This is a genomic window from Rahnella sp. NRRL B-41462 (assembly GCF_003263525.1).
In the GTDB taxonomy this organism is placed as follows: domain Bacteria; phylum Pseudomonadota; class Gammaproteobacteria; order Enterobacterales; family Enterobacteriaceae; genus Rahnella; species Rahnella aceris.
In genome coordinates this window covers 1-42,667 of sequence record NZ_JYDF01000088.1, presented here as the reverse complement: position 1 = coordinate 42,667, position 42,667 = coordinate 1, and the positions used below count along the sequence as shown (strand labels likewise).

43 protein-coding genes and 1 other annotated feature are annotated in these 42,667 nt (G+C 48.4%); of the genes, 22 read left to right on the top strand and 21 right to left on the bottom strand.

Annotated features, from left to right (window positions below; translation table 11 throughout):
• Window positions 1-517 (top strand): AsmA-like C-terminal region-containing protein (locus UC14_RS19720; RefSeq protein WP_305000122.1); only part of this gene is annotated, 517 nt, incomplete at its 5' end.
• A gap of 78 nt (window positions 518-595) precedes the next feature.
• Here the strand turns inward: UC14_RS19720 and UC14_RS19715 are convergent.
• Window positions 596-2,185: a TerC family protein gene (locus UC14_RS19715; protein WP_013575067.1), complete on the bottom strand. Its 1,590-nt coding sequence runs from the start codon at window positions 2,183-2,185 to the stop codon at window positions 596-598.
• Between the two features lie 462 nt (window positions 2,186-2,647).
• On the opposite strand from UC14_RS19715, the gene galU reads away from it, so the two are divergent.
• Window positions 2,648-3,535: a UTP--glucose-1-phosphate uridylyltransferase GalU gene (galU, locus tag UC14_RS19710; RefSeq protein ID WP_013575068.1), complete on the top strand. Its 888-nt coding sequence runs from the start codon at window positions 2,648-2,650 to the stop codon at window positions 3,533-3,535.
• Window positions 3,536-3,649: 114 nt separating this feature from the next.
• On the opposite strand, the gene rfbA is transcribed toward galU, so the two are convergent.
• Together rfbA and rfbB are read right to left on the bottom strand one after the other, a co-directional pair.
• Window positions 3,650-4,522, bottom strand: a complete 873-nt coding sequence (gene rfbA / locus UC14_RS19705) for a glucose-1-phosphate thymidylyltransferase RfbA (protein WP_037034876.1) — start codon at window positions 4,520-4,522, stop codon at window positions 3,650-3,652.
• A gap of 19 nt (window positions 4,523-4,541) precedes the next feature.
• A complete protein-coding gene (gene rfbB, locus UC14_RS19700; RefSeq protein WP_112198265.1) occupies window positions 4,542-5,606 on the bottom strand; it encodes a dTDP-glucose 4,6-dehydratase in 1,065 nt (354 codons plus the stop codon).
• Window positions 5,607-6,219: 613 nt separating this feature from the next.
• Here rfbB and rfbC point away from each other — a divergent pair.
• The 9 genes from rfbC (at window position 6,220) to gndA (ending at window position 18,571) form a co-directional block, all read left to right on the top strand.
• Entirely contained in the window at window positions 6,220-6,759 is a 540-nt protein-coding gene (rfbC, locus tag UC14_RS19695; RefSeq protein ID WP_112198264.1) for a dTDP-4-dehydrorhamnose 3,5-epimerase, read from the top strand.
• A gap of 79 nt (window positions 6,760-6,838) precedes the next feature.
• Window positions 6,839-7,711, top strand: a complete 873-nt coding sequence (rfbD, locus tag UC14_RS19690) for a dTDP-4-dehydrorhamnose reductase (protein ID WP_112151915.1) — start codon at window positions 6,839-6,841, stop codon at window positions 7,709-7,711.
• A 116-nt stretch (window positions 7,712-7,827) separates the two neighbouring features.
• Window positions 7,828-8,664, top strand: a complete 837-nt coding sequence (locus UC14_RS19685; protein ID WP_112151818.1) for an ABC transporter permease — start codon at window positions 7,828-7,830, stop codon at window positions 8,662-8,664.
• Complete coding sequence (locus tag UC14_RS19680) at window positions 8,654-10,033, top strand: ABC transporter ATP-binding protein (RefSeq protein WP_112198263.1); 1,380 nt, start codon at window positions 8,654-8,656, stop codon at window positions 10,031-10,033. Before UC14_RS19685 ends, UC14_RS19680 begins: the two co-directional genes overlap by 11 nt.
• A complete protein-coding gene (locus tag UC14_RS19675; RefSeq protein ID WP_112198262.1) occupies window positions 10,020-13,031 on the top strand; it encodes a rhamnan synthesis F family protein in 3,012 nt (1,003 codons plus the stop codon). The genes UC14_RS19680 and UC14_RS19675 overlap by 14 nt, the downstream gene beginning before the upstream one ends.
• Entirely contained in the window at window positions 12,991-15,057 is a 2,067-nt protein-coding gene (locus UC14_RS19670; RefSeq protein WP_198670094.1) for an HAD family hydrolase, read from the top strand. The genes UC14_RS19675 and UC14_RS19670 overlap by 41 nt, the downstream gene beginning before the upstream one ends.
• A gap of 76 nt (window positions 15,058-15,133) precedes the next feature.
• Window positions 15,134-16,054, top strand: a complete 921-nt coding sequence (locus UC14_RS19665) for a glycosyltransferase family 2 protein (protein ID WP_112151821.1) — start codon at window positions 15,134-15,136, stop codon at window positions 16,052-16,054.
• A 14-nt stretch (window positions 16,055-16,068) separates the two neighbouring features.
• Window positions 16,069-16,887 carry a glycosyltransferase gene (locus UC14_RS19660; protein WP_112151822.1) on the top strand — a complete coding sequence of 273 codons (819 nt, stop codon included), beginning with the start codon at window positions 16,069-16,071 and terminating at the stop codon, window positions 16,885-16,887.
• Between the two features lie 274 nt (window positions 16,888-17,161).
• Window positions 17,162-18,571 (top strand): NADP-dependent phosphogluconate dehydrogenase, encoded by a 1,410-nt coding sequence (gene gndA / locus UC14_RS19655; RefSeq protein WP_013575079.1) that lies wholly within the window; start codon window positions 17,162-17,164, stop codon window positions 18,569-18,571.
• Between the two features lie 119 nt (window positions 18,572-18,690).
• Here gndA and hisIE read toward each other — a convergent pair whose 3' ends face one another.
• The 8 genes from hisIE to hisG are packed head-to-tail and all read right to left on the bottom strand — an operon-like array spanning window position 18,691 to window position 25,845.
• Window positions 18,691-19,305, bottom strand: coding sequence for a bifunctional phosphoribosyl-AMP cyclohydrolase/phosphoribosyl-ATP diphosphatase HisIE (gene hisIE / locus UC14_RS19650; RefSeq protein ID WP_041689068.1), 615 nt, complete (start codon window positions 19,303-19,305; stop codon window positions 18,691-18,693).
• Window positions 19,306-19,328: 23 nt separating this feature from the next.
• The gene (hisF, locus tag UC14_RS19645; RefSeq protein ID WP_015689708.1) at window positions 19,329-20,102 is read right to left on the bottom strand and encodes an imidazole glycerol phosphate synthase subunit HisF; all 774 of its coding nucleotides are present in this window, start codon (window positions 20,100-20,102) and stop codon (window positions 19,329-19,331) included.
• Window positions 20,084-20,821, bottom strand: coding sequence for a 1-(5-phosphoribosyl)-5-[(5-phosphoribosylamino)methylideneamino]imidazole-4-carboxamide isomerase (gene hisA, locus UC14_RS19640; protein ID WP_013575082.1), 738 nt, complete (start codon window positions 20,819-20,821; stop codon window positions 20,084-20,086). Before hisA ends, hisF begins: the two co-directional genes overlap by 19 nt.
• Before the next feature lie 5 nt (window positions 20,822-20,826).
• Window positions 20,827-21,417 (bottom strand): imidazole glycerol phosphate synthase subunit HisH, encoded by a 591-nt coding sequence (hisH, locus tag UC14_RS19635; RefSeq protein ID WP_013575083.1) that lies wholly within the window; start codon window positions 21,415-21,417, stop codon window positions 20,827-20,829.
• Entirely contained in the window at window positions 21,417-22,481 is a 1,065-nt protein-coding gene (gene hisB, locus UC14_RS19630) for a bifunctional histidinol-phosphatase/imidazoleglycerol-phosphate dehydratase HisB (protein WP_015689709.1), read from the bottom strand. Before hisB ends, hisH begins: the two co-directional genes overlap by 1 nt.
• Window positions 22,482-22,495: 14 nt before the next feature.
• Entirely contained in the window at window positions 22,496-23,629 is a 1,134-nt protein-coding gene (gene hisC / locus UC14_RS19625; RefSeq protein WP_112198260.1) for a histidinol-phosphate transaminase, read from the bottom strand.
• Window positions 23,629-24,942, bottom strand: coding sequence for a histidinol dehydrogenase (hisD, locus tag UC14_RS19620; protein WP_013575086.1), 1,314 nt, complete (start codon window positions 24,940-24,942; stop codon window positions 23,629-23,631). Before hisD ends, hisC begins: the two co-directional genes overlap by 1 nt.
• A gap of 3 nt (window positions 24,943-24,945) precedes the next feature.
• Complete coding sequence (gene hisG, locus UC14_RS19615; protein ID WP_013575087.1) at window positions 24,946-25,845, bottom strand: ATP phosphoribosyltransferase; 900 nt, start codon at window positions 25,843-25,845, stop codon at window positions 24,946-24,948.
• A gap of 75 nt (window positions 25,846-25,920) precedes the next feature.
• Window positions 25,921-26,042 (bottom strand) — a sequence feature (His leader region).
• Window positions 26,043-26,371: 329 nt separating this feature from the next.
• Here hisG and UC14_RS19610 point away from each other — a divergent pair.
• The 7 genes from UC14_RS19610 to cheW all read left to right on the top strand — a co-directional run bounded on the left by UC14_RS19610 (window position 26,372) and on the right by cheW (window position 34,234).
• Window positions 26,372-27,196 carry an SDR family oxidoreductase gene (locus tag UC14_RS19610; protein ID WP_112198259.1) on the top strand — a complete coding sequence of 275 codons (825 nt, stop codon included), beginning with the start codon at window positions 26,372-26,374 and terminating at the stop codon, window positions 27,194-27,196.
• A gap of 1,262 nt (window positions 27,197-28,458) precedes the next feature.
• Complete coding sequence (gene flhD / locus UC14_RS19605) at window positions 28,459-28,803, top strand: flagellar transcriptional regulator FlhD (RefSeq protein WP_013575090.1); 345 nt, start codon at window positions 28,459-28,461, stop codon at window positions 28,801-28,803.
• Between the two features lie 2 nt (window positions 28,804-28,805).
• Window positions 28,806-29,414: a flagellar transcriptional regulator FlhC gene (gene flhC / locus UC14_RS19600; protein WP_013575091.1), complete on the top strand. Its 609-nt coding sequence runs from the start codon at window positions 28,806-28,808 to the stop codon at window positions 29,412-29,414.
• A 176-nt stretch (window positions 29,415-29,590) separates the two neighbouring features.
• On the top strand, window positions 29,591-30,481 hold the full coding sequence (motA, locus tag UC14_RS19595; RefSeq protein WP_015696910.1) for a flagellar motor stator protein MotA: 891 nt from the start codon (window positions 29,591-29,593) through the stop codon (window positions 30,479-30,481).
• Entirely contained in the window at window positions 30,478-31,581 is a 1,104-nt protein-coding gene (motB, locus tag UC14_RS19590; RefSeq protein ID WP_013575093.1) for a flagellar motor protein MotB, read from the top strand. Before motA ends, motB begins: the two co-directional genes overlap by 4 nt.
• A gap of 36 nt (window positions 31,582-31,617) precedes the next feature.
• Window positions 31,618-33,654, top strand: coding sequence for a chemotaxis protein CheA (gene cheA, locus UC14_RS19585; protein WP_153375938.1), 2,037 nt, complete (start codon window positions 31,618-31,620; stop codon window positions 33,652-33,654).
• Between the two features lie 82 nt (window positions 33,655-33,736).
• Window positions 33,737-34,234, top strand: a complete 498-nt coding sequence (gene cheW / locus UC14_RS19580) for a chemotaxis protein CheW (protein ID WP_013575095.1) — start codon at window positions 33,737-33,739, stop codon at window positions 34,232-34,234.
• Window positions 34,235-34,840: 606 nt separating this feature from the next.
• Here the strand turns inward: cheW and UC14_RS19575 are convergent.
• The 10 genes from UC14_RS19575 to UC14_RS19530 all read right to left on the bottom strand — a co-directional run bounded on the left by UC14_RS19575 (window position 34,841) and on the right by UC14_RS19530 (window position 41,012).
• Window positions 34,841-35,986, bottom strand: coding sequence for a phage integrase Arm DNA-binding domain-containing protein (locus tag UC14_RS19575; RefSeq protein WP_112198258.1), 1,146 nt, complete (start codon window positions 35,984-35,986; stop codon window positions 34,841-34,843).
• Window positions 35,967-36,224, bottom strand: coding sequence for an excisionase (locus UC14_RS19570; RefSeq protein WP_112198257.1), 258 nt, complete (start codon window positions 36,222-36,224; stop codon window positions 35,967-35,969). The genes UC14_RS19575 and UC14_RS19570 overlap by 20 nt, the downstream gene beginning before the upstream one ends.
• 202 nt (window positions 36,225-36,426) lie before the next feature.
• The gene (locus UC14_RS19565; protein ID WP_112198256.1) at window positions 36,427-36,723 is read right to left on the bottom strand and encodes a DUF4406 domain-containing protein; all 297 of its coding nucleotides are present in this window, start codon (window positions 36,721-36,723) and stop codon (window positions 36,427-36,429) included.
• 2 nt (window positions 36,724-36,725) lie between these two features.
• Window positions 36,726-37,313: a hypothetical protein gene (locus UC14_RS19560; protein ID WP_112198255.1), complete on the bottom strand. Its 588-nt coding sequence runs from the start codon at window positions 37,311-37,313 to the stop codon at window positions 36,726-36,728.
• A 2-nt stretch (window positions 37,314-37,315) separates the two neighbouring features.
• The gene (locus UC14_RS19555) at window positions 37,316-37,807 is read right to left on the bottom strand and encodes a hypothetical protein (protein ID WP_112198254.1); all 492 of its coding nucleotides are present in this window, start codon (window positions 37,805-37,807) and stop codon (window positions 37,316-37,318) included.
• Window positions 37,808-37,937: 130 nt separating this feature from the next.
• On the bottom strand, window positions 37,938-38,765 hold the full coding sequence (locus UC14_RS19550; protein WP_112198253.1) for a YfdQ family protein: 828 nt from the start codon (window positions 38,763-38,765) through the stop codon (window positions 37,938-37,940).
• Window positions 38,766-38,799: 34 nt separating this feature from the next.
• Window positions 38,800-39,171, bottom strand: coding sequence for a hypothetical protein (locus tag UC14_RS19545; protein WP_112198252.1), 372 nt, complete (start codon window positions 39,169-39,171; stop codon window positions 38,800-38,802).
• 69 nt (window positions 39,172-39,240) lie between these two features.
• A complete protein-coding gene (locus UC14_RS19540; RefSeq protein WP_112198251.1) occupies window positions 39,241-39,396 on the bottom strand; it encodes a DUF3927 family protein in 156 nt (51 codons plus the stop codon).
• A complete protein-coding gene (locus UC14_RS19535) occupies window positions 39,393-39,818 on the bottom strand; it encodes a tellurite resistance TerB family protein (protein ID WP_112198250.1) in 426 nt (141 codons plus the stop codon). Before UC14_RS19535 ends, UC14_RS19540 begins: the two co-directional genes overlap by 4 nt.
• 498 nt (window positions 39,819-40,316) lie before the next feature.
• Window positions 40,317-41,012 (bottom strand): helix-turn-helix transcriptional regulator, encoded by a 696-nt coding sequence (locus UC14_RS19530; RefSeq protein ID WP_112198249.1) that lies wholly within the window; start codon window positions 41,010-41,012, stop codon window positions 40,317-40,319.
• 97 nt (window positions 41,013-41,109) lie between these two features.
• On the opposite strand from UC14_RS19530, the gene UC14_RS19520 reads away from it, so the two are divergent.
• From UC14_RS19520 to UC14_RS19505, 4 genes are all read left to right on the top strand, one after another.
• Entirely contained in the window at window positions 41,110-41,361 is a 252-nt protein-coding gene (locus UC14_RS19520) for a helix-turn-helix transcriptional regulator (protein ID WP_112198248.1), read from the top strand.
• Between the two features lie 19 nt (window positions 41,362-41,380).
• Window positions 41,381-41,902, top strand: a complete 522-nt coding sequence (locus tag UC14_RS19515) for a YmfL family putative regulatory protein (RefSeq protein WP_112198247.1) — start codon at window positions 41,381-41,383, stop codon at window positions 41,900-41,902.
• A 183-nt stretch (window positions 41,903-42,085) separates the two neighbouring features.
• The gene (locus UC14_RS19510) at window positions 42,086-42,262 is read left to right on the top strand and encodes a DUF4222 domain-containing protein (RefSeq protein ID WP_112198246.1); all 177 of its coding nucleotides are present in this window, start codon (window positions 42,086-42,088) and stop codon (window positions 42,260-42,262) included.
• Window positions 42,259-42,667 (top strand): helix-turn-helix domain-containing protein (locus UC14_RS19505; RefSeq protein ID WP_157962134.1); only part of this gene is annotated, 409 nt, incomplete at its 3' end. The genes UC14_RS19510 and UC14_RS19505, both read left to right, overlap by 4 nt.

Genomic DNA, 42,667 nt, shown 5'->3' with positions numbered 1-42,667 from the left:
ACGGCGATGGCAAGGCGAGGGGCAGCTTTCAATGGATAACGCGCGTCTGAATGGCCTTAATATTCAGCAACTCATTCAGCAGGCGGTCAGCCGTAATACCAGTAATGTTCAGGGGCTTGAAAAGTATGAGCACTATAGCCAGATCGATACGCTGAAAGCGCAGGGACATCTGGCCGGAGGTACTCTGACGCTGAATAATCTTGAAGGTCAGTCGCCAATGGTGTCTGCGAAAGGTGACGGAACAATCGATATGTCGAATCAAAAGGTGGATATGAACCTGCTGATCCGCGTTACCGGTGGCTGGAAAGGTGACAATAATCTGATCAATACCCTGAAAACGACAGACATCCCGTTGCGGGTTTACGGACCCTGGGCTCAGATGGGATATCAGCTGCAGGTGGACCAGATACTGAGGCGTACGTTTGAACAAAGCGCTCGCAGCGCCCTTCAGAACTGGGTCGACAAGCGTAAGGACAGTAAAGAAAAAAGCGATGTTGAGAAATTACTCAACAAATAATCTCTTTTCTAAGCCAATTCTGAGCATAAACAAAACGGGGTGCCATCGCAGGCACCCCGTTTTGTTTACAGGAGTGAGTCAGACTTCGTAATCGTCTTCAGAGGCGGTATCAGGTGGCGTAATCTTCACTTTTAAAATACGGTGACTGCTGACTTCTAAAGGCTCAAACAGATAGTCATTAATGTGTATCTGTGCGCCCACCTGCGGGATACTTTGGGTATATTCCATCAGCAGACCGGCCAGCGTGTGATATTCCCTTTTTTCATCCACCGGCAGGGAAATATACATCACCAGATCGTCAAGCGGCATGTAGCCGTTGGCTATCCAGCTTCCATCCTCCTGCTGCTGGATATCATGCCGTGCATCAGGCGTTTCGTCAGACTCTGGCAGGTTACCGGCAATGGTTTCCATCACATCCGTCAGGGTCACGATCCCTTCGACAGAACCAAATTCATCGACCACGAAAGCAAAATGCGTTTTTGCCTGGCGGAATTGTTCGAGGGCCATCAGCAGAGAAAGCTGTTCCGGGAAAATCAGGGGCTGGCGGATCAGCGCCTTAAGATCCAGTTCATTTTGCAGCAGTTGTTGTTTGAGCAGGTCGACAACGTGCACAACGCCCAGCGGTTCGTCGGTGGAGCTGTCTTCGGTGACCAGCATACGGGTATGTTGGTTATCAGCGATTTGCTGCGTCAGCACGTCGACAGGGTCATTAAGTTCAAGATGGTCTACATCATGGCGGGAGGTCATGACGCTGCTGACAGTGCGTTGCCCGAGTCCCAGCACGCGTTCAATCATGTGACGCTCCTGCTGGTTGAAAATCGCATCTTCTTCGTCAGCGCTGTCTGCAATCATGTTTGAAGAGTGAGCATCAAGTTCGGCTTCTTCATGTTTGCCACGCAAGACGCGCAATACGGTTTCTGCAGTGCGTTCACGCAGAGAGCGGCGCGAGGATAAAAAGCGTTTGCGGTTAAACTGTGCCAGCTGATTCAGCCCTTCAATGATCACCGAGAAACCGATCGCGGCATACAAATACCCTTTCGGGATAACATAGCCAAAACCTTCGGCAACCAGGCTAAAGCCGATCATCAGCAGGAAACTGAGACATAAGATGACGATAGTCGGATGCGCATTCACGAAACGTGTCAGTGGTTTACTGGCTAACAGCATCAGGCCGATAGCAATACACACCGCCACCATCATGACGGCCAGATGCTCAACCATCCCGACTGCAGTAATCACCGAGTCGAGTGAAAAGACCGCATCCAGCACGACAATCTGAGCAACGACCGGCCAGAATTTAGCACCGCGCTGCTGATGGCTTTGTTCTTCATCTTTGCCTTCGAGTCGTTCATTAAGCTCCATCGTCGCTTTGAACAACAGGAATATCCCCCCCGCAAGCATAATCATATCGCGCGCGCTGAACGGATGCCCGAGCACGGCAATAAGAGGGCGGGTCAGTGTCGAAAGCCAGGAAATGCAGGCCAGAAGAAGTAAGCGCATGACTAGGGCCAGTAAAAGCCCGGTGACGCGAGCCTTGTCACGCTGCTGGCGCGGAAGTTTTTCCGCCAGGATGGCAATGAAAATGAGATTGTCTATCCCCAGGACAATTTCGAGAACTACCAGGGTCGCAAGCCCGGCCCAAATCGAGGGATCGGCGATCCATTCCATATTGCGTTTTTCACCTTTGGTTACACGACGATTGTCGCACGTTGAATAATGGGCGCCAGCGCCCCAAATTTCAAATCTAAAACAGCGGTCTAGGCAAACTGGCAAGGGGGCCCAGGGGAAGAAGGATGAGATGTGATAAAAAGCCGTCAGGACTGATTTGGAAAGCAGCAAGTTACGATTATTAAATCACCGAACAGGTATAACATTCCTAAAAATAAGCCTTTAGCTTACTGTTTGGTGCGGCTTACTGGTATCGTAACTGAATTAACATAATCGTGTTTGAGTCCTAAAGTCATGAGTATGGTCTCCCTAAACCAAATCACAGAGACTATACTCATGGAAGAACTATCGGATTGGGAATTTAAATCAATTTTACAATTTCAGTTCAGCGAAATCCCTGACGCGTTTGGATGGTAACTGACTGAATTTACACACCATAGGTTTCAAGGAGTATCCTTTACAATGTTAAAAGCTGTTATCCCTGTTGCCGGTCTGGGCACACGTATGTTGCCAGCGACGAAAGCCATTCCAAAAGAAATGCTGCCTATCGTCGATAAGCCTTTGATCCAGTACATCGTTAATGAATGTGCTGCGGCGGGCATCAAAGAAATCATTCTGGTCACGCACTCTTCGAAAAACGCGATCGAAAACCACTTCGATACCTCTTTCGAGCTGGAAAGTATGCTTGAATCCCGTGTGAAACGTCAGCTGCTGGAAGAAGTGCAGTCTATCTGCCCGAAAGGCGTGACCATCATGAACGTACGTCAGGGGCAATCAAAAGGCCTTGGGCATGCGGTTCTGTGTGCAAAACCTCTGATTGGTAATTCTCCTTTCGCGGTTATTCTGCCAGACGTTTTGATGGATGATTCCACCAGCGATCTGCGTAAAGATAACCTTGCTGCCATGCTTCGTCGCTTCCAGGAAACTGGCAACAGCCAGGTCATGGTTGAAGAAGTGCCGGAGAAAGACGTTTCCAAGTACGGTATTGTTAACTGCAACGGCGTAGAAGTTGAGCCGGGCGAAAGCGCGCCAATGACGGCTATCGTTGAAAAGCCGGAACTGAAGGACGCGCCATCAAACCTCGCGGTTGTCGGCCGTTATGTTCTGTCCGAAGCTATCTGGCCACTGCTGGCAGTGACACCGTATGGTGCAGGTAATGAAATTCAGCTGACTGATGCCATTGCCATGCTGATGAAAAAACATACTGTTGAAGCCTTCTCCATGACTGGCCGTTCACATGACTGTGGTGATAAGCTCGGTTACATGAAGGCGTTTGTTGAGTATGGTATTCGCCATAACACGCAGGGCGAAGCGTTCAAGGCATGGTTGAAAGAGTTTGCTGAAGAGTAAAAGTTGATTGACTTCGAGCAATAAAAAGCACCGAATTTTCGGTGCTTTTTTTTATCTGAAGTGATATTTAGAAAATAATTCAGGCCGGACTAGCCCATCAGCCTGAATTTATAATCAGTTATGTTCGTTAAGTAGTTGGGTCAGATACGCGCCATAAGCAGTTTTGCTCATTAATGCAGCTTGTTCAGCAACACGCTCTTTGCTCAACCATCCTTTACGAAACGCAATCTCTTCCAGACAAGCTACTTTAAAACCTTGTCGTTTTTCAATGGTGTGGACGAATTGTGAAGCCTCAATCAGGCTATCATGTGTTCCTGTATCGAGCCACGCAAAACCTCGGCCCAGAAGCTCCACCTGCAATTGACCTTTCTCAAGATACATTTCGTTTAATGTCGTTATCTCAAGCTCACCACGATGAGATGGCTTAACCTGTTTAGCCATCTCAACGATATTTTTGTCATAGAAATAGAGTCCGGTCACTGCCCACTGAGATTTTGGTTTTAATGGTTTTTCCTCAATGGAAAGTGCTTTAAAGTCCTTATCAAATTCAACCACGCCAAAACGCTCGGGGTCTTGAACCTGATAGCCGAAGACTGTTGCGCCCGTTTCTCGTTTAGCAACGGCTTCAAGCTGTTTGCCAAAGCTTTGACCAAAATAGATATTGTCGCCAAGAACAAGTGCACAACGTTCGCCGTTTATAAACTCTTCACCGATGATGAATGCCTGGGCAAGGCCGTCTGGAGATGGCTGTACTGCATACTCGAGTTTAATGCCGAATTGAGAACCATCACCCAGTAAGCGTTGAAAGGATGGCATATCTTCAGGGGTAGAAATCACCAATATTTCATTAATACCTGCCAGCATAAGCACAGATATTGGATAATAAATCATCGGCTTATCATAAATCGGTAACAGCTGTTTCGATACACCGCGGGTTAGGGGGTACAGGCGCGTGCCTGAACCGCCAGCTAAAACGATACCTTTCACTAGATTCTTCTCCTTAAAATTAGTTAGTCAAGCCAAGACGTTCACCGGCATAAGAACCATCCTGAACCCGGCGCCACCAATTTTCATTGTTCAGATACCATTCAACCGTTTTACGAATTCCGCTTTCGAAAGTTTCTTGTGGTTTCCAGCCTAACTCTTGCTCGATCTTACTGGCATCAATGGCGTAACGCATATCGTGACCAGGACGATCTTTCACAAATGTAATCAGTTCGGAGAACTTGGCGATCCCATTTGGTTTTGCGGAAATCAGTTCATCGAGCAACTCACAAATGGTTTTTACGACGTCAATATTTTTGCGCTCATTGTGACCACCAATGTTATAGGTTTCGCCTACGACACCCTCGGTAACCACTTTATAAAGTGCACGGGCATGATCTTCAACATACAGCCAGTCGCGCACCTGTGCGCCATCACCGTATACCGGTAATGCTTTACCTGAAAGTGCGTTCAGAATGATGAGTGGAATGAGTTTTTCCGGGAAATGATAAGGACCGTAATTATTCGAACAATTTGTCACAATAGTAGGGAAGCCGTAAGTGCGCTGCCAGGCTCGCACTAAATGATCGCTGGAGGCCTTTGATGCAGAGTAGGGACTGCTTGGCGCATATGGCGTCGTTTCAGTGAAAAGATCCGTTGTGCCGTGCAAATCGCCATACACCTCATCCGTTGAAATATGATGGAAGCGGAAAGCCGATTTTTTCTCTTCAGGCAGAGAAAACCAAAAATGTCGGGCTGCTTCCAGAAGCACATAAGTGCCAACAATGTTGGTTTCGATGAAGGCTGCCGGGCCATCAATCGAGCGATCAACATGGCTTTCAGCAGCAAGATGCATAACAGCATCCGGTTGGAAGTCAGTAAAAAGAGTATCCAGTTCTGTGCGATCACAAATATTTGCCTGCGCAAACTGATAGCGGGGATCAGATGATACGGGAAGGAGTGACTCAAGATTGCCCGCGTATGTGAGGCTATCGACAACCAGGACACTATCCTTTGTATTATCAATAATGTGACGAACAACTGCTGAACCGATGAAACCGGCACCACCGGTGATCAAAATTTTCATATATACGTACTCATTTATTAAGTGTTAGCTTTTTCACATGCTCAAAAAATCAGCTATTTCGCTTTTGTCGCGAATAAGAACATAGCGTAGCGCAGAGTTAGTGTAAGCGCAGCTATAATCAGGTGATTCCTGCATTTTCATGCTAAATATTTCTGCAAGCTATATTTAACTAAAATATATCAACGGTCTGTTTGAAAAGTACCCTGCTGTTGTGGGGGGCACACACACAAAATCTTCTGCCAGCACTGGACAGGTATCATATTACTTGTGACTCAGGGTTCTTGTAGGAATTGTCCAATTTGCAGCAAAAACTTGGTTTCAGAGAGGGGGATGGCTGTCTCATTATCGGTCACGGTGCTCTGCTGGTCAGTGTATTGCAAATTGCGGATGAGTTTGTAAGCAACGAACCGTATGGTAAAGATACAGTTAGCCGAGAAATGAACTTTTAGCCAGATTCTGAGTGAGCCGCAATAGGCATTTGTGGTACGATTTTTTAGAAAATGGGAATGGCTGAATGCTTCATAAATGGAATTTGTAAGAACGGCATCAACAACCGTTTATACAGCAAAGGTAACGTGTCGTTGGATAATTGCATAACGAGTGAGCTATAAAAATGAATGTTATTGACACAGAAGTTATTGGCGTAAAATTAGTGGAACCTAAAGTTTTCGGTGATGATCGCGGATTCTTTTTGGAAACATTTCAGCAAAATCGCTACAAGGAAATGTTAGAAATCGATCTGGATTTTGTTCAGGATAACCACTCCCGTTCATCGAAAAACGTTCTTCGTGGCTTACATTTTCAAACGTCTAAACCGCAGGGCAAGTTGGTTCGTGTTGTCCGTGGTGAAGTATTTGATGTTGTGGTTGATATTCGTCCAGAGTCCGCAACTTTCGGTAAGTGGGTAGGTGTATATCTTTCGGAAGACAATAAGAATCAGCTGTGGGTACCACCCGGTCTTGCCCATGGCTTTGTGGTGATTTCAGACTTCGCCGATTTTGAGTATAAATGCACTGATTACTATGATCCGAAAAATGAAGGTTGCTTGATCTGGAACGATCCTGAAGTCGGGGTAAAATGGCCTGTTAGTGAACCGTTGCTCTCTGCAAAAGATGCATTGGGTCAAGGTTTTTCAGAACTTTTTAAAATTTGATGTGCTGTCAAAGGCCTCGGGTTTTGGCTTGAGGCATCAATACAAGAACACTGTAAAATTCTATAGGTACTTTAACCAAATGAAATTGTTGATCGTAGGATGCGCGGGCCAGGTTGGTAGAGAATTGGTGCGACGAGCTCCGGCTGATTGGGAGGTAAAAGCTGTTGACAGGCAAGAGCTTGACATTACCGATCACCGGAAAGTAATGAGTGTTGTCAGCGAGTTCCGCCCTAACTCGATTATTAATGCTGCTGCCTATACCGCTGTCGATCGTGCAGAATCTGAACGTGAATTTGCCTATTTAATCAATAGCACAGGCGCTGAAAATTTGGCTATTGCAGCGCAACAGGTTGATGCTTCTTTTCTCCATATATCGACTGACTATGTTTTTTCTGGGGACCATGAGGGATGCTATGTGGAAACAGATACCACAGGGCCTACCGGTGTTTATGGTGCAAGCAAATTGGCAGGTGAACAAGCTGTTGCCATGGCTTGTAAAAAACACATTATTTTGCGTACTGCCTGGGTATTCGGTGAGTATGGCAACAATTTTGTAAAAACAATGCTGCGACTGGCGAAAGACAGAGAGCAATTATCTATTGTTGGGGATCAATTCGGAAGTCCAACTTATGCCGGGGATATCGCGGAAACTCTGCTTGCAATAGCTGGTCAACTTAAGCCTGAAGACGAACGTTGGGGCGTGTATCACTATTCAGGGTATCCTTATACATCATGGGCAGGTTTTGCGGCAGAAATCTTCACCTCAGCTACAAAACATTCAGTTCTCGCTAAATCGCCTTCAATACTGGATATTAAAACTGTTGAATACCCGACGCCTGCCAAACGTCCCTCCAACTCCAAACTTGATTGTGGCAAGTTATTGAAAAGATTCAATATTGCACCAAGTGACTGGCAGAAAGCACTTGAAAATATCGGTGCGTATCACGGGTGAAATTAGAAAATTGATTCAGGCAACTTTCAAGGTGTCAATTAATTTGAGTTGAGTTTTAAAAAACCTCAACTCAAAGAAACTGTTAACTTTCAAATGTGAAGCAAAAAGAGAAGTCTATGAATCCTCATTTAGGAAAACCCACTTCACTGCTTTCGCTATTTAATAGCGCGTGGAATAATAAAAATTTAATATTACAGATGGCTAAGCGTGAAATTATTGGCCGATATCGTGGTTCAGTGATGGGGGTCTTCTGGTCATTCATCAACCCAATTTTTATGCTGGTTGTATATACGTTGGTGTTCTCGGTTGTTTTTAAAGCCCGCTGGGGCACTCAGGCTGCTGGAAATGAATCTAAAGCCGATTTTGCGATAATTCTCTTCGTCGGTTTGATCATCCACACACTGTTAGCTGAAATGCTCAGTCGTGCCCCTTCCATGATTTTAAATAATGTAAATTATGTTAAAAAAGTAGTTTTTCCTCTTGAAATATTGCCGCTGGTCGCGCTGGGTAATGTGCTTTTCCATAGTTTTGTTAGCACATTTGTTTTGTCTGCGGCTTTTGTCATATTTAATGGTTACCTTCATTGGACTATAGTTTTCTTTCCATTAGTCCTGTTCCCTTTGATTTTACTGACGCTGGGTTTAACTTGGTTTCTTGCCTCGTTAGGGGTGTTTATCCGTGATGTTAGTCAAACCATTTCGATTGTAGTCACTGTATTAATGTTTCTTTCCCCTGTGTTTTATCCTATTACAGCGGTGCCTGTTGCAATGAGAAAAGTAATTTTACTTAACCCATTGACATTTATTATCGAGCAAGGAAGGGCTGTCATTATTTGGGGGAAATTACCTGATTTTACGGGGCTGGCAATATATTCCTTGATTGCAATTTTCATTATGTGGTTAGGCTATGCTTGGTTCCAAAAGACTAGAAAAGGATTCGCAGATGTCCTCTGATGATTTTGCCATTAGAATTGAAAATGTTGATAAATGTTTCCAGGTCTATGAAAGTCCTGCACGCAGGCTTAAGCAATTCGTTATGCCTAAAATTGACCGTAAATTAGGGAAAGAGGCACGCATCTATCATCAGGACTTCTGGGCGTTAAAAGATGTGTCTTTTAATTTACCACGTGGCCAGACTATGGGGATTGTTGGCCAAAATGGTTCTGGCAAGTCCACACTCTTGCAAATAATTGCTGGGACTTTAACGCCGACAGCGGGAAACGTGGCCGTCAATGGTCGTGTTGCAGCCTTACTGGAACTGGGGGCAGGTTTTAATTCTGATTTCACAGGTCTGGAAAATGTTTATTTAAATGCTTCTCTTTTGGGGTTATCTAAAGAGGAAACTGAGAATAAATTAGATGACATATTATCTTTTGCCGACATTGGTGATTTTATCAACTCTCCGGTCCGTTCGTATTCGAGTGGGATGTTGGTCCGCCTGGCATTTGCAGTTCAGGCGCAAATAGACCCAGAGATTCTTATTGTTGATGAGGCCCTGGCGGTTGGGGATGCAAAATTTCAGGCGAAATGTTTTTCACGACTGAAAAGGCTTAAACAGGACGGTACTTCAATTCTTTTTGTATCACATGCCACAGAGCAAATTGTGACACATTGTGATAGTGCACTGTTGTTAGACCATGGGGTGGTACAAGTTCAAGGTAGCCCTAACGATGTGGTTAACAGGTATTTGGATGTTCTTTTTGGTAAGAAAAACGGCTCATCCATTAGAAAAGATCAAGACGATAAACTTGAGAAGGCTGTTTCCCGTGAAGTTCAGATTCGGGACCGGGAATCGAAATCTAACCTCTCACCTGGTAGCTTCAGCTCATTATTGACGGGAGAATACTCAGAACGCCCTAACTATAATCCGTCAGAGTACCGATGGGGAGACCGTGCAGCGGAACTGATAGATTTTTACATCTGTCAAGATGGTGAAGATTATCCAAGCACAGTTACACCTGGAAAAGAATTAACCCTGGCTATTAAAGTAAAATTTCGCGACGTTGTCGTGAGGCCAATATTTGGTTTCGCTATTAAAACTAAAGAAGGCGTGACAATCTATAACACGAATAGTGAATGGCAATCTGTAGACTTGGTTGATGTGGCGGAAATTGATACTGAAATGGTGGTTTCTGTTACATTGCCGATGATGGTATATGAAGGTGATTTCTTTATCTCTGTCGGTATTGCCAGTAGTTCTCTTGATGGTGAGATTATACCGCACGATCGCCGGTATGATTCAATACACTTGGCTGTCGGGCCTGTAAAATCTTTCACTGGCTTAGCCAATTTGAATGCGAGAATAAATTTTGAAACAGAATAACATACATGAAATTTTATTAAATAATGACTTCTTTATTGATAAAACGACCAATGTTTGGCGTCCTGTTGAATTGCCAGCTTTTGCATATAATGACGGTGATGAGGCTGAGAATTACGTATTGAAGTCTGTCACCGAATCAGCTGATGTAAGCATAAATTCAAAAGAGCTGTCAGATAAGATGAAGGATTGGCCATCCACTTATCATCTTTCCTCCAGACGCTCGAATTTATTGCGTCCTTTTGAGCAGTGGTTAAAAGGTAAAAAGGTTCTCGAAATAGGTTGCGGTTGCGGCGCAATAACGCGTTTTTTGGGAGAAAGTGGCGCTGATGTTGTATCGGTAGAAGGAAGCCTTCGACGTGCTCAAATTGCAAGAGCACGAACCCGGGATTTGTCTAATGTAGACGTCATTTGTGCACCGAGTGATATTATACCTGACATTGGTCATTTTGATGCAGTTATACTTGTAGGCGTATTGGAGTATGCGCGAGTATTTCTTGGACGCGATGGTCAAAAAACTCTTTTAGATTCATGTCGGGACAGAATGACTGAGACCGGCAAGCTTTTCGTCGCAATCGAAAATAAATTAGGTATAAAGTATTTTTCAGGAGTCAATGAAGATCATGTAAATATGCCAATGTTTGGTATCAACAACTCTTACACTGAAAAAAGCGTCGTTACTTTTGGCCGTAGTGAACTTAAAGCTGTGCTAGCTAATTCAGGTTTTTTGCATAACGAAGAGTTTTTGCCACTTCCTGATTATAAATTACCCGTCAGCATTATTTGCCCGCGTGGATGGAAAAACTTTTCATCACAATTTTCGCAACTGGCAATCGAAAGTGCACATCAGGACCCGCAGAAAAATTCAGAAAATTATTTTTCTATTGAGGAAGGTCTTTATAATATTTGGAATAATGATCTTGCACCTGATTTGAGTAACTCTTTTTTAATGGTAAGTAGTCAGATAAAACCTGATGAGGAAATTATCGATCAAACGATCGCTGCTTATCATTTTTCAGATGGCAGAGCTAATGAATTCAAAAAAACAACTCTATTCAAAACTAATTTAAATGATGAATTAGTTGTGCTCACCAGTGGTGGTGATGTTTCAATTCCATCATCAGTTAATGAACATTCAATTGTTGAAAGTGGTGTTTTCCATGACGGCGAGAGTTTATGGCTTTCTCTCGTTCATACTGTGAACAAACCCAACTGGACAATTCAAGATATCGTTTGCTGGTCCAGTATCTGGATCAATGAAATTCAAAAGCGAGCCAGTCTTTCCAAAGAATTCAATAGCCTGACGGTTTTGCCTTCTGAGTTTTTGGATGCAATGCCTTTCAATTTTATTACATTAGATAATGGTGATAAGAAACTTTTTGACCAAGAGTGGAATTCACCTGCTGAGATTACTCTGGGATATATAGTCTTCAGAGGGATTTTCCATTCTCTATTGCGATTGACGTCAATTTCATCAAGCCCGTCTTATCGGGGAGAAAGTATTGCTGATTATTCATTATCTATTATGAATGCAATAGGCTTTAGCTGTGACGATGATTTAAAAAATACCTGGTTGAAAGCAGAAGCAGATTTTCTGGCATCTGTTCAGTCTAAAGATGCTGTTGCTATACTCTCTGTTCTTAAAGAGGTAAAATTAAATGTCAGAAGGGATTCTGCAAAGGCTATTGTCAACGACTTAAACACTGCAATTGAAGAACAGAAACATTTACAGGGGCATATTGCAGAATTGCTTACTGTAGCTGATGAACGCGCAAGCGTAATTCAGTCACTTGAATTAGATATTGCCGGCAAAGAGATGACTATTAAAACATTAGAAGATGCCAACAGAGAAAATGTTGATAAATTAAATAATTCTCATTTAGAACTACTGGATAAAATATCTTTACGTGATAAGCAACTCACTGAGCTTTATAACGATGCTGCTCTCAATGAGCAGCTTTTGGGACAGTGCCGCCATGAAAATCATTTATTGCAACAGCAACTAAATGGTATTTACGATTCTTCCAGTTGGAAATTTTCAGCTCCTATTCGCGTAATTTCAAGACGCACTCCCTCTTATTTACGCAATCCAGCGCGCGTGATTTTTAGAAAATTTTTCTATATTGGACAAAGTGTTAAGGTTAAATCTGGCCAAGTTGTGCGGAACGTTATACGCCCTGCTAAATTGCTCACCACACGAGTGAATCAGCGCAGTAGAACATATGCACAGCGTGTTTATCATGCTCTGCCAGATAGATATAAGCTTAGTGCTTTAAAAGTTGCGATGAAATTAAAACCAGAATGGTTCTATGACCATCCATCTTTTATCCGTACTAACGAGAGCATTGCAGGGATCAGGCAAGCTAAAACTGACTGGATGGTTGATATTAATACCTGCAGAGACAATTTTAAAGGAACACCAGGCAAGGTCGCTGTACACTGCCACATATTTTATCATGATTTAATAAACGAGTTTAGTGCCCATCTATCTGTTATCCCGTTCTCATTTGACGTTTATGTATCAGTTACTACTGAGGAAGGGAGAGACGTTTGTACTAATGCGCTGAAGAAAATAAAAAACATTTCTAATTTGTATGTTGAAATTGTACCGAATCGCGGCAGAGACATTGCGCCGATGTTCTGTCAGTTTGGTGAACGGCTAAAAGAATACGATTATGTCTGTCATATACAGAGCAAAAAGTCTCTCTATAATGGTGGGACAACGTTGGGATGGCGTGAGTATTTGTTTAATACTCTTTTAGGTACTGAAAAAAATACAAATCGTATTTTTGGATTATTCCAAGATAATCCTACGGTAGGGATCATTTTCCCCCAAGCTTTTGTTCAGGTGCCGTATCCGGCATTTACATGGTTGGCTAATAAGCAAGATGGGGCAATGCTTTGTCAACGTATTGGTATACCGATGCCTGAAAGTTATTACCATTTCCCAGCGGGTTCCAATGTTTTGGGCAAAAATGTCAGCAATGAAACCTCTTTTTGACCTAAATCTTCAATGGGAAGAATTCCCGGAAGAATTGGGCCAAACTGATGGTACATTAGCGCATGCGCTGGAAAGGATGCTCGGGATTGTACCTACATCTCAAGGCTATCAGTCCATTATTATAAAAGATCATAGCAGCCCTTCTTGGTCACCATTTCGCTTTGATCAGCAATATTTAAATCGTGCTGATGAAACTTACAGCCATTTGATCAGAGATTCCAAAACTAAAGTTATAGCATTCGATATTTTTGATACATTACTTGTTCGTCCATTACTCGTTGCCGATCATACTAAAGAAATCATTCGTCAGAGATTGAATGAGTCCGAGGGCAAGCTCTTTGCTAATTTCAGAGCAATGGCAGAGGTTAATGCACGCAATATTAAAGGGAAAGATATTTCCATCTCTGATATATATGAGCAGTTTGGCTTGCTAACTAAACTGCCTGCCGAGAAATGTGCTGAAATTCAACGCATTGAAGAAATTGTTGAATTAGCATCAGTATCACCTCGAAAAGATATGGTACACCTCCTCAATAAATCCAAGGAATGGGGCAAACGTGTTGTTCTCATCAGCGATATGTTTTTATCAATACAAACTATCGAAACGATGTTAGAGCTCAATGGGATTGATAATTATGATCGCCTATACCTTTCCTCAGATTTGGGCATAAGGAAAGATACCGGACAACTCTATTCATTCATGCTTGATGAAGAAGGCGTGAAGGGTGAGGAAGTTGTTATGTTTGGTGATAATGAGCGCTCCGATTTGCAACTGCCTTGTGATGAGTTCAAATTGCGTGCTTTACACATACTCCGTGCTGCAGATCTCGCCAAATCTTTGCCTGAATATGAGACTCTTATTCGACCAGAAGTTTATGAGAACAATCTCAATCGAGAATTGACCATTGGGATGTTAGTCAGAGAAAACCTGAATAAATGCTATAACTTTGATGCTAATGATATTGCTATATTTTCATCTGCCCCTCGTCAACTTGGCTTTAATCTCGTGGGGCCGACAATATCAGCATTTTGCGCATGGCTTGCTGAGAGAGCAAAAGCGCAAAATGTGACGGATCTATATTTCCTTGCTCGTGAGGGTAAGCTAATCAAGCAAGTTTATGATGCATGGTCCAAAACAGTTGATGATGCTCCAAATAGCCACTATCTACAGGTTTCCCGCAGAGCGGTTAATGTCCCAAATATTGCGTCATTTGAAGATATTTGTGCAATCGCGATGTCTAATTATTATCCTAATAAAGTACAGAGCTTTTTCTACGAACGGTTTGGTTTAGAACTTTCAGATGATCGTTGGAATGAGATTTATGCCTCAGGTGTCTGGAAAAAAGATACTTTACTCCAGGTAAAAGACGGGGATTTGTCTGCTATTAACGACTTATTGCATGTTCTTACACCTGATATTTTGGCTGAAGCTTCAGCTGAAAAGAACATCCTTTTACAGTATTTTGACTCTGTTGGGCTTACCAGCAGCGAAAATGTAGCGGTAGTGGATGTGGGATATTCTGGGACGATCCAAAAATCTATAAATAAATTATTATCTGGTCCAATTCACGGATTCTATTTCGCGACAGCACATAACATTCGCGAGGGCATGCCTGACAATGCATTTGCCGAAGGTTGTTATGTTGAATTGGGGCAGGCTAAAAATATTGGCTCCCGCATATTCAGTAACAGTTTCTGCTTGGAGCAATTATTAAGCGCTAATGACCCTCAGGTGACGAAGTATGTCTTTGATGAAGATAATTTATTTAAACCACGCTTTAAGGTTTTAAGTGAAGCAGAATTGTCCACTCAACCCACCCGAAACGCGTTGCAAGAAGGTGCGATGGACTTCGTGAATCAGTCCGTTGAGATTAGAAATAAATTTTACAATAGCTTTGTACCTTCGGTAGAGATTGCTGATGTACTGTATGCTGATTTTATTGAAGCAACGCTTGAGAATAAGAACAGTGTCCTGGAAAAAATGGTTCTTGATGATGACTATTGTGGAAGAGGTTTGATCAACTGAGTTTTTGGTTTTCTTTTCTAAAGTCTGCCCCTGTGGGGCAGACTTTTTCTCAGTATCAGAATAAGGTTATCCCAATATGCAGGACCCTGAAATTGCAGTTATGATGTGCACGTACAATGGTGCACCATATTTGCTATCTCAACTAGAATCTATTGAAAATCAATCTGTCAATAATGTACATATTTACATCTCTGACGATGGTTCTTCCGATGAAACCTGCGCAATAGCCCGTTCATTTATTGATTGCTCCCACTTTGAAGGCACACTCTTAAAAGGTCCAAAACGCGGGTTTGTAGAAAACTTCATGCATATGGTTAACAATGAAGAAATATGCGCGAAATATTATGCCTTTTCTGATCAAGATGACGTCTGGAAATCTGACAAGCTGGAGCGGGCGATTAATTGGCTTTCTGAGATCCCTGAGGATGTCCCTGCGCTGTATTGTTCCAGGACAACATTGACGGATGCTGAAGGAAAAATCATCGGGGCCTCCCCTAACTATAAGCGCCCCCCGGCTTTCGCAAATTCAATCCTTCAAAACATTGCCAGTGGCAATACGATGGTTTTCAATCATAAGGCCAGAGAGCTTCTTGCTCTGGCTTATGGCATTCCTATGGCTGCGCATGACTGGTCTCTCTATCAGATTGTCAGCGGATGTGGTGGGAAAGTTTTTTTTGACACTATTCCTACTGTATTTTATCGACAACACCATAATAATGTTATTGGCAATAGTATGGGGCTGGGTAAGAGAATACAAAATTTTTTGCAGGCTCACAGTGGGAGAGCGGCTATCTGGAATAATATGAATTTTGAAGTGCTGGGCAGGGTCAGTCGACACCTTACGCCGGAGTCTGCGGCGACTCTGCACGACTTTAAAAGCATCAGGAACAGTAGCCTTTCGATGAGGTTAAAACTGATGAAAAGTTCCGGTATCTATCATCAACAGGCCATCGGCTATTTCACCACACTGACTTATGTGCTGCTGAATAAAATATAAGACTGGTATAAATAGTGAAAATCATCGCTTCCTTAGTGCTCTATAAACACCAGTATGCGGATATCGAGCCAACGATTAACTCATTGATTAATGAGGAAACTATATCAAAAATTGTCATTGTTGATAATGGCGGGGAATGCCGCTGGTTAAAAGACTATAGCCACCCTAAAATCGAGATCCTAATTTTAAAGACCAATTGTGGTTTCGGGACAGGTCATAATGAAGTATTCAGGCGTTATGCAGAGCAGTATGAGTTTACGCTGATCTGTAATCCGGATATTGCTTTCAAATCCGGCGAAGTTGACAAACTCTATCATTACTGTGTCATTAATAAGATCGGATTGAGCATTCCTAAAGTCATTTACCCAGATGGTTCCTTGCAGCATTGCTGTCGACTATTGCCGACACCGTATCAGCTTTTTATAAGACGTTTTTTTACCCGCCTTTCCAGCGGTATTAACGAGACTTATGAACTACATCAGGCTGATCTCAATCAGGCATTTTTCGCCCCCTCTTTATCTGGATGCTTCATGCTCATGAGCAGGGATGCCCTGAAGGAAACAAAAGGATTTGATCCCCGTTTTTTCCTTTACCTGGAAGATGTTGATTTATCTCGAAGGGTGAGCCAATCAGAATTCGCTGTACGATATTGCCCTGACTCTGTTGTCGTCCATGAGGCTCAGCGTTCCTCATACCAGAATAAAAAATTTATGATTTATCACGTTGTTTCCGCAATTAAATATTTCAATAAATGGGGTTGGTTCTGCGACAAAGAGAGAGCACAGCTTAACCAGAAATGCCTTAGCCAGTTACCGACTAAGAATGGCCGTTGAGACATAAGTCGTTAAAGTGTGCCCGCGAAAGCTCTTTTTTACCTGCATTCCCCACATGTTACCGGTAAAGTAAAGCTGGCCTCTGAGAAGGGCGAAGCAGGGGATTGCTGGCATGTGCGATCAGAATATTGTTATGGCTGCAATAGGTTCACCCTTCGCCATTCTCATGTACAATGCTTGTGTTCATTTGTATGGCTCAGTGCAGTTAAACTCACTGTTTACAGGGGTTTAGACTAAAAACTGGGCGATCAACTATTTCAGACAGGAGTTGCTAATGTCCAAACAACAGATCGGCGTTGTCGGTATGGCGGTCATGGGCCGTAACCTCGCGCTTAACATTGAAAGCCGTGGTTATTCCGTTTCCATTTTTAACCGTTCAGGCGACAAGACTGATGAAGTCATCGCTGAAAATCCGGGTAAAAATCTGGTTCCGCACTACACCGTCGAAGAGTTTGTTGACTCGCTGGAAAAACCTCGTCGTATCTTGCTGATGGTGAAAGCCGGTGAAGCAACTGATAAAACCATCGCATCCCTGACTCCGCACCTGGATAAAGGCGACATCCTGATCGATGGCGGTAACACCTATTACAAAGACACCATTCGCCGTAACCGCGAACTGTCCGAGCAAGGTTTCAACTTCATCGGTACCGGCGTTTCCGGCGGTGAAGAGGGCGCGCTGAAAGGCCCGTCTATCATGCCTGGCGGTCAGAAAGAAGCCTACGCGCTGGTAGCACCTATTCTTGAAAAAATCGCAGCCCGTGCTGAAGATGGCGACGCTTGTGTGGCTTACATCGGTGCAGATGGTGCCGGTCACTACGTCAAAATGGTTCACAACGGTATCGAATACGGCGACATGCAGCTGATCGCAGAAGCGTATTCTCTGCTGAAGCAGTCCCTGAACCTGAGCAACGAAGAGCTGGCGACCACCTTTGCTGACTGGAACAAAGGCGAGCTGAGCAGCTACCTGATCGACATCACCAAAGACATCTTCACTAAGAAAGACGAAGAAGGTAAATACCTGGTCGATGTGATCCTGGATGAAGCAGCGAACAAGGGCACCGGTAAATGGACCAGCCAGAGCTCACTGGATCTGGGCGAACCACTGACGCTGATCACCGAGTCTGTGTTTGCCCGTTACTTGTCTTCCCTGAAAGACCAGCGTGTTGCAGCTTCTAAAGTACTGTCCGGCCCGGCGGTGAAACCTTTCTCTGGCGACAAAGCGGAGTTCATCGAGAAAGTGCGTCGTGCTCTGTATCTGGGCAAACTCGTTTCTTACGCGCAAGGCTTCTCACAGCTGAAAGCCGCATCAGATGAGAACAACTGGGATCTGAACTACGGTGAAATCGCGAAGATTTTCCGTGCGGGTTGTATCATCCGTGCACAGTTCCTGCAGAAAATTACCGATGCGTATGCTGAAAATGCGTCTATCGCTAACCTGCTGCTGGCTCCGTACTTCAAAAACATTGCTGATGAATATCAGCAAGCGCTGCGTGATGTCGTGTCTTATGCCGTGCAGAACGGTATCCCGACGCCAACCTTCTCTGCTGCGATCAACTACTACGACAGCTACCGTTCTGCGGTTCTGCCCGCCAACCTGATCCAGGCACAGCGTGACTACTTCGGTGCGCATACTTACAAACGTACCGACAAAGATGGTGTATTCCATACCGAATGGTTGGATTAATTGCCTGACCGGCACGTGTTAAGCGTGCCGGTGTTGTCACGTCGAGACAAAAAAAGCCGCCAATGCATCAGCAAAGGCGGCTTTTTTACGTCTGAACTTTTACTTTTGAATTTTCGACGTTATTTCTTATGACGCTGACGCAGATTCTCAATGACCGCACTCAGGTTCAGATCCTGATCCTGCAGCAATACCAGCAGGTGATAAATGAGATCTGAGGCTTCATTTTTCAGTTCAAAGCGGTCGTTGACGGTGGCAGCCAGCGCAGTTTCAACGCCTTCTTCACCGACTTTTTGTGCGATGCGTTTGGTACCGCTGGCGTAAAGTTTGGCGGTATACGAGCTTTCCGGATCGGCGGTTTTGCGCGAGGCGAGCAGTTCTTCGAGCTGATACAGAAACGCCCAGTCGGTTTCGGCAGGGTGGAAGCAGCTGTTATTGCCTTTATGGCAGGTCGGGCCAAGCGGATTGACCAACACCAGCAGCGTGTCGTTATCGCAATCCGGGGTGATGCTGACGACGTTCAGGTAGTTTTCTGACGTTTCGCCTTTGGTCCACAGACGCTCTTTGGTGCGTGAATAAAACGTTACCTTGCCGGAAGACTGCGTAACGCCCAGTGCTTCCTGATTCATATATCCGAGCATCAGCACTTCACCCGACACCGCGTGCTGGATGATGGCTGGCATCAGGTTATCCACTTTTTCCCAGTCGAGCTGGCTAATCTGTTCATCGGTCAGCAGACCGGTTTTTACATCCTGATTACTCACAAGCGGATCTCCACGCCATTTTCGGCCAGGTAGCTTTTCAGCTCGCCAATATTAATAATTTGTTTGTGGAACACGGAGGCGGCCAGTGCGCCGTCGACCTGTGCTTCGCGGAAGGCGTCGAGGAAGTGTGACATGGTCCCCGCGCCACCCGAAGCGATCAGCGGAACATGACACACTTCGCGGATCATCTTCAGTTGCTCAAGGTCATATCCGTTACGCACGCCGTCCTGATTCATCATATTCAGCACAATTTCACCTGCGCCGCGTTCCTGCACTTCCTTCACCCAGTCGATAGTCTGCCAGGTGGTGATCTTAGTACGCGCTTCATCACCGGTAAACTGATGAACCTGATAAGTTCCCGTCTCTGTATCGTGCCACGTATCGATACCCACGACGATACACTGTACACCATACCTGTCGGCAAGGCGGGTGATCAGTGTCGGATCCGCCAGGGCAGGGGAATTAATAGAAATCTTATCTGCACCAAACTGCAAAATCTGGCTGGCATCTTCAAGGCTCTTAATGCCACCCGCCACGCAGAAAGGGATATCAATAACTTCAGCCACGCGCGATACCCAGCTTTTATCCACTACGCGGCCGTCGCTTGAGGCGGTGATGTCGTAGAATACCAGTTCGTCCGCGCCTTCCTGTGCATAGCGCTGCGCCAGCGGTACGATATCGCCGATGATTTCGTGATTGCGGAACTGTATGCCTTTGACGACCTGACCGTCTTTAACGTCGAGGCAGGGGATTATCCGTTTTGCCAGCATGAAATTGCCTCCGTCACATTAAATTTACCGTCGAGCAATGCGCGCCCGACAATCACGCCTTCCACACCGCTGTCACGCAATGCAGCGATATCATCCAGTGAGCCGATACCGCCTGAAGCCTGAAACGCCACCTGCGGATAACGCGCTGTCACTTCACGATAAAGTTCGACGTTGGAACCGGCCAGCGTGCCGTCACGGGAAATATCGGTGCACAGCACATGTTTCAGGCCGAACGGCAGATATTGCTCGACGACCTGTTCCAGCGTGGCATTGGAGTTTTCCTGCCAGCCGCTGATGGCCACCTTTTTGGTACCTTCGGCATCGATGCGTACATCCAGTGCCAGCACCAGCGCATCCGCGCCGAAACGGCTGAACCAGCCCTGCACGGTCGCCGGATCTTTCACTGCAGTCGAACCGACCACCACGCGGGTTGCGCCAGCGTTAAGCAGTGCTTCAACGTCCTGCTCATTACGGATGCCGCCACCGACCTGCACCGGCACGGAAACACCGGCCAGTAATTTCGTCAGCAAAGGGATCTGGCGTGCAGCCGGATCTTTCGCGCCGGTTAAATCGACAAGGTGCAGAACCTGCGCACCTTGCTGCTGATAATCCTGCAAACGCGGTAACGGATCATTGCCGTAGTCACGTTGCTGACCGTAATCACCCTGATGCAAACGCACCACGCTGCCTTCGATCAAATCCAAAGCGGGAATAATCATGCTGTTTACATCTCCAGAAAGTTTTTCAGCAACTGTGCGCCCGCGGCACCGGAACGTTCGGGATGAAACTGCACGCCGAAGAAGTTGTCTTTTTGTACGGCGGCGCTGAAGGGCTCGCCGTAAAGTGTCTGAGCGACTGTGTTTTCGCATACCGGCATGGCAAATCCGTGGACGAAATAGAAGTAAGCATTTTCATCAATGCCGCGGAATAAATGGCTGTCGGCGTTGGCGGTGACCTGATTCCAGCCCATATGTGGCAGCGGCAAACCAAGGTCTGGCATGCGCTGCACCGGCGTCTCAATAATACCCAGTGTATCGATACCGCCATTTTCTTCGCTCGATGAAGCCAGCAGTTGCATACCCAGACAAATGCCCAGCACCGGTTGGGTGCAGGCTTTGATCAGGTCAATAAGCTCACGCTGTTCGAGCTGTTCCATCGCCGCCTGCGCCGTGCCGACGCCCGGTAAAAACAATTTGTCAGCCTGCAACACAATCTCCGGTTCACGGCTCACCGTGGGCTCATAGCCCAGACGCTGAACTGCATATTTCACGGAAGAGAGGTTGGCACAGCCGGTATCAAGGATAACGACATTCATCACAGCACTCCTTTCGAGCTCGGCAGGGTGTTGCCATCCACACGAATTGCCTGGCGCAGTGTGCGGCCAAAGGCTTTGAACAGGCTCTCAACACGGTGGTGATCGTTCTTGCCTTTAGTACGCAAGTGCAGGGTACAGGCCATCGCATAAGACAGTGAACGGAAGAAGTGTTCGACCATTTCCGTGCTCAGGTCGCCGACGCGCTGATAGTTAAATTCAGCTTTGTATTCCAGGTGCGGACGCCCGGAGATATCCAGTGCACAGCGAGCCAGACATTCATCCATTGGCAGTACGAATCCGAAACGGCCAATGCCACGTTTATCGCCCAGCGCTTTGTTCAGCGCTTCGCCCAGCGCCAGTGCGGTATCTTCCACCGTGTGGTGATCGTCGATATATAAATCGCCTTTCACTTCGATGTTCATACGAAAACCGCCGTGCGTAGCGATCTGATCCAGCATATGGTCGAAGAAACCGACACCGGTACGGATTTTGCTTTCACCTTCGCGATCCAGCCAGACATCCACATCAATGGCCGTTTCCCGCGTTACGCGGTTAACTTTTGCATGGCGGTCACGTTGAGTCAGTTGCTCTGCAATCGTCGCCCAGTTCAGCGTATCGCGCTGATAACGCAGCCCGGCGATACCCATATTGGCCGCCAGCTGGATATCAGTGTCACGGTCGCCAATCACATAACTGTTTGCCGTGTCCAGCACGCCGCTTTCCAGATAACCCGCCACCAGTTTGGTTTTTGGTTTACGGCAATCGCAGTGATCGGCTGGCAGGTGCGGACAAATCAGCACCTCGTCGAAAACGATGCCCTGTGAGGTCAGGATCTGCATCATCAGGTTGTGCGGCGGGTCGAAGGTTTCCTGCGGGAAACTGGCGGTGCCCAGACCGTCCTGATTGGTGATCATCACCAGTTTAAAACCGGCATTTTGCAGCGCTAAGAGTGCCGGAATGACGCCCGGCTCGAGGGCCAGTTTGTCCAGACGGTCGACCTGAAAATCTTCAGGTGGCTCGGAAATCAGGGTACCGTCGCGGTCGATGAACAGTGTTTTTTGCAATAACGGACTCTGGCTCACATGTGCTCCTTGCGGGGGCTATTTTGATTATCATTAAGAGTGGATGCGGTAGCGCCAGGTAAAGGCTGCAGGGCGGTGATCACCCGTTGCAGTTCTTCCCGGGTACCGATTGTGATCCGCAGGCAGCCGGAAAGTCCCGGTTGCTTGTTCTGGTCACGCAGGATAATGCCCTGATCCCAGAGGTTTTTAAAGACGGCACTTGAAGCGTAGAAGCGGACGAGGACGTAGTTAGTGTCGCTGGCAAAAACCTCTTCAACACAGGCGCATTTTTCCAGTTCTTCCCGCAACCACGCGCGGTTTTCCGTCACTTCAGTCACCCGCTGACGCATTATCGCCAGCCCTTCCGGGCTCAGCGCCTGTGCAGCGATATCGGCTACAGGCGTAGATAAAGGATAAGGCGCGATCACTTTCATTAATAAACCAATCAGGTCGCTGTTGGCGAGCGTGAAGCCGCAGCGCAAACCGGCGAGGGCAAACGCTTTGGACAGCGTGCGCAAAATCGCCAGGTGCGGATATTCCTGCAACCAACCCGACACTGTCGCCTGTGGGCAGAATTCGATATAAGCCTCATCGACTGCGACAATCGCGCGGCCACGGGTCATTTCCAATACGGCGCGGATTTCATCCGGGTTGATAATGTTGCCGGTCGGGTTATTCGGGCTGCACACATACACCAGTTTCACCCCGTCGAGGGCGGCTTCAATGGCAGGAATGTCCAGGGACCAGTCGGCTTTTGCGGCCACGGTGCGGCCTTCCACGCCAATTGTCTCGGCGCTGACGCTGTACATGCCGTAAGTCGGCGGGCAATAAAGAATAGCGTCTTTGCCCGGTTCACAGAATGCGCGGATCAACAGTTCAATGCCTTCGTCTGCGCCACGGCTGACCAGCACCTGTTCCGGGTCAACACCCGCATAAGCTGCGTAACGGTTGATGACCAGCGCAGGCTGACATTCCGGATAACGGTTAAAGGTCTGCTGCGTCAGTTCAAACTGTGGCGCGATGGCGTATTCGTTAGCGTTAAGCCACACATCACCATTGCCGCCGAGACGACGTGCGGACTGATACGGGGTCAGTTCCTGCACATTCTTACGTGCCAGCGCCTGAACGCTGAGGGTGTTTTCATTGCTCATCAACGTTGCTCCTTTAAAGCGTTAACGCGCAAAGTCACGGCATTTTTGTGTGCGGTCAGTTGTTCAGCCTGCGCCAGGGTTTCGATGGTATTTGCCAGACCGAGCAAACCTTCAGGCGTTAACTGCTGAACGGTCATGCGTTTCTGGAAATCTGCCAGACCGAGGCTGGAACAGGTGGCCGTGTAACCGTAAGTCGGCAAGACGTGGTTGGTGCCGGAAGCGTAATCGCCTGCGGATTCCGGTGACCAGTCACCGAGAAATACTGAACCGGCGCTGGTGATACTGTCGACCAGTTGCTCCGGCTCACGGGTTTGCAGGATCAGGTGCTCCGGACCGTACGCATTGCTGATTTCGATACACTGCGCGATGTCTTTCGCCACAATCAGACGGCTGCTTGCCAGTGCCTGACGGGCAATCTCGCTGCGGGATAATGTCTGCAACTGGCGTTCAACGGCTTCGCCGACCGCCTGCGCCATTTTCAAATCCGGCGTCAGCAAAATCACCTGAGAATCGGGGCCGTGTTCTGCCTGAGAAAGCAAATCAGAGGCGACAAAGTCAGGTGTCGCACCACTGTCGGCAATCACCAGCACTTCTGAAGGCCCGGCTGGCATATCGATTGCCGCGCCGTCCAGGCTCTGACTAACCTGACGCTTGGCTTCGGTGACGTAGGCATTGCCCGGCCCGAAGATTTTCGCCACGCGCGGCACGGTTTCGGTGCCAAAGGCCAGCGCGGCAATTGCCTGCGCACCGCCAAGCTGATACACCTCTTCCACGCCACACAGTTGCGCGGCATACAGAATTTCATCGGCAATCGGCGGCGGAGAACACAGCACCACTTTCTGGCATCCGGCAATACGCGCCGGGGTCGCTAACATTAATACGGTGGACACCAGCGGCGCAGAACCGCCCGGAATATACAGACCCACGGACTGAATAGGGCGGGTCAGTTGCTGGCAACGTACGCCGGGCTGGGTTTCGATATCCACCACAGCCAGTTTTTGTGCCTGATGAAAGGTATCGATATTGCGCACGGCATGTGCCATCGCCTGTTTAACGTCCTCACCTAAACGCGCGGCCGCTGCCCCGATTTGCTGTGCAGTGACGCGCAATTCCCGGACTTCAGTTTTATCAAAGCGGGCGCAAAACTCGCGCAGCGCACTGTCACCTTCACTGCGCACGCGGCGCAGGATTTCACTGACAGATTCGGTAATACGGTCAGACGCCGAAATTGCCGGGCGTGTCAGCAGCTCGCGACGCTGTTGTTCGTCGCATTGCTGCCAGTCAATCGGGGTAGTGAACGCGTCAGGCTTCATGGCTTACTCCATCATTTTTTCGATTGGCAGAACCAGAATGGAGCTGGCGCCGAGCGCTTTCAGTTTCTCCATCGTTTCCCAGAACAGGGTTTCGCTGCTGACCATGTGCATGGCCACACGTTGCTGATCGCCTGCCAGCGGCAGAATGGTCGGACGCTCAGCGCCCGGCAGCAGGGCAACGATCTCATCAAGACGCTCACTTGGCGCGTGCAACATAATGTACTTGGATTCGCGTGCCTGAATAACGCCCTGAATACGGGTCATCATTTTGTCGATCAGCAGTTGTTTCTCTTGTGGCATTTCGCCGTCGCGCTGGATAAGACAGGCTTTGGAGCGATAAATCACTTCCACTTCACGCAGGCCGTTGGCTTCGAGCGTGGCGCCGGTAGAGACCAGGTCACAAATCGCATCCGACAAACCGGCGCGCGGGGCGACTTCCACAGAACCGTTCAGCAGGCAGGATTTGAAATCGACGCCTTTTTTATCGAGATATTGCTTGAGCAGGTGCGGATACGAGGTGGCGATGCGGGCGTTTTGCAGGCTTTGCGGACCGGTATACTCCGTGTCCAGTGGCGTCGCCAGTGACAGACGGCAACCGCCAAAATCCAGACGACGCAGGGTGAAATAACGCGGGTCTTCGCCCTGGGCGCGGCGGCTCAGCAACTCTTCTTCCAGCACGTTTTCACCGATGATACCCAGATCCACCACACCGTCCATCACCAGCCCCGGGATATCGTCATCACGCACGCGCAAAATGTCGATCGGCATGTTTTCTGCGAAGGCGATCAGACGCTGTTCCTGCAGGTTGATTTTGATCCCGCAGCGGGCCAGCAGTTCGCGTGATTCATCGCTCAGGCGACCTGACTTTTGCATTGCTATCCGTAAACGTGTTTTATCCAGCATGATGACCTCAGTTTCTTAATTATTTATCGTAAAAATCGTTTGTTTAAAGGCGTTAACTTCAATCCGTCAGGCCAAAAAAAAAAGCCCCCGGAAGAAATCTTCCGGGGGCTATCTCTGCGTTCTGCGCCACTGGAAGATCTAAACAGTCTCCCAGCACCAATCGCCTGAAAGACTAGTCAGGGTGATGGTGATGACGGTGGTTAATCAGAACGTTTGTCATGTCAGTGTCTCAGTATGTTCATTTATATGCCGCGTGATTCAGATTTGAATCATTCGCCACACATATCAAATTCGCTGCCAATAAAACTAAACTATCGGGCGGTAACAGCGCAACCTTTTTTTCCGATGATGAGTTTTTCTTATCTGCAGCAGGGTTTTCATCGAATAAATGAATGATCTGTTAACAGAGGCAGAGAAAACCTTACGCAGGCTGAACCGGGAAAAGGTGACATTTGCTAGTATAAAGGAAGCAGTATCAGCAGTGGGTGATGTGATGCCACATGCCAATGAAACAACGGAGCGAAGTATGAAGAAGGTTTCGATTATCGGACTGGGCTGGCTGGGAATGCCACTGGCGATGGCGCTGGCTTCAAAAGGTTATCAGGTGGTCGGCAGTAAAACCACGCCGGATGGGGTAGATGCCGCCAGAGCCGTGGGGATCGAGTGTTTCCCGCTGGTGTTTACGCCGCAGATGGAATGTGTGGCGGAAGATCTCGATCAGTTGCTGAATGTCGATGCGCTGATTATTACCCTGCCTGCGCGCCGGACGGTGGACGGCAGCGAACTGTACTTCCAGGCGGTACAGCTGTTAACCGACAGCGCGCTGGCGCATAACGTCAAACGCATTATTTTCACCAGCTCGACATCTGTTTACGGTGAAGGAGAGGGTGTGGTGCGTGAGGGGTCGCCGCTTGAACCGGTCACGACCAGCGGAAAGGTGCTCAAAGAACTCGAAAACTGGCTCCATGGTTTACCCAATACGTCTGTCGATGTACTGCGTCTGGCCGGTCTGGTCGGCGGCGATCGCCATCCGGGACGTTTTATGGCCGGAAAGACGCAGGTGAAAGGCGGTCAGCATGGTGTCAACCTGGTGCATCAGGATGATGTGATTGCCGCGATTGCGTTGTTACTCAGTCTGCCGAAAGGCGGCCATACATATAACCTGTGCGCACCTGCTCATCCTGCCAAAGCGGAGTTTTATCCGGCGCTGGCCAGACAGATGGGGCTGGAGCCGCCGACTTTTGCTGAACAAGCTTCAGCACAGAAGGGCAAAATCGTCGATGGTGAGCGAATCTGCAAAGAACTTGGCTTTGAATATCAGCATCCTGATCCGCGAACCATGCCTTTTTAATCACCAAACGCGGTGTAGATAATTTCACGTTATGACCTGCCGGAAATTTCGGCAGGTTGTTAAGTGTCTGCTGCATTAACGTTCGGAAACCCCGTTTCTCATGTGCAGGAAACTATTCATTTATCCTGCAACGCCTATTTTATCCTTCCGTTTAATTAGCCGGTTTAATGGCGGTACATTTTTTAAGCTTGCTGTCTAATATTCTTCTGACAGCGTAGTTAAAAATGCGTTTTAATCGCCAATCTGCAGGTGAAACTGGCGACAGATGCTGGTTTGGTAATAAAATTCCTAGTCGTGCGTTTTTAATTTGCTATTGCGCGGTATAAATCACTTTTTTAAGCACAATGATTAAAGTTTTCCTGAACAGTTGCCGATAGGTTAAGTTCGGCACCACTATGCCATTCCATCACTTCTTCTTATCAATCCGGCCTTGTTGCTGGATGTTTCCGCACGTCCGGTCATAAATTATTACAATAATTGTCTTTTTATTTCTTAAACCGCGTGCTTGCTCACGGTTTAAGAACAATTCGCGCTTAATTTCCTCACAAACCATTAGGACAACTCCCCGAAAACCCTTGTGCTGACTGGGTTGAGTGTATTTAGCACAATGATCATGCTATTTGAAATTTCCAGCATAAATAGCTGCATGAGAAGTTATTAATTATTATCTGTGCTGTTCATTTGGCTTTGGTTGGCCTTTGTACAAATTGATCTAAAAAAGGCTAAAAAAGGCTGTCTGAAGAGAGCTTTTTAGACGCTTTTTTACTTTTGGCTTAAAAATGCGCAGATTTTTACGATAAATTGCACTTTCAGAAGCAAAATAAAGTTATAAAGTGTGATCTCTATCACACTTTATTCAAAATTCGTCAACGGTAAGATTGTATGTATAAAGGAAACGGGGTTAGAGTTGCAGCGTAGTAAGATTATTCCTAATAATGTATGTAAAAGCGTTTCACTGAATGAGGCGCCATCACAGCAACGGACTCTGCCAGTACACCAAAACTAAAGTGTTTTTCGATTACTTAGCAGTGCAATTGTCACAATTAATTTAGTTTACATCAGGAACAACTTTGTATTGGCGGTGAAGTAAATACCGCGGGATAAATCTAATAATCATCGTGAGATTTATTAATCAGCCAATGATCCAATTGTTTTGATAGTAAAAAATACTCCTGTCACGCCGGGTAAAACTCTTGCTGCATGGAATATGTCTATCAATCCGCCGTCTTAAAAAAACGGCATCGGTAATGGGGTAGAACAGAATGTCCGAATTGCTTAAGCACATATATGATATCAACCTGTCATATTTACTGTTGGCACAGCGTTTGATTAACGACGAAAAGGCCTCAGCGATGTTTCGCCTGGGGATCGATGACGTTATGGCAGATACCCTGAGACAGCTGACGCTGCCTCAGATGGTGAAGTTAGCTGAAACGAACCAGCTTTTGTGTCAGTTCCGCTTTGATGACAGCAAGACAATTGAACGCTTGACCCAGGAATCGCGGGTGGATGACTTACAACAAATCCATACCGGTATCTTGTTGTCCAGCCATCTGCTGAAAGGCCTGGCCGCGAAAGAAAGCGGCGCGATGAAGAAAAGGGCGTAGCTATGTCTGGTAAAGATGCGTCAACCAAGCCAGCAGAAAAAAGTATTGTTCAGGAAGCACGGGACATTCAGCTGGCTATGGAACTGATTACGCTGGGTGCCAGATTGCAGATGCTGGAAAGCGAAACGCAATTAAGTCGTGGCCGACTGATTAAATTGTACAAAGAGTTGCGAGGAAGTCCTCCCCCGAAAGGCATGTTGCCGTTCTCTACTGACTGGTTCATGACCTGGGAACAGAACATCCATTCCTCCATGTTTTACAACGCTTACTCTTTCCTGCTAAAGAGCGGCCACTGTAATGGCGTGGAGGCGGTGATCAAGGCTTATCGTTTATATCTGGAACAGTGTCCTGAGCAGCCGGGGGAAGCGCCGATCCTTGCGCTGACCCGTGCCTGGACGTTAGTACGTTTTGTCGACAGCGGCATGTTGCAGCTTTCAGCGTGTAACTGCTGTGATGGCTCATTTATTACCCATGCACACCAACCCCGCCACGGGTTTGTTTGCAGTCTTTGCCAGCCCCCGTCCCGAGCAGTAAAAAAACGTAAACTTTCCCCGCAGGTTGCCGATATAACATCTCAAGAGCTGGACGAACAGGTCAAGCACGCAGTTTGAGATAGTTGGGTAGCAGTAAGTCGTTCTGAGCGGTGGCTACCACCGCTCATCAATTCCCCCCTAACATCTCAGCCATTCTCTGACACTTTTTATGCACGTTTCTACGGCACAAATCGGTCAGGCACATGGCGCGCGCTTAACCTCGCCCTAAAACCACATCGAATTAAGGATTCATCGTGCTAGTGATAATAGGTTACATCGTGGTGTTGGGCTCTGTGTTCGGCGGTTTCATGCTCGTCGGCGGTGAGCTGGGCGCGTTATACCAACCCGCAGAATTGCTCATTATTGCCGGTGCCGGCATCGGTGCCTTCTTCGTCGGTAACAACGGCAAAGCGATCAAATCCACCATGCGCGCGCTGCCGCAGTTGTTCCGCGCATCAAAATACAATAAAGCGTTGTATATGGATCTGATGGCGCTGCTTTACCGGGTATTAGCCAAATCACGCCAACAGGGGATGCTGTCGCTGGAAAATGACATCGACAATCCGGCCGAAAGCGACATTTTTGCTAATTATCCGCGCATCCTTGCCGATAAACAGTTAGTCGAATATCTGACTGACTATCTGCGCCTCATGGTCAGCGGCAACATGAATGCCTTTGAAATTGAAGCGCTGATGGACGAGGAAATCGAAACTTACGAGCACGAGAGTGAAGTGCCGGCGAACAGCCTGGCGCTGGTGGGTGACTCACTCCCGGCATTCGGTATCGTCGCCGCGGTAATGGGGATCGTACATACCCTGGCCGCTGCTGACCGACCTGCCGCAGAACTCGGGGCACTGATTGCCCACGCGATGGTCGGGACCTTCCTCGGTATCCTGCTGGCGTACGGTTTTATTTCTCCGCTGGCCAGCGTGTTACGCCAGAAGAGTGCTGAAAACGCCAAAATGATGCAGTGCATCAAGGTGACTTTGCTATCGAGCATTAACGGTTATGCGCCACAAATTGCCGTCGAGTTTGGCCGTAAAACGTTGTACACCTCGGAGCGGCCTTCCTTTATTGAACTGGAGGAACACGTTCGCCAGGTCAAGTCGCCGGGTCAGAAACAAACTGAAGAAGAAAAAGTATGAAGCATCAGAGCCATCCAATCGTTGTTGTACGCAAGAAAAAGAATAAACACGGCGGAGGGCATCACGGCGGTTCGTGGAAGATTGCTTACGCTGACTTTATGACAGCGATGATGGCTTTCTTTCTGGTGATGTGGCTGATTTCGATCTCCAGCCCTAAAGAACTGGTGCAAATTGCCGAATACTTCCGTACCCCCCTTGCGGTGGCGATCACCGGCGGGCCGCGCAGCAGCGATGCTACCAGCCCGATCCCGGGCGGTGGCGAAGACCCGACCGTACAGGACGGGGAAGTCCATAAAATGGAGCAGTCGCAGGGAGCGAGTAAGCGTGAGTCGGACGATTTACAGCGGTTGCAGCAAAAGCTGGAAGACATGCTGGCGTCGGATCCGCGGCTGAAAGATTTACGTCCACACCTGATGATTAACCTGACCGAGCAGGGTTTGCGCATTCAGATTATCGATAGCAAAAACCGCCCGATGTTCCAGCTTGGCAGCGCGATTGTTGAGCCGTACATGCGCGATATCCTCAGGGCGATTGCCCCGGTACTGGATGGTTTTCCGAACAAGATCAGTCTGGCGGGGCATACCGATGACATGCCGTATGCCACAGGTGAACGTGGCTACAGCAACTGGGAACTGTCGACTGAGCGCGCGAATGCTTCACGTCGCGAGATGATGAGCGGCGGCCTCAGCGAAGGGAAAGTCCTGCGGGTGATGGGCATGGGGTCTTCCATGCAACTGAAAAACCATCCGGCAGGTGACGCCATCAACCGTCGTATCAGTATTTTGGTCCTGAACAAACACGCGGAAGAAGCGATTGAACGGGAAAACAGCGAGGGCGAGGCGATCACGATCAGTGACGCTGGCGAGCTGCAAAGACAAGTACAAGGCACACAAAAAGTGCCGGCATTAGCACCAAAAATGAGTTCGGCTCCGGCAGCTCCGGCGTTAGCGCCACAGGCAAACCCGGCACCGGCCACACCAGAGAAAGCACCATCAATACCCGGGATTGAGACGCAGACGCCAGTGACACCCTCGGCAGGCGCTCAACCTGCGACGGCAGCTCCGGCTGCCGCGGCGGGCACGGCACCTGCGACACATTAACAAGCCGCGATTCACAGCAGAGGTGATCACGTGAGCATGGATATTACTGATTTTTATCAGACATTTTTTGATGAAGCAGACGAGTTGCTGGCGGACATGGAACAACATCTGTTGTTACTTGATCCGCAGGCGCCTGACATTGAGCAACTGAATGCGATTTTCCGCGCAGCGCACTCAATCAAAGGCGGTGCAGCCACGTTTGGATTTACGGTTTTACAGGAAACGACTCACTTACTGGAAAACCTGCTCGACGGTGCTCGTCGCGCTGAAATGAGCCTGAGCACCGACATCATCAACCTGTTTCTGGAAACAAAAGACATTATGCAGGAGCAACTCGACGCCTATAAATCTTCCCGGGATCCTGACGCAGAAAGCTTTGAATATATCTGTGCGGCCCTGAGACAACTGGCCCTCGAAGCGCAACAGGCGCGTGAACCTGTGCCTGATCTTCACGTGGTTGAAGACCAGACAGCGGCACAATCTGTCGCGACAGCGCCGGTTGCACCCGCTGCCGGTAAGGGCGATTTGCGCGTTCGTCTCTCCGGCCTGAAAACACAGGAAATTCCTGTGATGCTGGAGGAACTCGGCAATCTCGGCGAGATAAAAGATCCGGTTCAGACTGATGACAGCGTGGAAGCCACCCTGGTCACCACGGTTAGCGAAGACGACATTATTGCCGTGCTGTGTTTTGTGCTGGAGCCGGAACAAATCAGCTTCACTCACGCCCCGGCAGCGGTTGCTTCTGAAGCCGTTGCGGTTGCCGCATCCGCGCCTGTTGTGGCGGAAGTGGCCGCAGCACCGGCGGTCGTCGCCCGTCAGGCTCCGGTACTGACGGCAGTGCCGAACAGCGAACCGGCGAAAGCCCGTGCACCTAAAGCCCCTGAATCCACCAGCATCCGTGTTGCTGTTGAAAAGGTTGACCAGTTGATCAACCTCGTGGGCGAACTGGTGATCACCCAGTCCATGCTGGCGCAGCGTTCAGATCTGCTGGATCCGGTTGTCCACAGTGACCTGCTCAACAGCATGGGCCAGCTCGAACGTAATGCCCGTGATTTGCAGGAATCGGTGATGTCGATTCGTATGATGCCGATGGAATTCGTGTTCAGCCGCTTCCCGCGTCTGGTGCGAGATCTGGCCAGCAAACTGAATAAGCAAATCGAACTGACACTGCTCGGCAGCTCGACCGAACTGGATAAGAGCCTGATCGAACGTATCATCGATCCGTTAACGCACCTGGTGCGTAACAGTCTGGATCACGGTGTGGAAACGCCGGATGTGCGTATTGCCAATGGTAAAGAACCCACCGGTAACCTGACGCTTTCTGCGGAACATCAGGGCGGCAATATCTGCATCGAAGTGATCGACGATGGTGCCGGTCTGAACCGCGAACGTATTCTGGCGAAAGCCGCATCGCAGGGCATGAATGTCCATGACAACATGAGCGATGAAGAAGTCGGCATGCTGATCTTTGCCGCAGGCTTCTCGACTGCAGAAAAAGTCACTGACGTTTCAGGCCGTGGTGTCGGCATGGACGTGGTGAAACGAAACATTCAGGAAATGGGTGGGCACGTTGAAATCCATTCCCAGCAGGGCAAAGGCACCACCATCCGTATCCTGCTGCCACTGACGCTGGCGATCCTCGACGGGATGTCAGTGAAAGTCGGTAAAGAAGTCTTCATTCTGCCACTGAACGCGGTGATGGAATCTCTGCAACCGCTGTCAGAGGATTTGCATCCGATGGCCGGTGGCGAACGTGTTCTGCAGGTGCGCGGTGAATACCTGCCGCTGGTTGAGTTGTACAACGTCTTTGATGTTGAAGACGCCAAAACCGAAGCCACGCAGGGCATTGTGGTGATTTTGCAGAGTGCAGGGCGTCGCTACGCGTTGCTGGTTGATCAGTTGATTGGTCAGCATCAGGTTGTGGTGAAAAACCTGGAAAGCAACTATCGCAAAGTACCGGGCATTTCCGCCGCCACTATTTTGGGCGACGGCAGTGTGGCGCTGATCGTGGACGTGTCTGCATTGCAGTCACTGAACCGCGATAAATTAGCAACAGGCTCCACCGCCGCATAACAAGCAAAGCTGCCGGTGACCGCAAGGTTGCCGGGTGTGAAAAACTCAGGCCGATTTAAAGATAAAAGCAAAGGTGAACAACATGGCAGGACTTGCAACCGTGGCGAAAATTGCGGGCGAAACAGTAGGTCAGGAATTTCTGATCTTTACTTTAGGCGATGAAGAATACGGCATCGATATCCTCAAAGTGCAGGAAATCCGTGGATACGATCAGGTAACCCGTATTGCTAACACCCCGGCCTTTATTAAAGGTGTCACCAACCTGCGCGGCGTCATCGTGCCGATCCTCGACCTGAGGGTGAAATTCGCTCAGGAAGATGTGATTTACAACGAAAACACGGTGGTGATTGTACTTAACTTCGAAAACCGCGTTGTCGGGATCGTGGTTGACGGCGTATCAGACGTGCTGTCGCTGAGCCAGGATCAGATCCGCCCGGCACCGGAATTCGCCGTGACCATGTCGACGGAGTATCTGACGGGGTTGGGTTCGCTGGGTGACCGTATGTTGATCCTGGTGGATATTGAGAAGCTGCTGAGCAGTGAAGAAATGGCACTCGTTGATAGTGTGACGAAAATTTGATTTTCGTTTTTAAGGTCAAGGTCAAGGTCGTGGGCTCGCCGCCCACACTGGCCCAGAGACCCGCAATCGCGCGGGCCTCTGGACTCCACGCTCTTTTCACTGCGCGCTGTCGCAGGCACGACGGGCATGTTCTGTCACCGCAGCGTGTGGCGCAAAATCTTGTCGCTCCGCGATGCCTTCTCCCGGTCCTGAAGCCCCCGGTCTTCAGGCCGCTCCGTTCAGCAAGATTTTTGATCACGCCAGTCTCGATCGAATAAAACCCTCGTTCTGATTCTTCCTGTTAAAAATAAGGGCAGAAGTTTTTTTCTTGCTCGTTCCCCGGCGAAGGGGAAGGCCGGGATGGAGTATTAATGACATCTCCAGACTGACCCTCTTTTTTGCACTGCTCCTAACTCATTGATTTAATGAGTGCATGCGAACCCACAAAAAAAGAGGGTATTTCTGCTAAAACAGGGATAATCTCTTGCCGTTCAAAGCCTAAAGCTGAAAACCCAACAGTTCACTGCCGCACAGGCAGCACGCAAATCCAATAACTTACTGTTTTTTCTTTAAATAAATTCCCTCTCCAAAAACCCTCCAAAACCCTTCCCCAAAACCGGCTGATAATTAAACGGCGATGACGATCCACTTCTCCCTGCGCTCGTCATGATAGAGCTCCGTCATCTTCGCTGAACTGTGTCCCAGCAATTCCTGAGTGTTGATCCCCTGTGCTTTATACAAGCGCTCGGAAAGGGAACGTTGTTCGTGAAATGTCGGCGGGGTTTTACCCTTTTCAATTTTAATTTTTGCGCAATCCCGGGCTTCCGCGAATCGTTGAGTTAATGACCCTTCTGCCACTGGTGAACCCAGCGCCGAACCGCCGATGACTGTTGAGTTATGGACAAGATGTTTACTCAGCACACGGTCGCGACATTTGTTGATCACATCACGAACACTCATGTTGATGGCGTCACATCGCAACGAGAGGGGGATCGCTATCCGTATTTTTCCTTTACCTTTTCCCTGGACTACATGAAGCATGTCATCCCAGATATCAGAGAATTTCATTTTTACTATGTCGCCACGCCGCTGGCCGGTAACAACAGCGAGCAGCATTGCATTGCAGATGTACGGTGACCTACGTTCTGCTTCGTGATAGATCGCCCACCAGTTCTCGAGCGTGAGTCGCTGTCTGGAGACTTCATCCAGTGGTTTACGGGTGGCCAGAGCCGGATTAAAACCGGGTGGAACCTCTCCAGCAAACTGTGCTTCCTTAAACATATCGATCCAAGCGGCTCGCATGACCTGTGCCATTCTTGTTTTATTTGCATCGACATATTCGTTTATCAATGCAGCCATCTCACGTGCGCCGAACTCTTTGAGCAATGTGTTTTGAGAACGAGCCGAGAGAAGTTCAGCACATGCTTTGCGCCCCCTGGCAGTAGATGATGCAAGCTCTTTTCGCTGCACACGTCGGTCAAGGATGGCTTTATATTCTTTCACCCATTGCTTTAATCGCATGTTCTGAGCATTTGGTTCGGCTTTTTGTTTCGCAATATCTATCAGGGCGAAAGATTGAGAAGTTAATTGCTCAGCCGTAATGCGATTCATTTCAAGTGCCGCTGCATGCGCGGCATCTGAATCCGTACCAAAACCAATAAACTCCCCCGTAATGGGGTGACGATATTGCCAGTACGTTTTGTTGTTTCGCTTATCCAATTTGCAATACAAGTTCGGTGTTGAAATGTTGTATTTACGGGGTCTTGCTGCCATTAAGTGCTTTCTCCACTAAAGTGCGGGCGCTGGCCGGAAGATGGTTCGATATTTCGACCCGATCAACCATACCAATAAACCTGGCTTCCTCATCAACAACCCATCGGCGACCTTGCTTAACCGCTGGCGGATATGTCTGCCGGGTTTTCGCGATACGATGAAGGGTGGCTTTGCAGGGAGGTTCCTTGAAGCCATTTGGTCCTGCCGCCCATTCCGCTAAAGAAACTAATTGGCCCATACGCTTTTTCTCCACACGTTTAGTTATAGCCGGCTGCACACCGGTTTACTGACTGACCCGAAATCGGCCGTAATATTTCCCAGCTCGCCACCAGAGCATTTTCTCCCCCGGCGGCATTGCTGGCGCAAACTCAACTGGGACAAACCACAGATTCAGCATTCTTTTCACAAAAAACTGCCTGACGAAATGCGAACGGGTTGTCTCAGTCATGGCTTCTTTCCCTCTGTTCGATTACTTCCAAACCCAGCTTTAAAGCCAGCGCATGTTCTGCTCTGGCGCCCGCGCTGAACTGCCATCCTGTCAGCAGGTAAATAGCATCTGCGCGCTGGAGCATAGTCAGGCCGACGGCCATGTAATCAGCCTCTGTCAGACCGTCCGGCAGAATCGCCGGATTCAGCGGGACATGCTTCTCGAATGACAGGTTGATCGCCGCTTGTTGGAAGGCGGGACGATTGAAATGCGGCAGGCCGGTCATCGGCCCGACGATGTAGACTTTCATGGCTACTCTCCTGCTGGCGCTACACGTTTGAATTCGATCACCCAGACCCACGGGTTCGCATCCCAACTTCCCTCGCCGTAAATAGATTCCCATAGCGTTTGGAAATTAACGCGGTGAGATGTGCAACCGAACTGTGCTGCACCCTCTGCCCGGATATCTTCATTACTGATATCGTTCAACCGCTCAACGCGAACGCCGGTGATCAGCAGGTCGATACGTGATGCCCAGCGCGGCATATGGATGGATGGCCGCCAGTTATAGCCGCGAACGTCCGCATCACAGTCTGCAAGTCTGTCAGTGGCAAGATATCTAACCTCTTGATAGGTTCCAGTTAGCGATGGTTTTTCTGGTTCGTAACTGCCGCAAGCTAAGGTTGCGAACGCCTCACGCACCCAGAGCTGATCGCCTGGCTGACCGAGTGGGCAAACATGTTCCCTACCGTGGCCATCTTCAGTTCCGGATTTGACGAGCACTGATTTGCGAACGCCGGAAGAAGGTTGCGGCTTCATAACTCGGCGTGTCTGCGTCTTACGACCGCTGAGAATTGCTTTCACCATCTCAGCGTTGAATAAAATAGGGCGCTCTTTCATGATCAGCCAACCCTCGTCGCTGTGCGCAGTACCTGATAAATCTGGTGCGCGATAGTGCGTTCATTACCCACAGGGCAGGCTTTGAAATATTCATAAGCAGCGGTAACCGCCACCTGGTGCTTTTCCAGAAAATCAGATTTTAGGCGCGCTATTTCTTGAAGCTCTTCGGCGATGCTGCGCAACCACACGCTGTATGGTCCGTCTTCAGTATCGTGAACAGAAACCAAGAACCAACCTTCACCCGTCGGTGGCGTTGGGTTCCACGCAGAAACATCAGCTTCGCCTGCTTCATAGGCAGCCTGAATATCGTCAGCTGCTGGATCGGCATCAAGTGACAGGGTATAAACTTCGACGGCCTGAGATTTTGCCCACGCTTCAAATTCGCCTGGCGCTGGGTATTCGTTACCGTTGGCCGGTTCGAAGAAATCAGGGTGAGTCCAATATCCCAAGTTATCGGCATTGCGTTCTGGTGTGACCGGTTGAATAAGTTTCATGGCTGCATTCCTAAATAAGTGATTTCCAGATTTCGGCGTGAGCGAATCCCTTGCCAGTGATGGCAATTAGATCTCAGTAATAACGATTCACTAAATGCCCCAGTGGGTCAGGGCATTTAAGGCCGCGCTATCAGGCTTTGAACTCACCGATGAATGTTTCGACTTCAACGTCGGTGAAGTTGGCTTCCAGTAGTTCGCGGAACTCAGTGGCCATCAGTTCTTCAGCTGTTTCCAACTGCACGATCCGCAGAACCAGCACCGGAGCATTGCCGCCGGTCAGTACGCTGTAGCGCAGGCGGAATCGGCGTTCTCCCAGGCCTTCATATGGCACGCACTTAAATTCGAATGCCGCAGGCATGACTTCTTTGCTTTTTGCCTCAACGCTTTCCATCACTGAGCGCTTGGCGCCGAAATCACTGTCTTCATGATCCGCAGAACTGGATGCTTCGATGGTGATTTTTCGCACGCCGCCAATTGCTTTCTTGATGTCCAGCACTTCGCCGTCAGCGGTAAACGCCATCAGGAATTCAGACCAGTCTTCCAGCCACTCGGCCAGATCTTTCTGTGAATTTTTATCGCCGTTGATGTTCAGCAAAGCCTGAAATGGCGCAGTGCGTTTCAGCTTAAGAACCGCGATGTTATCAGCGTGGCCTGGCTCGGCCAGTGTGCCGAGATTAAACACGGTCACCGCCGCCATGTTGTCAGCATTGATGAAACTGCGGACGCCTTCGCCTGCGTAATCTTTGCAGTAGCGGGAGAAATCCTGAATGCTGGCGGTTTCCATCTTCCCGCGGAAGCGGAACCGGCCATCTTGCAGGTTTTCCAGCGAATGAATGCGGACTGATTCTGGCAAGGCAACAGCAGGGCAGTCAGCTGATGACAGGCGTTCTTCCAGTAAGGTGGAGAGGGACATATCCCGGACTTCTTTGATTGCTGATGCGTCTAAAACTTGAGACATAATAATTTCCTTTTATCGGATGGTTAAACGATGCTTATCGCGCGTCACGGAGTTTGCCGTCAGGATCTCCGGCGATGGTGAACAATTGGCCCTGATCTTCCTGCATGATGGTCAGCTTGCCGCCTTTGCCCACGTACATTGGGGTTTCGGTGGTGTCTTCCTCGGAGGTTTTCCCGCGAGGCGTAGGTGCTGAGAACTTCAATTTGTGAGCCAGCATCACGCGTTTTTCTTCCATCGAATTACTGATCCGGGAAACATCAATCTCGATGGTCACTTTGCCTTTACCGCCGTTATTCAGAACACCCAGAGCGGCGGCATTCAGCGCGGCGGCGATTTTGTTTTCGAAAATACCGGCGTCCAGTTCGGAGAGAAACTCCGGGACGTTGGTCATACGACTTTCAGCCATTTGCATTTCCTCAGTTTCACAATGCACTTTGTGAACCATTGATGCGGGCCGAAACCCGCACTATAAAACTCAGGACTTCTTACTAATCACCGGCCAGATAACCACCAGTAAAGCCACAACCAGAAAACCATCGGCGACGGTCGACATAATGCGGCTGGTGAAGTCCACAGCGACGACCAGAAACAAGATCAGACCGGCACCGGCCAGACGAAGTTTGCCGATCATAAGTACTGGTCTAAAGACAGTTGCAGGGACTGGGCGATTTTCTTAAGTGTGGCTTCTTCTTCCTCGCCGATGCCGTCCTGATCGGCGATGTCCAGACACAGGCAAAGGACATCAACAGCATCAGAAGTGCCAGCGACATCAGACAACTCACGATAAGCCTGTGCGTTTGCGCTGCGTGGCGATGCTTCGTAACGGGCGCGAATGTTGCTGCTCATCTGGGCAATTTCGCCAGAGAATGGTGAGAATGCCGGTAAAGCACTGATGGTTTTTTCCAGAACAGCAATTTCTTTCGCGTCGCAGGTGCCGTCGGCATAAGCGATGGCGTAGGCGCCCCAAACAGTTGCTTCAACAGCGTCACGGTTTTCCATCTTTTTCACTTCGGCGACTGCTTTGCGCGCTTTTTTCTTAAACATTCCAAACATGTTCATTTCCTTCTCAGTTGGTTAACTACTCACACACATAGACAAGGGCGGCCGGTAATGCACAGGGCGTGCTGGGTGGGTGCCAGCGGCCCTTGTCTATGTCTGCGAAAAAATTGGCGGTGGTCATGATCAGAACATTATCTTCGCTCCCCCTTGGGTAGGTTGAAGAGTCATGCCACCGCCGAAAGACAACTACACACATCAATTATCGAGGTTCCACGTCGATCTGATTGGGCGGCGGGAGTTGAACCCGCAATCGGGTAGGGAACCCGACCATCACCAGGATGCTTTGCACAACGGGAAGAACACTGGGACTGTGGTCATACTGGGTTTATGGTAAGTGAGTTCATTAACCCCCCAGTGTTCTTGCCGTTGTGCTGCCGATGAGGAAAAGATAAAACACAATTGCGAATCACGCAAGTATTAAATTGCATATTGCGCAATTGTTGGAGCGAAAAAAAACCGCCGTGATAGGCGGTCATTTCTTTCAATGAAGGTTTAGCCGTGGCGCTTGTATGCCTGCGATTGGCTTATCATAACTTTACCAAATACATAGAATCGATGTTGATTAGATTCATCTACTGTCCATTCTCTATATTTGTTGTTATCAGAGATCACCAAGATTTTATCAGGAATCATCTGCAATCTTTTGACGTAAATTTTATCATCAAATCCAAAGACATAAATTCCATCACCATCGAAGTCTGTAACTGATACATCGACAAATATCAAGTCGCCAGGCTCAATAGTGTCAGCCATACTATCGCCGCGCACATTGATTACTTTCACTGTTTCGGGAGGTCTGCTACCGAACATGGCAATAGCCCGCTCGTTGTTATACTCAATGGACCTGATCACATCGATCACATCGCTTCCCTGAATAAATCCACCGCCCGCACTAGCGCTTATATCAAGTATGTCGACTCTGAACACGGCTGTTTCCTTCTGCACCACAGGATTAATTTTACTGTATTCATATACAGTATTCCTGTTTTCAGCCGCAGTAAAGAGATCAGAAACCTCAACGTCTAAAGCTTGAGCAAACTTACTAAGTGATTGTTCAGTAAATGACTTTTGCTTACCTGTCTCAAGGCGAGAAATATTCGCACCGTCAATTCCGACAGCGTCAGCCAGATCACTAATTTTCATTCCCTTCGCCAGGCGAAGTTCTCTTATGCGTTTTCCTATGTTCATGCGCCTATTACAAGTTGTTTTTGCGTCATATGCAAAGCGACTTGCGCAATTCGTAACTACTCTTTAATATGCGAATTGCGCAATTATAGGAGGTTTTATGCAATCACCATTACGAAGCTTGCGTACATCGCAAGGCCACACGCTTTCTCATGTAGCGAAGCTGATTGAAATCGACCCTGCGAATTTAAGCCGGATTGAAAGAGGTCAGCAAATGGCGTCCCTCGAAGTAGCTGAAAGATTAGTGAAATTTTATGAAGGTCAGATTAACGAGCTTCAAATTTTATACCCCCACCGCTACCCAGACTTTGTTTCATCTGGAAAGACTAACACCACTGGCGCTCAGCCATAACTACCAAAGGGAAAACAACATGGTAGACCTGAAATCAGTAGTTAAAGCGATGTGCAAAGCCTATCCCGGTGGTCGGTCTGCAATGGCTGGCGCTCTGGGCATGTCGGAAGCAGGGTTCAACAACAACCTATATGAAAAAAACGGTTGCCGGTTTTTCGAAATTGCCGAGCTGGAAGCAATGGAAGACATCAGCGGAACCAGTTACCTGGCGGAGTACTTTTCACAGCGCCGCGGCGGGCTCTTCGTGGACATCCCTCAATTGGATGAATTGGATCAGGTAGAGCTGTTCAGTAAGAGCATGCGTACAGCGGCACACCGTGGCCACGTTGACATGATTATTCAGGCGGCGCTGGAAGACGGCGTGATTGATGAAGCTGAAGCCGCAGAAATTATGAAATATCACCACCGTCATTTATCGGCGCGTGATGCAGAGGTTAGGGCTGTGCTGGCGCTGTTTGGAAAGAAAAGCAAAGCCGGAAAAGGTGACGCCCAAGGAGTGCAGTCCCCGGGCGTCGGTGCATTAACAAATCGTGTGGAGTGATTAACGCATGAACAGTCTACTCATAAAAGCTGGCGTTCCGCAAATCCGCTGTGTGGCGACAGGCGGTGTCGCTGGCTCTCTTTCGTATGAAGTGATGATAGATAACCGCTGGATCCCGTGCAACTACCAGTTCGCGGCGTGGTGGGTAGGTTACGTCCGCCAGAGCAGCCAGAAGGTGACGGCATGTCTGAAGAAATCCAGAAGCTGGACCGGCGTTACAAGGATTGGCGGGGCGTTGTGGTACACGTCGTGGGCTTCGACAGAGCAGGGGATCGCGTCATCTTCATGCGCGCCGGTTACCCGCATGAGTGCGCCCAGCCTACTGAACAATTCCAGCGAAAATTCACGAGGGTTTTATGAGCGTTAAATTATCCGCATATGTCTGGGATGGTTGCGCTGCTGCCGGTTTAAAAATATCGGCGGTGGCCATCATGGCGCGCCTCGCTGACTTCAGTTCTGACGAAGGCCTGTGCTGGCCGTCGATCACCACCATTGCCCGCCAATTGGGTGCAGGCGAAAGCACCGTGCGCACTACGCTGGGCAAACTTGAGGCTGACGGTTGGATCACCAGCACCCAGCGCCGCAAGGGAAACCGCAACACATCGAACATGTATCAGCTGAATATCGCCAAGCTTCGTGCTGCTGCTGCTGAACCGTCAGATTCTGACACATCAAAATCTGACGCATCAAATTCTGACCGGTCAAAATCCGACGCATCAAAATCGAGCATGAATACCGGTTTTCACCCGCCAGAATCTGGGGGGG

What these genes read in the sequence shown, in the direction of transcription:
- UC14_RS19530 (WP_112198249.1), bottom strand. Translation starts at nt 41,012, where the DNA reads ATGAACATAGGAAAACGCATAAGAGAACTTCGCCTGGCGAAGGGAATG.
- cheA (WP_153375938.1), top strand. Translation starts at nt 31,618, where the DNA reads ATGGATATTACTGATTTTTATCAGACATTTTTTGATGAAGCAGACGAG.
- UC14_RS19565 (WP_112198256.1), bottom strand. Translation starts at nt 36,723, where the DNA reads ATGAAAGTCTACATCGTCGGGCCGATGACCGGCCTGCCGCATTTCAAT.
- UC14_RS19510 (WP_112198246.1), top strand. Translation starts at nt 42,086, where the DNA reads ATGTCTGAAGAAATCCAGAAGCTGGACCGGCGTTACAAGGATTGGCGG.
- galU (WP_013575068.1), top strand. Translation starts at nt 2,648, where the DNA reads ATGTTAAAAGCTGTTATCCCTGTTGCCGGTCTGGGCACACGTATGTTG.
- hisA (WP_013575082.1), bottom strand. Translation starts at nt 20,821, where the DNA reads ATGATTATTCCCGCTTTGGATTTGATCGAAGGCAGCGTGGTGCGTTTG.
- UC14_RS19670 (WP_198670094.1), top strand. Translation starts at nt 12,991, where the DNA reads ATGTTTTGGGCAAAAATGTCAGCAATGAAACCTCTTTTTGACCTAAAT.
- UC14_RS19685 (WP_112151818.1), top strand. Translation starts at nt 7,828, where the DNA reads ATGAATCCTCATTTAGGAAAACCCACTTCACTGCTTTCGCTATTTAAT.
- hisC (WP_112198260.1), bottom strand. Translation starts at nt 23,629, where the DNA reads ATGAGCAATGAAAACACCCTCAGCGTTCAGGCGCTGGCACGTAAGAAT.
- UC14_RS19515 (WP_112198247.1), top strand. Translation starts at nt 41,381, where the DNA reads ATGGTAGACCTGAAATCAGTAGTTAAAGCGATGTGCAAAGCCTATCCC.
- UC14_RS19540 (WP_112198251.1), bottom strand. Translation starts at nt 39,396, where the DNA reads ATGATCGGCAAACTTCGTCTGGCCGGTGCCGGTCTGATCTTGTTTCTG.
- UC14_RS19535 (WP_112198250.1), bottom strand. Translation starts at nt 39,818, where the DNA reads ATGTTTGGAATGTTTAAGAAAAAAGCGCGCAAAGCAGTCGCCGAAGTG.
- rfbB (WP_112198265.1), bottom strand. Translation starts at nt 5,606, where the DNA reads ATGAAAATTTTGATCACCGGTGGTGCCGGTTTCATCGGTTCAGCAGTT.
- hisH (WP_013575083.1), bottom strand. Translation starts at nt 21,417, where the DNA reads ATGAATGTCGTTATCCTTGATACCGGCTGTGCCAACCTCTCTTCCGTG.
- UC14_RS19610 (WP_112198259.1), top strand. Translation starts at nt 26,372, where the DNA reads ATGAAGAAGGTTTCGATTATCGGACTGGGCTGGCTGGGAATGCCACTG.
- gndA (WP_013575079.1), top strand. Translation starts at nt 17,162, where the DNA reads ATGTCCAAACAACAGATCGGCGTTGTCGGTATGGCGGTCATGGGCCGT.
- UC14_RS19570 (WP_112198257.1), bottom strand. Translation starts at nt 36,224, where the DNA reads ATGGGCCAATTAGTTTCTTTAGCGGAATGGGCGGCAGGACCAAATGGC.
- rfbD (WP_112151915.1), top strand. Translation starts at nt 6,839, where the DNA reads ATGAAATTGTTGATCGTAGGATGCGCGGGCCAGGTTGGTAGAGAATTG.
- UC14_RS19575 (WP_112198258.1), bottom strand. Translation starts at nt 35,986, where the DNA reads ATGGCAGCAAGACCCCGTAAATACAACATTTCAACACCGAACTTGTAT.
- flhC (WP_013575091.1), top strand. Translation starts at nt 28,806, where the DNA reads ATGTCTGGTAAAGATGCGTCAACCAAGCCAGCAGAAAAAAGTATTGTT.
- UC14_RS19555 (WP_112198254.1), bottom strand. Translation starts at nt 37,807, where the DNA reads ATGAAACTTATTCAACCGGTCACACCAGAACGCAATGCCGATAACTTG.
- UC14_RS19715 (WP_013575067.1), bottom strand. Translation starts at nt 2,185, where the DNA reads ATGGAATGGATCGCCGATCCCTCGATTTGGGCCGGGCTTGCGACCCTG.
- UC14_RS19560 (WP_112198255.1), bottom strand. Translation starts at nt 37,313, where the DNA reads ATGAAAGAGCGCCCTATTTTATTCAACGCTGAGATGGTGAAAGCAATT.
- UC14_RS19550 (WP_112198253.1), bottom strand. Translation starts at nt 38,765, where the DNA reads ATGTCTCAAGTTTTAGACGCATCAGCAATCAAAGAAGTCCGGGATATG.
- hisG (WP_013575087.1), bottom strand. Translation starts at nt 25,845, where the DNA reads ATGCTGGATAAAACACGTTTACGGATAGCAATGCAAAAGTCAGGTCGC.
- hisF (WP_015689708.1), bottom strand. Translation starts at nt 20,102, where the DNA reads ATGCTGGCAAAACGGATAATCCCCTGCCTCGACGTTAAAGACGGTCAG.
- UC14_RS19665 (WP_112151821.1), top strand. Translation starts at nt 15,134, where the DNA reads ATGCAGGACCCTGAAATTGCAGTTATGATGTGCACGTACAATGGTGCA.
- UC14_RS19680 (WP_112198263.1), top strand. Translation starts at nt 8,654, where the DNA reads ATGTCCTCTGATGATTTTGCCATTAGAATTGAAAATGTTGATAAATGT.
- UC14_RS19545 (WP_112198252.1), bottom strand. Translation starts at nt 39,171, where the DNA reads ATGGCTGAAAGTCGTATGACCAACGTCCCGGAGTTTCTCTCCGAACTG.
- hisD (WP_013575086.1), bottom strand. Translation starts at nt 24,942, where the DNA reads ATGAAGCCTGACGCGTTCACTACCCCGATTGACTGGCAGCAATGCGAC.
- rfbC (WP_112198264.1), top strand. Translation starts at nt 6,220, where the DNA reads ATGAATGTTATTGACACAGAAGTTATTGGCGTAAAATTAGTGGAACCT.
- UC14_RS19520 (WP_112198248.1), top strand. Translation starts at nt 41,110, where the DNA reads ATGCAATCACCATTACGAAGCTTGCGTACATCGCAAGGCCACACGCTT.
- cheW (WP_013575095.1), top strand. Translation starts at nt 33,737, where the DNA reads ATGGCAGGACTTGCAACCGTGGCGAAAATTGCGGGCGAAACAGTAGGT.
- flhD (WP_013575090.1), top strand. Translation starts at nt 28,459, where the DNA reads ATGTCCGAATTGCTTAAGCACATATATGATATCAACCTGTCATATTTA.
- motB (WP_013575093.1), top strand. Translation starts at nt 30,478, where the DNA reads ATGAAGCATCAGAGCCATCCAATCGTTGTTGTACGCAAGAAAAAGAAT.